At 34.7% G+C, this 57,671-nt stretch carries 54 protein-coding genes (2 of these 54 cut by a window edge); 27 read left to right on the top strand and 27 right to left on the bottom strand.

The window, feature by feature from the left end; genetic code table 11:
• Positions 1-162 carry the 5' end (the start) of a chondroitinase-B domain-containing protein gene (locus K5R64_RS02860; RefSeq protein WP_220760681.1) on the bottom strand. 2,145 nt of this gene lie to the left of the window's left edge, so only the first 162 of its 2,307 coding nucleotides appear in the window; it begins with the start codon at positions 160-162; its stop codon lies beyond the left edge, outside the window.
• Between the two features lie 185 nt (positions 163-347).
• On the opposite strand from K5R64_RS02860, the gene K5R64_RS02855 reads away from it, so the two are divergent.
• Complete coding sequence (locus K5R64_RS02855) at positions 348-1,061, top strand: ribonuclease activity regulator RraA (RefSeq protein ID WP_220760679.1); 714 nt, start codon at positions 348-350, stop codon at positions 1,059-1,061.
• A gap of 67 nt (positions 1,062-1,128) precedes the next feature.
• On the opposite strand, the gene K5R64_RS02850 is transcribed toward K5R64_RS02855, so the two are convergent.
• The 4 genes from K5R64_RS02850 to K5R64_RS02835 all read right to left on the bottom strand — a co-directional run bounded on the left by K5R64_RS02850 (position 1,129) and on the right by K5R64_RS02835 (position 5,057).
• Positions 1,129-2,676, bottom strand: coding sequence for an aldehyde dehydrogenase (NADP(+)) (locus K5R64_RS02850; RefSeq protein WP_220760677.1), 1,548 nt, complete (start codon positions 2,674-2,676; stop codon positions 1,129-1,131).
• Positions 2,677-2,956: 280 nt separating this feature from the next.
• On the bottom strand, positions 2,957-3,613 hold the full coding sequence (locus K5R64_RS02845; RefSeq protein WP_220760675.1) for an aspartate kinase: 657 nt from the start codon (positions 3,611-3,613) through the stop codon (positions 2,957-2,959).
• A gap of 119 nt (positions 3,614-3,732) precedes the next feature.
• The gene (locus K5R64_RS02840; protein WP_220760673.1) at positions 3,733-4,092 is read right to left on the bottom strand and encodes a YraN family protein; all 360 of its coding nucleotides are present in this window, start codon (positions 4,090-4,092) and stop codon (positions 3,733-3,735) included.
• A gap of 68 nt (positions 4,093-4,160) precedes the next feature.
• The gene (locus K5R64_RS02835; protein ID WP_220760671.1) at positions 4,161-5,057 is read right to left on the bottom strand and encodes an LD-carboxypeptidase; all 897 of its coding nucleotides are present in this window, start codon (positions 5,055-5,057) and stop codon (positions 4,161-4,163) included.
• Between the two features lie 235 nt (positions 5,058-5,292).
• Here K5R64_RS02835 and K5R64_RS02830 point away from each other — a divergent pair, with 235 nt between their 5' ends.
• Complete coding sequence (locus tag K5R64_RS02830; RefSeq protein WP_220760668.1) at positions 5,293-6,375, top strand: endonuclease/exonuclease/phosphatase family protein; 1,083 nt, start codon at positions 5,293-5,295, stop codon at positions 6,373-6,375.
• Positions 6,376-6,457: 82 nt separating this feature from the next.
• Positions 6,458-6,988, top strand: coding sequence for a 3-hydroxyanthranilate 3,4-dioxygenase (locus K5R64_RS02825; protein ID WP_220760666.1), 531 nt, complete (start codon positions 6,458-6,460; stop codon positions 6,986-6,988).
• A 100-nt stretch (positions 6,989-7,088) separates the two neighbouring features.
• Here the strand turns inward: K5R64_RS02825 and K5R64_RS02820 are convergent, their stop codons facing one another.
• Positions 7,089-7,718 carry a hypothetical protein gene (locus tag K5R64_RS02820; protein ID WP_220760664.1) on the bottom strand — a complete coding sequence of 210 codons (630 nt, stop codon included), beginning with the start codon at positions 7,716-7,718 and terminating at the stop codon, positions 7,089-7,091.
• Positions 7,711-10,752 (bottom strand): N-6 DNA methylase, encoded by a 3,042-nt coding sequence (locus tag K5R64_RS02815; RefSeq protein WP_220760662.1) that lies wholly within the window; start codon positions 10,750-10,752, stop codon positions 7,711-7,713. Before K5R64_RS02815 ends, K5R64_RS02820 begins: the two co-directional genes overlap by 8 nt.
• Before the next feature lie 157 nt (positions 10,753-10,909).
• Between K5R64_RS02815 and K5R64_RS02810 the strand changes: the two genes are divergently transcribed.
• Entirely contained in the window at positions 10,910-12,460 is a 1,551-nt protein-coding gene (locus K5R64_RS02810; protein WP_220760660.1) for an aldehyde dehydrogenase family protein, read from the top strand.
• A 61-nt stretch (positions 12,461-12,521) separates the two neighbouring features.
• Here K5R64_RS02810 and K5R64_RS02805 read toward each other — a convergent pair whose 3' ends face one another.
• Together K5R64_RS02805 and K5R64_RS02800 are read right to left on the bottom strand one after the other, a co-directional pair.
• On the bottom strand, positions 12,522-13,019 hold the full coding sequence (locus tag K5R64_RS02805; RefSeq protein WP_220760658.1) for a DUF6646 family protein: 498 nt from the start codon (positions 13,017-13,019) through the stop codon (positions 12,522-12,524).
• 47 nt (positions 13,020-13,066) lie between these two features.
• Entirely contained in the window at positions 13,067-13,792 is a 726-nt protein-coding gene (locus K5R64_RS02800) for a metallophosphoesterase family protein (protein ID WP_220760656.1), read from the bottom strand.
• A gap of 274 nt (positions 13,793-14,066) precedes the next feature.
• Between K5R64_RS02800 and K5R64_RS02795 the strand changes: the two genes are divergently transcribed.
• The 3 genes from K5R64_RS02795 (at position 14,067) to K5R64_RS02785 (ending at position 15,305) form a co-directional block, all read left to right on the top strand.
• On the top strand, positions 14,067-14,681 hold the full coding sequence (locus K5R64_RS02795; RefSeq protein WP_220760654.1) for a hypothetical protein: 615 nt from the start codon (positions 14,067-14,069) through the stop codon (positions 14,679-14,681).
• Between the two features lie 58 nt (positions 14,682-14,739).
• The gene (locus K5R64_RS02790; RefSeq protein ID WP_255580278.1) at positions 14,740-15,033 is read left to right on the top strand and encodes a Bor family protein; all 294 of its coding nucleotides are present in this window, start codon (positions 14,740-14,742) and stop codon (positions 15,031-15,033) included.
• An 83-nt stretch (positions 15,034-15,116) separates the two neighbouring features.
• A complete protein-coding gene (locus K5R64_RS02785) occupies positions 15,117-15,305 on the top strand; it encodes a hypothetical protein (RefSeq protein ID WP_220760652.1) in 189 nt (62 codons plus the stop codon).
• 87 nt (positions 15,306-15,392) lie between these two features.
• On the opposite strand, the gene K5R64_RS02780 is transcribed toward K5R64_RS02785, so the two are convergent.
• Positions 15,393-16,532 (bottom strand): ATP-binding protein, encoded by a 1,140-nt coding sequence (locus K5R64_RS02780; RefSeq protein WP_220760649.1) that lies wholly within the window; start codon positions 16,530-16,532, stop codon positions 15,393-15,395.
• A 110-nt stretch (positions 16,533-16,642) separates the two neighbouring features.
• Between K5R64_RS02780 and K5R64_RS02775 the strand changes: the two genes are divergently transcribed.
• Entirely contained in the window at positions 16,643-17,452 is an 810-nt protein-coding gene (locus K5R64_RS02775) for a DUF4382 domain-containing protein (RefSeq protein WP_220760647.1), read from the top strand.
• A gap of 113 nt (positions 17,453-17,565) precedes the next feature.
• On the opposite strand, the gene K5R64_RS02770 is transcribed toward K5R64_RS02775, so the two are convergent.
• The gene (locus tag K5R64_RS02770; RefSeq protein WP_220760646.1) at positions 17,566-18,321 is read right to left on the bottom strand and encodes an SDR family NAD(P)-dependent oxidoreductase; all 756 of its coding nucleotides are present in this window, start codon (positions 18,319-18,321) and stop codon (positions 17,566-17,568) included.
• Positions 18,322-18,691: 370 nt separating this feature from the next.
• Between K5R64_RS02770 and K5R64_RS02765 the strand changes: the two genes are divergently transcribed.
• From K5R64_RS02765 to K5R64_RS02730, 8 genes are all read left to right on the top strand, one after another.
• Positions 18,692-19,696 (top strand): MoxR family ATPase, encoded by a 1,005-nt coding sequence (locus tag K5R64_RS02765; protein ID WP_220760643.1) that lies wholly within the window; start codon positions 18,692-18,694, stop codon positions 19,694-19,696.
• Between the two features lie 92 nt (positions 19,697-19,788).
• Positions 19,789-20,652 (top strand): DUF58 domain-containing protein, encoded by an 864-nt coding sequence (locus K5R64_RS02760; protein ID WP_220760641.1) that lies wholly within the window; start codon positions 19,789-19,791, stop codon positions 20,650-20,652.
• A 133-nt stretch (positions 20,653-20,785) separates the two neighbouring features.
• Positions 20,786-22,414, top strand: coding sequence for a hypothetical protein (locus K5R64_RS02755; RefSeq protein WP_220760639.1), 1,629 nt, complete (start codon positions 20,786-20,788; stop codon positions 22,412-22,414).
• Complete coding sequence (locus tag K5R64_RS02750; RefSeq protein WP_220760637.1) at positions 22,414-23,415, top strand: VWA domain-containing protein; 1,002 nt, start codon at positions 22,414-22,416, stop codon at positions 23,413-23,415. Before K5R64_RS02755 ends, K5R64_RS02750 begins: the two co-directional genes overlap by 1 nt.
• 78 nt (positions 23,416-23,493) lie before the next feature.
• Entirely contained in the window at positions 23,494-24,534 is a 1,041-nt protein-coding gene (locus tag K5R64_RS02745) for a VWA domain-containing protein (protein ID WP_220760635.1), read from the top strand.
• Positions 24,535-24,560: 26 nt separating this feature from the next.
• On the top strand, positions 24,561-25,328 hold the full coding sequence (locus K5R64_RS02740; protein ID WP_220760633.1) for a tetratricopeptide repeat protein: 768 nt from the start codon (positions 24,561-24,563) through the stop codon (positions 25,326-25,328).
• A 39-nt stretch (positions 25,329-25,367) separates the two neighbouring features.
• Positions 25,368-27,113: a BatD family protein gene (locus tag K5R64_RS02735; RefSeq protein WP_220760631.1), complete on the top strand. Its 1,746-nt coding sequence runs from the start codon at positions 25,368-25,370 to the stop codon at positions 27,111-27,113.
• 103 nt (positions 27,114-27,216) lie between these two features.
• Complete coding sequence (locus tag K5R64_RS02730; RefSeq protein ID WP_220760629.1) at positions 27,217-27,963, top strand: tetratricopeptide repeat protein; 747 nt, start codon at positions 27,217-27,219, stop codon at positions 27,961-27,963.
• Positions 27,964-27,990: 27 nt separating this feature from the next.
• On the opposite strand, the gene K5R64_RS02725 is transcribed toward K5R64_RS02730, so the two are convergent.
• Complete coding sequence (locus tag K5R64_RS02725) at positions 27,991-28,530, bottom strand: CvpA family protein (protein ID WP_220760627.1); 540 nt, start codon at positions 28,528-28,530, stop codon at positions 27,991-27,993.
• A 287-nt stretch (positions 28,531-28,817) separates the two neighbouring features.
• On the opposite strand from K5R64_RS02725, the gene K5R64_RS02720 reads away from it, so the two are divergent.
• The 3 genes from K5R64_RS02720 (at position 28,818) to K5R64_RS02710 (ending at position 30,799) form a co-directional block, all read left to right on the top strand.
• Entirely contained in the window at positions 28,818-29,174 is a 357-nt protein-coding gene (locus K5R64_RS02720; protein ID WP_220760625.1) for a hypothetical protein, read from the top strand.
• Positions 29,175-29,301: 127 nt separating this feature from the next.
• Positions 29,302-30,321: a phenylalanine--tRNA ligase subunit alpha gene (gene pheS / locus K5R64_RS02715; RefSeq protein ID WP_220760623.1), complete on the top strand. Its 1,020-nt coding sequence runs from the start codon at positions 29,302-29,304 to the stop codon at positions 30,319-30,321.
• A gap of 70 nt (positions 30,322-30,391) precedes the next feature.
• Positions 30,392-30,799, top strand: coding sequence for a hypothetical protein (locus K5R64_RS02710; RefSeq protein WP_220760621.1), 408 nt, complete (start codon positions 30,392-30,394; stop codon positions 30,797-30,799).
• Between the two features lie 81 nt (positions 30,800-30,880).
• On the opposite strand, the gene K5R64_RS02705 is transcribed toward K5R64_RS02710, so the two are convergent.
• The gene (locus tag K5R64_RS02705) at positions 30,881-31,648 is read right to left on the bottom strand and encodes a Bax inhibitor-1/YccA family protein (RefSeq protein WP_220760619.1); all 768 of its coding nucleotides are present in this window, start codon (positions 31,646-31,648) and stop codon (positions 30,881-30,883) included.
• 500 nt (positions 31,649-32,148) lie between these two features.
• Between K5R64_RS02705 and K5R64_RS02700 the strand changes: the two genes are divergently transcribed.
• Positions 32,149-33,885 carry a chondroitinase-B domain-containing protein gene (locus K5R64_RS02700; RefSeq protein ID WP_220760617.1) on the top strand — a complete coding sequence of 579 codons (1,737 nt, stop codon included), beginning with the start codon at positions 32,149-32,151 and terminating at the stop codon, positions 33,883-33,885.
• A 52-nt stretch (positions 33,886-33,937) separates the two neighbouring features.
• Here K5R64_RS02700 and K5R64_RS02695 read toward each other — a convergent pair whose 3' ends face one another.
• The 4 genes from K5R64_RS02695 to K5R64_RS02680 form a co-directional block, all read right to left on the bottom strand.
• Positions 33,938-34,567, bottom strand: coding sequence for a hypothetical protein (locus tag K5R64_RS02695; protein WP_220760615.1), 630 nt, complete (start codon positions 34,565-34,567; stop codon positions 33,938-33,940).
• A 68-nt stretch (positions 34,568-34,635) separates the two neighbouring features.
• Positions 34,636-36,981, bottom strand: a complete 2,346-nt coding sequence (locus tag K5R64_RS02690) for a M28 family peptidase (RefSeq protein WP_255580277.1) — start codon at positions 36,979-36,981, stop codon at positions 34,636-34,638.
• Between the two features lie 15 nt (positions 36,982-36,996).
• The gene (locus K5R64_RS02685) at positions 36,997-37,344 is read right to left on the bottom strand and encodes a hypothetical protein (protein ID WP_220760613.1); all 348 of its coding nucleotides are present in this window, start codon (positions 37,342-37,344) and stop codon (positions 36,997-36,999) included.
• 3 nt (positions 37,345-37,347) lie between these two features.
• Complete coding sequence (locus tag K5R64_RS02680; protein ID WP_220760611.1) at positions 37,348-38,877, bottom strand: carbon-nitrogen hydrolase family protein; 1,530 nt, start codon at positions 38,875-38,877, stop codon at positions 37,348-37,350.
• Positions 38,878-39,055: 178 nt separating this feature from the next.
• Between K5R64_RS02680 and K5R64_RS02675 the strand changes: the two genes are divergently transcribed.
• On the top strand, positions 39,056-39,388 hold the full coding sequence (locus K5R64_RS02675) for a single-stranded DNA-binding protein (RefSeq protein WP_220760609.1): 333 nt from the start codon (positions 39,056-39,058) through the stop codon (positions 39,386-39,388).
• A gap of 55 nt (positions 39,389-39,443) precedes the next feature.
• On the opposite strand, the gene K5R64_RS02670 is transcribed toward K5R64_RS02675, so the two are convergent.
• From K5R64_RS02670 to K5R64_RS02635, 8 genes are all read right to left on the bottom strand, one after another.
• Positions 39,444-39,602: a hypothetical protein gene (locus K5R64_RS02670; RefSeq protein ID WP_220760607.1), complete on the bottom strand. Its 159-nt coding sequence runs from the start codon at positions 39,600-39,602 to the stop codon at positions 39,444-39,446.
• 59 nt (positions 39,603-39,661) lie between these two features.
• Positions 39,662-40,171: a ferritin gene (locus K5R64_RS02665; RefSeq protein WP_220760605.1), complete on the bottom strand. Its 510-nt coding sequence runs from the start codon at positions 40,169-40,171 to the stop codon at positions 39,662-39,664.
• A gap of 173 nt (positions 40,172-40,344) precedes the next feature.
• The gene (locus tag K5R64_RS02660) at positions 40,345-41,580 is read right to left on the bottom strand and encodes an OmpA family protein (RefSeq protein WP_220760603.1); all 1,236 of its coding nucleotides are present in this window, start codon (positions 41,578-41,580) and stop codon (positions 40,345-40,347) included.
• A 298-nt stretch (positions 41,581-41,878) separates the two neighbouring features.
• Positions 41,879-42,565, bottom strand: a complete 687-nt coding sequence (locus K5R64_RS02655; protein WP_220760601.1) for an HAD family hydrolase — start codon at positions 42,563-42,565, stop codon at positions 41,879-41,881.
• Between the two features lie 3 nt (positions 42,566-42,568).
• Positions 42,569-43,447: a DMT family transporter gene (locus K5R64_RS02650; protein ID WP_220760599.1), complete on the bottom strand. Its 879-nt coding sequence runs from the start codon at positions 43,445-43,447 to the stop codon at positions 42,569-42,571.
• On the bottom strand, positions 43,444-43,776 hold the full coding sequence (locus tag K5R64_RS02645) for a hypothetical protein (RefSeq protein ID WP_220760596.1): 333 nt from the start codon (positions 43,774-43,776) through the stop codon (positions 43,444-43,446). The genes K5R64_RS02650 and K5R64_RS02645 overlap by 4 nt, the downstream gene beginning before the upstream one ends.
• 104 nt (positions 43,777-43,880) lie before the next feature.
• Entirely contained in the window at positions 43,881-45,947 is a 2,067-nt protein-coding gene (gene metG, locus K5R64_RS02640) for a methionine--tRNA ligase (protein WP_220760594.1), read from the bottom strand.
• Positions 45,948-46,153: 206 nt separating this feature from the next.
• A complete protein-coding gene (locus K5R64_RS02635; protein ID WP_220760592.1) occupies positions 46,154-47,524 on the bottom strand; it encodes a hypothetical protein in 1,371 nt (456 codons plus the stop codon).
• Between the two features lie 152 nt (positions 47,525-47,676).
• Here K5R64_RS02635 and K5R64_RS02630 point away from each other — a divergent pair, with 152 nt between their 5' ends.
• The 3 genes from K5R64_RS02630 to K5R64_RS02620 all read left to right on the top strand — a co-directional run bounded on the left by K5R64_RS02630 (position 47,677) and on the right by K5R64_RS02620 (position 50,349).
• Positions 47,677-48,240 carry a hypothetical protein gene (locus K5R64_RS02630; RefSeq protein WP_220760590.1) on the top strand — a complete coding sequence of 188 codons (564 nt, stop codon included), beginning with the start codon at positions 47,677-47,679 and terminating at the stop codon, positions 48,238-48,240.
• Between the two features lie 126 nt (positions 48,241-48,366).
• Positions 48,367-49,758 (top strand): sensor histidine kinase KdpD, encoded by a 1,392-nt coding sequence (locus K5R64_RS02625; RefSeq protein ID WP_220760587.1) that lies wholly within the window; start codon positions 48,367-48,369, stop codon positions 49,756-49,758.
• A 96-nt stretch (positions 49,759-49,854) separates the two neighbouring features.
• Positions 49,855-50,349 carry a hypothetical protein gene (locus K5R64_RS02620; protein WP_255580276.1) on the top strand — a complete coding sequence of 165 codons (495 nt, stop codon included), beginning with the start codon at positions 49,855-49,857 and terminating at the stop codon, positions 50,347-50,349.
• A gap of 25 nt (positions 50,350-50,374) precedes the next feature.
• Here K5R64_RS02620 and K5R64_RS02615 read toward each other — a convergent pair whose 3' ends face one another.
• Positions 50,375-51,985, bottom strand: a complete 1,611-nt coding sequence (locus K5R64_RS02615) for a DUF1501 domain-containing protein (RefSeq protein ID WP_220760585.1) — start codon at positions 51,983-51,985, stop codon at positions 50,375-50,377.
• Positions 51,986-51,996: 11 nt separating this feature from the next.
• The gene (locus K5R64_RS02610; protein WP_220760583.1) at positions 51,997-53,814 is read right to left on the bottom strand and encodes a DUF1800 family protein; all 1,818 of its coding nucleotides are present in this window, start codon (positions 53,812-53,814) and stop codon (positions 51,997-51,999) included.
• 359 nt (positions 53,815-54,173) lie between these two features.
• Here K5R64_RS02610 and K5R64_RS02605 point away from each other — a divergent pair, with 359 nt between their 5' ends.
• From K5R64_RS02605 to K5R64_RS02595, 3 genes are all read left to right on the top strand, one after another.
• Positions 54,174-56,438, top strand: a complete 2,265-nt coding sequence (locus tag K5R64_RS02605; protein ID WP_220760581.1) for an alginate lyase family protein — start codon at positions 54,174-54,176, stop codon at positions 56,436-56,438.
• 10 nt (positions 56,439-56,448) lie between these two features.
• Positions 56,449-56,808 carry a cupin domain-containing protein gene (locus K5R64_RS02600; RefSeq protein WP_220760578.1) on the top strand — a complete coding sequence of 120 codons (360 nt, stop codon included), beginning with the start codon at positions 56,449-56,451 and terminating at the stop codon, positions 56,806-56,808.
• Positions 56,809-57,109: 301 nt separating this feature from the next.
• On the top strand, positions 57,110-57,671 hold the 5' portion of the coding sequence (locus K5R64_RS02595) for a polysaccharide lyase family 7 protein (protein WP_220760576.1). Its footprint extends 305 nt past the window's final position; 562 of the gene's 867 nt are visible here — the first part of the coding sequence; the start codon lies at positions 57,110-57,112; its stop codon lies off the right edge, out of view.

Below are 57,671 nucleotides of genomic sequence, written 5' to 3'. Positions count from 1 at the left end.
GTTCCAAACACCATTAGCAAGAATAATTTCGTCACCTGCTTGTACTGTTTTTAACGCTTCGTTGAGTTCTTGTTGATTGGTTACTTTGATGCTTTTGTTTGCCTCAATAGGACGGAAGGAAAACAAAAAACAAAGTACTCCTAAAAAAATCATGTTTTTCATTATGTATATACTTTACTAATTTTATTTAAAACGTATTTATAGATAATGGCTTTTTTAAACGATAGTTAGAATTCTATTCACAAAAAGGTTATCTTTACAAAATCCAGATTGGTTTACCAGTTTGGATTTCCAAATATAGGTATATTTATTGATTTACATAACATTTGTTTAAAAAAAAAATAAAAATGACAACACTATCAGCTTCTACAAAAGAGAAATTAAAAACAGTGAGCACGCCCACAATTGCTACATGTTTGTATAAAAAAGGGTTTAAAAATCAATTTATTCAAGATGTTAAACCTTTGCAATTAGGCAAACCGACCATGGTGGGGGAGGCCTTTACCTTGCGCTATATTCCAGCTAGAGAAGATCGTAATCCACTGACTGTTTTTAGAAATGCCGATCATCCACAACGTGTAGCAATCGAAAGTTGTCCTGTAGGATGTGTGTTGGTAATGGATAGTCGTAAAGATCCTCGTGCTGCCTCGGCTGGGGATATTTTGGTAACGCGACTTATGGTGCGGGGAGCTGCTGGTATTGTGACCGATGGTGGTTTCAGGGATTCGGCATCCATTGCTAAACTGCCTTTTCCATCGTATCATAATCGTCCATCGGCGCCGACTAATTTAACTTTACATGAAGCTTTGGATATAAATATTCCTATTGGCTGCGGTGATGTGGCTGTTTTTCCAGGTGATGTAGTAGTAGGTGATGATGATGGAGTCATTGTAATTCCTGCTCATATTGCTGATGAAGTTGCTGCAGAATGTGTAGAAATGACGCTATATGAAAATTTTGTTTTAGAAAAAGTGGCTCAGGGAAGTACGATTATTGGGCTTTATCCTCCAACTAACGAAGAGAATTTAGTAGCGTTTGAAAACTGGAAAAAAAATAAATAGATGAGATTGTTGAGGTAATCAGGCGAGTGATGGGTCACTTAGTTTTTTGAACTAAGTGACCTGTTTTTTAAGCGAGAGCTTTCTTTGAAAATTCTCCGTCAATAAGTCTCCAAATTTGGTTAGGATTTTCATCTTTTAATGCTTCAGGAAGTAAGAACGAAGGATAGTCTTGAAAACAGACAGGGCGTACAAAACGTTTAATGGCTTGTGTTCCTACTGATGTGCTTTGTGGGGCAGTTGTTGCTGGATAGGGACCACCATGAACCATGGCATGGCAAACTTCAACGCCTGTTGGGAAACCGTTTATCACTATTCGTCCTACTTTTAATTCTAATAAACGTACCAAGTCTTTGTAATTTTCTAAATCAGCCATAGTACCATGAACAGTTGCGGTCAAATGGCCTTCTAAGTTTTTAGCTGCTTCTAAAATTTCTTCTTTGTTATGTGCTTCGACCAAAACCTGAGAGGGACCAAAATTTTCTTCTGCTAGCAAAGGATTTTCGAGAAAGTGTTGTAGAGATGTTTTAAAAACCGTGGCCACAGCAGCATTGGCAGTTGAGGCGGTTTGACCTTTTGCTATTTCTATATTAGGAGCTAATGCATTAGTAACAGCAATCTTTTTTTGATAGGCTTTGCTAATGCCTTCGGTCAACATTGTTCCAGCAGGAGTCTCATTTATTTTTTGGCAAAGTTCCTTACAGTACGTTTCTGCTTCTTCAGATTTTATGATGAAAGCCAGTCCTGGGTTAGTACAAAACTGTCCTACACCTTGTGCAATTGATTGAGCCATACCTGTGGCAATGGCTGTAGCTTTTTCTTTTAAAATTTCGGGTAAAATAAAAACAGGGTTCGTGCTTCCCATTTCGGCATATACTGGAATAGGTTCGGGTCTCGTATTGGCCAAATCAAATAAAGCTTTTCCTCCAGTAAAGGAACCGGTAAAACCAACTGCTTTTATGGCTGGATGTTGCACTAAATTAGCTCCTAACTCATTTGTATGACCTTGTACCAATGCAAAAGTTCCTTTGGGCATACCACATTTTTCTATCGCCTTCTCAAATGCAGTCGCCACCATCGCCGATGTACCCGGATGAGCAGGGTGCCCTTTGAAAATTACAGGACAACCAGCAGCCAAAGCCGAAGCTGTATCCCCACCCGCTACTGAAAACGCTAACGGAAAATTACTGGCTCCAAAAACTGCTACAGGCCCTAAAGGCACAAGCATTTGACGGATGTCTGATTTAGGTAAAGGAGTTCTATTAGGTTGCGCCGTATCAATTTTTGCCTCTACCCATGAACCTTCACGAACTAATTGAGCAAACAATTGCAATTGCGCAACAGTTCGGCCGCGTTCTCCTTGTAATCTTGCAATAGGTAAAGCAGTTTCAAGATGGCATTTTGTTAGGAGAGGCTCGCCTAGATTTATAATTTCTTCGGCAATTTGTTCTAAAAATAATGCAATTTCGTTTTTGTCTTTTTTTCTATAGGTTTCAAAAGCAATTGTTGCTTGATGTACAACTCTGTCTAATTCTTGAGTGGTGGTTGTAACAAAAACGTCTTCAAGAGGTTCGTTTGTTGCAGGATTGAAAGCATGAAATTGTTGAGGAGTGCTCATATCAGTTATTTTATTTTAAAACAAATTTTGGATTTAAATCGATTGAATGGAGTACAAAGATAACCAAAAAACCACCGGAATACCATAACTGGTTAACCAATTTTATGATTCAAGTCGCAATTAAAGGATTTTGGTTTCCTTTCTTTCGGGGTGTTTAGTGTGTTTTAAATTTTTAAAATTGAGTTAAATAGCTACATATCCATCGGTTCAATGGATAAAGGCTAAAAAAAAACGGCTACCTGAATTTTTCAGTTAGCCGTTTTTAAATGAGTTTGCTATTTTAATTTTTCAAATCTTTGATGACTTTGAAAGCTACATCTACTTGTTCCTCACTTACTAAAATGGTGAATTCATTTGAAGTAGAAATTACTTCATTGATGATAATGCCTTCCCAAGCCAAACGTTGAAAAATGAAATAATATATTCCAGGAATTACAATATTTTCTTTAGGTAATTTAACAGTGATAGAGGCTAAGTTATCTAATTTTTGAATCAATTTTTCATTTACAAAATGCTTGTCCACAAGAGAATTTACGGTATTGCTAACGACAATGTTTATTTCATTAACTCCTCTGGAAGAGGTGTAAAACACATCCGGAAAGGCATTGATATCTGCGATTAATTCGGCTTGTTTGTTTAAAACGGTTTCTGAAACCGCAAAAGCATAATCTGTAAGAGCAGAACGAACAGTGATTTCGCCTATATTCTTGATGACTTTATTGATTTTATGATTGAGTCTAAAATCCAACTCTTCTGTCAATCGTTTTAGAGACATCACTACAGCCCCTTGTTTTACTTCTTTTCCAAATTCGCTTTCAAGCTCTGCCATAATATTTCTAGACAAAGAAGTCAAATTAATAATTCCTAGCGATAAAGCGTTCAATAAAAAAGGCTTTGTCTTGATGTAATTCTCTACAATTGACGATACAGTTTTCATAATCGATATAGGTATTTATACTTAGTTTTAACCGTTGTTTTTTTATCACATGTTTTAAAAACTGATGCAAAGATATATAAAAAACAATTTGTTACAAATATAACACGTAAAAAATTAACCTAAAAATAATAAAAAGCGTCTGTAAGGTGTTCTATTACAAAGGAATTCTTCTCTTTATGGATGGAAATTACATCAAAACGAACTTCCATATCGAGATTTTTTGCGCATACGTATTCGTCTACAGCCCTTGTAAGTAGTCGGATTTTCTTTGAATTGATTGCGTCAATTGGTAAACCAATTTCTATAGACGACCGTGTTTTGACTTCGACAACAACAAGAGTGTTATTTAGTTGACAAACTATATCGATTTCGGCTTTCAAATAACGCCAATTTCGGTCTAAAATGACATATCCGTTTTCTTTTAGAAAATTTACCGCCATTTCTTCACCTAATTTTCCTAATTCATTGTGTGCAGCCATGGCGAAAAAAAGGATATAAGAAGATTAAAAAATAAGTAAAACTACTAGGTGATTTTTGGACTCAATAATTAATCAAAAAGCACACTGCTTTTACTTTCGTTCACTTCCATGGAAATGGTGTTTCCTAAAATTAAAGCACGGTTGTCTTGAATGTGCCCAGCAGGGAAATTAAAAATGATTGGAATTTGGTATTGCTTCGTGACATCATCAATAATTTGAAGTGCATTTTTCCCCCAAGGGATAGTATTATCTTTCATATCACTCATTGCTCCTACCAGAATGCCCTTGATGCTTTCGAGACATCCATTGCGTTTCAAATTCAGCATCATACGGTCTATGTGGTACAAATATTCGTCTAAATCTTCTATAAAAAGAATTTTATCGCTACAATCAATAGCTGATGGAGAGCCAAATAAGCTGTATAGGATGGATAGATTACCTCCAACAAGTTCACCTGATGCTTTTCCTAATCGGTTCATAGGATGTGCTGGGATTTGATAATTTAATTGTCCGCCTGTGATTGCGGTTTTAAGACTTTCTATTGCGGTTTTGCTGGCTTTTGGGACACTTATAGGCATAACGGCATGGATTGACTTATAACCCATCGTGTTCAGATGGTTGTGTAAAACCGTTACGTCACTAAATCCAATGATCCATTTAGGATGTTCTTTGAATTTGGTAAAGTCCAACAAATCAATGATTCTTACCGTGCCATAACCTCCACGTACACACCAAATGGCTTTGATGTTGGGATTGTCCATTTGTTCTTGAAAATCGGCAGCACGTTCTTCATCGGTTCCTGCTAATTGATTTTCTTCGAGTCCAATGGTTTTTCCTATTACCGCTTCGAGACCCCAACTATGTAATAAATCGAGTGTGGGTTTCAAATTATCGACAGTGTTTTTTCGGGCTGTAGATACGATAGCTACTGTATCGCCTTTTTGCAAATAAGGAGGTGTAATCATAATTTTTTGAGCTTGTAAATTGAAACTACTGAATAAAAAAAATAAAAGTAGGCCTTTATATCTTGAAACAAATGAGTTGAAATGCCAAAAAGATAGTGTATGCATACGGGGTGTTCATTAGGGGAATGAAGTGATTTTTTTTATGAAATCAATTAAACAAAGATACTATTATTTAATTTAAATCAAGGTTTAGGATAAGGGGTAAATTCGTACTTTTATGTCAAAATCATACCTAATGAAAAAATATTGTACGCTTTGTTTTTGGTTTTGCTGTATGTTAATTGGGCTGTATGCCCAGCCTAAAAAATACAAAATCCATACTGTTGCTTTCTATAATTTTGAGAATTTATTTGATACCATCAATGATCCAAATACACGTGATGACGAATGGACACCTGAGGGAACCCAGCATTGGAACACTAAAAAGTACCATCAAAAATTACAAAATTTAGCTCGTGTCATTGCTCAAATAGGAACTCCAGAAAACCCCAATGCTCCTGTAGTAATTGGCTGTTCTGAAATTGAAAACAGAATGGTGCTCGAAGATTTAGTTCAACAATCCTTGATTGGTGACAAAGATTACGGCATTATACACTATGACTCTCCAGATAAAAGAGGAATTGATGTCGCTTTATTGTATCAAAAAAAATATTTTAAACCTACGTCTTATGTCAACATACCGCTAGCGCTTTATGAAAACAATCAAAGCCAAACGAAATTTGTCAAAAAGAAGTCCTCAGATACGTTATCGACAAACAATCGGATTTATACACGAGACCAACTTTTGGTGACGGGGTTTCTAGAAAATCAAGAAATTCATCTGATTGTGAACCACTGGCCTTCCCGTTCTGGAGGCGAAAAAAAATCCAATCCCTTACGAGAAGCTGCTGGCGCATTGAACAAAAAAATAATTGATTCGTTACAGCGCCTCAACCCCAATGCAAAAATTATCACTCTAGGTGATTTGAATGACAATCCTTTTGATACTAGTATCAAAAAAATGCTACAAGCACAATCCAAAAAACAAGAGGTTCCACCACAAGGCATTTACAATCCTTTTGAAGAAATGGCCAACAAAGGATTAGGCACCATCGCACATAGAGACAGTTGGAGTATTTTTGACCAAATTTTGATGACACAATCCTTAATTCAAAATGATTATTCGCAATTTCAATTTTGGAAAGCAGGCATCTACAATCCCTCATTTTTAATTCAAAACTCAGGACCTTACAAAGGTTACCCCAAACGGCACTCGGCTACAGAAGTGGGTTTCAGTGACCACTTTCCTGTCTATATCTATTTAATTAAAAAAGAATGAATTTTGATGAGAATACCATAGCGATTTTGTGCCCTAGCGGTAAAATCAGTATCTTAGCTCATTCAAGAAAAAATTAAAAAAAATGGCTATAGCACCTCCTTTTAACCTTCATAAATGGATTGACGAAAACCGTCATTTGTTAAAACCTCCAGTAGGAAATCGCAATCTATACAAAGAATCAGGTGATTACATCGTGATGATTGTGGCAGGACCCAATGCCCGTAAAGACTACCATTATAATGAAACCGAAGAACTGTTTTACCAATTAGAAGGGACTATTAAAGTTATTATTCAAGAAGACGGACAGCGCAAAGAAATGGTGTTGAACGAAGGCGATATGTATTTGCATCCCGCTGGAGTTCCACATTCACCAGTGCGCTCTGAAGGTTCCATAGGATTGGTTATTGAACGCAAACGCAAAGGGCTTGGACTCAAAGATGGTTTGCTTTGGCATTGCGATAATTGCAATCACAAATTGTACGAAGTTCATTTTGAATTACAGGATATAGAAAAAGACTTCCTAGAACATTTCAGGTATTTTTATGGTTCCGAAAAACTAAGAACATGTGATCATTGCGGTACCGTAATGGAAACGGATCCGAGATTTGTTTGATTTTTAATTACGATTAACTCTTCTTGTTATCTCTAAATTGTCTGGAGTATCATAAAAATGCGTCTAACACAAGGATTTTGTTTCTGTCAGGGCCTAAAAATCAAATAATAATTTTCATAGAAAAATCTAACATCAAATGATAAAGTGTAAGATTCTTTGAATTTGTTGTGATGTGATTTGAAATATATGTATACTTGAAATTATTAATAAATTGGTAGGGTTTCAAATCGGTAAAATAATTAGTGTTTTGTTCAATGTCAATAGGATTAACAACAAAACCTATCATCCCATTAACATTTTTAAAAGATGGGTATTTTTCATTTTTGATATATCTATTAATTCCATTTTCGATATATTTTTTATTTAATGTATTTGAGCCATCAATTCTTTTACATTCAATTATATAATAGCAATCTGTGTTTTTAGTCCTTTCAATTGCATTATATACTTTAATATCTGTTCTACCTATGACGGTATCATCATCATTGAATAACTCAATTTCAGTATCAAATAAATAAGGAGTTAATTTTAATTCGTCCCTAATTTGATTGTTTTCTAAATATTTTTTATAAAGTCCGTTTCTAATAATGTTTTCGTTATTCTCAATCGAAGGATAATCATTAAGCATCTTAGTATAGCAAGTGTATATTTGAGTTAATATAAACTCAAATGTTTTATCCTGATAAAAGTCTTGGAATTTAAAGTTTGATGCTTTTAATTTACTACTCATTACTATTCGATTTTGAATTGTGTAATGCGTCTATAAATTCGGATAAATCTAAATATGCCATTGCAGGATGCCAAGACTTAAATTGGTTTGGTTTTGCGATATAAAAGAAATCTTCCTCAAATCCTTTTACATCTTTTTGCATAAATAAATTATGACTTAAATTCTCAAAACTTAAATTTGAAATATTTTTCAGTAGTTCTTTATCTCCTTCTTTTTTCCAAAGGATTTTGTTCTTTTCTTTTGAATTTTCAGGTATAACTTTAAATTTCATCAATATAGTATGATTAGAATACAATATCTCTACTTCAAAATATTTATTATCAGAATTAAATCTATTTTCAAAATGACTTATAAATACTTGTGCATAATCTTCCAGTATGCTTCCTTTGTAAGCTATTTTACTGATTACTTTTTTTCTTTCAAGGTCTTTACCTTTGAGTAATGGAATAGTAATATAATTGGTGTAGTTTATTAAATTTTCTTCTTGTTTTGAAAGTTCAAACAAATTATAAAGTTCTTCCTCAATTTTTATTTTTTCATTTTCTAATTCACTCTTTAAAAAATTATCTTGCATAAGATTTGCAAAAAGTTTTCTAGAAATCTCTTCAACTTTGTTAACTTGTTTTACAAGTTTTTCACTTGAAACATAGGGTACTTCCCATTTTTCTTCATCGTGAGTTTGTTCCCTTTCTATTCCAATAGATGAACCAGTTTTCAAAATAAAATAAGAAAAAAAACAAGAATTTAATACTGCGGCAATTGACTTTAATACATCTATTCCATCCTCTGAAATTGATTTAACCCCAGTTAAAGAGCTTTTGAAAACAGCTTTTTCGTAAGATATTCCGCTAACAGCTCTAAATCTATTAGATATACCTTCGGTTATTAGCAAAACATTATTATCAAATAGTTTAGGATTTCTATCTCTATGAACAATTGGATTCGACCAAATATCAGAATATTGGACATAAAACTGTTTTACATCTTTTTTATTAGTGTTAATATATTTGTAACCTATAAATTCAGAAAAATCATTCTCATCTCCTCCTCCTTCCATAACACCTTGACCAACAAGATATTTTTCAGGATCATTTATTTTGTTTCCAATGTTTTTATAGTCATTTTTTAATCTTTTTATAAAATAATAATCTAAAATATTTCCATAAACTAACGTTTTCCAAATCCAATCTTCATCAATAAAATAGCTTTGTAGTAACTCTTTGTAATCATACTTTTCAATAACAATTAATTTAAAGGTTTCAAAGAATAGATTTGGTTTTAAAGAAATATGAGTTATAATATTCCTTCTGTTTTCTCTGATGTTGTCAGATTTACTGTAAAATAGGATAGTTGCAGGAGCAACTGCAATGTCATTAGATTTATCGAACACTTGATGTCTTACTGAAGACAATTCAAACACTTGACTGATTTTAAATTTACTTAAAAAGTATTTTCTAAAAACTCCTTTCTTTTCTTTCTTTCTACTTATTTTATATAGTATTTTACTAGTAACGATGAAAGCACATTGTTCAAAATTAAAATCAGAAACTCTAACAAGGAATGCTTCTGCAATTTCTCTATTTTCGATTTCTAAATCACTTTTTTCTACAATTTTTCTATTCTCAATGTACTTTTCAAATAATTGCTTTTCTTTATCGTGTTTGGTTGCCCAAGGCGGATTTCCCAATATAAACTGAAAATGTTTGCTGCTAAAAGCATCGTTATAATCTCCGTTTTTATTAAAAAAATCATCTGCAAAAAAATTAGAGTTTATTAAAATTGGAAATTTAAAACCAACAATACTTTTTGGTGTTAAGTAATCCAATAAAGTTATGTAAAGAGAAAAAATAGCTACGCTTATGGCATTTTCATCTTTGTCAACACCAAAAATATTATCTTGTAGTAATGTTTTTAAAGTGTTTTTGTAATTCTCATAAGATTCATCAATCTGAAATTCAGGATTAAGTTTTTGGTATTGTGCAATAATTTGTCTTAAACTTTCAACCAAAAAAATTCCTGAACCACAAGCAGGATCCAAAACTTTACAATTATATTCAGTAGGATTATGCTGGAAATATTTTGAAATTGTTTGTTTTTGAATATAATCTACTAAAAACAGAGGCGTGTAATACGCTCCTTGTTTTGCTTGATTTTCGGTACCTATAAATTTTTCATATACATTACTAATAAACTCAATTGGAATAATAGAAAAATCATATATATCAAATAATGACACCTGAGTAACATCATTTTTTAAATTATCGCCTTTAAGTAAACTAATAATTAATTCTAAATGATAATTATCTACAAAATCCTCTTCCTGAATTAGTTTGTCATCTATTTTATATTCTAAAGGAAATAAATTTCCATTAAAGTCATTTCTAACTTGCTTGAAAAAACTGTATGCTTTATCCTTTTCTGAAAGAAGATTATAAAAATCCTCTTTTTTTAAAATTTTATACTTTTTAAGCTCAACTTTTCGGTCTATCAAATATCTAATAAAAATAACTCGACCTATTAAAGAGTTTGCGATTTTGGATTGTAATTTCCCTAGTAATGGAGAAGTGAGTATATTTCTGGCATCTTCAATATTCTTTAATAAAAAATAATCTACCCTGTTTTTATTTTCAAATTTTGACTTATACTTTTCCCAAGTTTCCCCAGTGATAATTTTAAAATATTCAAAATCCAAAATATCATTTGAATCAGCTAAAGTTTCTAAATCTTTATTTCCTTCAAGTAATTTAAACCCATTTTTTACAATCCATTGATTGTTTTGTTTGATAATAATAGCTGGAGATTGATTGAAATTCCAAACTTGCTTTTGTAATGATTCTAAATTTTCTGGATTCTCAAAAAATAAAATTAAAGGTTCATTATTGATGCAGAAAAATGCATCTGGAGTTATTTTTAAAATAGACTGCTTAACTCTGTGAGTGAAATTAATTAATCTATTAGATTCAATATCAGAGAAATAAAATAGTCCCTCTTTATCAAGAAGGTCTAATTTTTCTAATATTATTTTTAAGCTCATAATTTTATTTTTCTAATCAACAAACTTAAACAATATAATGTTTTTTCTATAAAAAATAAAAAGTATTTACGATAAACTTCAATAAAGCCTAATATTTATTTTATATCTATCTTTGATAATATATGCCAAAATAAATCAAACTAAAACTACTTCTAATATGACATCATATAAATTCGGAATTCAACAAGCCTTAACTCAATTAGGAATTAAGGAAATCAATTTAGGAACTTCTACGGGGAATAATGCCTTTTCTAGTGGAGCTATTATCGAAAGTTACTCCCCTGTTGACGGACAATTGATTGCTAGCGTAACCACCACCTCAGCCGAAGATTATGAAAAAGTAATTCAAACAGCTACGGAAGCATTCAAAATCTTTCGTCAAATTCCAGCTCCTAAACGAGGGGAAATTGTAAGGCAATTTGGAGACAAATTACGTCAAAACAAAGAAGCCTTAGGCAAATTAGTATCTTACGAAATGGGGAAGTCGCTCCAAGAGGGTTATGGTGAAGTTCAAGAAATGATTGACATTTGTGATTTTGCTGTGGGACTTTCTCGTCAACTGCATGGCTTAACGATGCACTCGGAACGACCTAGTCATCGCATGTACGAACAATACCATCCGCTGGGAATTGTGGGGATTATTTCTGCTTTTAATTTTCCGGTGGCTGTTTGGGCTTGGAATACGGCATTGGCTTGGATTTGCGGGGATGTATGTGTGTGGAAACCTTCCGAAAAAACACCGCTTTGTGGAATAGCTTGTCAAAATATTATAGCCTCTGTTTTAAAAGAAAACCATTTGCCAGAAGGCATTTCGTGTTTGATAAATGGCGATTATACAGTAGGAGAAATGTTGTCCAAAGATATCCGAATTCCGCTGATTTCTGCTACTGGTTCTACCCGAATGGGAAAAATTGTATCGCAAACGGTGGCTGCTAGATTAGGAAAATCGTTATTGGAATTAGGTGGCAACAATGCCATTATCGTTACCCCTGATGCCGATATCAAGATGACTATCATCGGGGCGGTTTTTGGCGCGGTGGGAACCGCAGGACAACGCTGTACATCGACACGTCGTTTGATTGTTCACGAAAGTGTGTACGATAAAGTCAAAAACAATTTGGTTGCCGCTTACCAGCAATTGCGAATCGGCAATCCCTTGGATGAAAAAAATCACGTAGGTCCTATTATTGATAAATATGCGGTAGCTCAATACGAACGTGCTTTAGAAAAAATTGTTGCTCAGGGAGGAAAACTGATTGTGCCTGGAGGCGTATTATCTGGTGAAGGCTATGAAAGCGGTTGTTATGTAAAACCAGCCATCGCTGAAGTCAAAAATGATTTTGAAATTGTACAATGCGAAACTTTTGCCCCTATTTTGTATTTAATTCAATATTCAGGAACTGTTGAAAACGCCATTGCTTTGCAAAATGGGGTTGCCCAAGGATTATCCTCAGCGATTATGACTAATAATTTACGTGAAGCCGAGTTATTCCTATCGGCGCAGGGGTCAGATTGCGGGATTGCCAATGTTAATATCGGGACTTCAGGCGCTGAAATTGGTGGGGCTTTTGGTGGCGAAAAAGAAACGGGCGGCGGTAGAGAATCAGGTTCCGATGCTTGGAAAGTCTATATGCGACGCCAAACCAATACGATTAATTACAGTACGAGTTTGCCTTTGGCACAAGGAATTAAGTTTGATTTGGATTAACCATAAAAAAAGGCAATTGAAAATCGTCTCAATTGCCTTTGATAAGTAACAAAAGTATTTTTTACAAATTAAACGAAGCGCCAATGTTGAACACAAATTGGTTGTTTAAATTTTGAAATCCATAGGTGGTAGGGTCGTATTTAGCAATAGGAAACCCAATTTCGCTAAATACTCCAAAGCCTTCAGAGAAAAAATAACGTGCGCCTAGGTGTCCTCCAAAGTTTTTTAGGCTGATATCCAATCCTGGATAAACATCCCACTTTGAATCTAAATTCATTACATTTCCAATATTAGCATTGAATCGGATTTTAGCATCAAAGCGATCTTCAAAATTAGGTTTTTCCCCAGCGCTGTTTCTATTTACGGAGAGTAAATAAGAGGAAACAAAGCCGAAAGACATGTTTTCGCCAAGACCAAAATCTGTGGACAACCGAATCCCAGAACCGCCATCTTGAATGTTGGCTCCTAAATCAAATTTGGTGTCTCCTTTACCTTTAAATGCTTGTGCGTGAATAAACAAAGTGCTTGATACTAGCAATAATGTAAAAATCTTTTTCATCTTTATTCTATTAGTTAAATACTATACTACAAATCTAGTTAATAATTCTAATTTCTCCCTTTTTCACCTACATATAATTGGTTCAAAGGTTCGCTTTGCCAAAATTCTTTAGTATCCACATCCATAATAGTCAACGGACCTTTGAAAGCAGCACCTGTGTCGATATTCCATATACAGGCTTTTTGTACCGGTACGGTTGTATTGATGCGGGTTACAGGAGTATGACCTATATATATTTCGTCATATAATGTCAGTCGTTTTGGGTAAAGCAAGTCATTAGGTTTGATAGCGGGGTCAATGGATAAAGCGGTTTCCCAAAGGGTTCTGTCCCAGTAAAATAGTTTTGAAAAATATTCGTATTTTACTCCATTCATATTGGTAAAACCGGCATGTACAAAGAGTCGGTTTTTTTCATCCAAATAATAATCATCTAACGATAAAAGGAAATCAATATGGAGTAGTTTGCGTACTTTGTCCACTTCTTCGTAAGCCAGAACGGTAGCTTCACCTCCATGTTGGTACCATAATTCGTTGTCTTTTGCATCTTTTAACCAATGCAGTAATAATTCATCGTGATTTCCTCTGATGAAAATGCAGTTGTTTGTAGCACGTAATTCGATTAAATAATCAATCACTTGTGGGGATTGACTCCACCCATCGACATAATCTCCTAAAAAGATTAAAGTATCGTTTGGGGTTACTTGAGCTCGTTCTATGACTTGATGTAAGGCGCGTAATCCGCCATGGATATCTCCTATGACTAATGTTCTCATGGGTGTAATGTATTCTTTATATCAAAAGTTGTAATTGGGACTTTTTATAAAAATAGCAAAAACTGTGATGTTCAAAACTTTTTTGTGTTCTTTTTTTAAAAAAATAGAAAAATTGGCATTCCTGGGTGTTAGTACTAGTTGATTTTTAGGTTGAAATATACCCAGTTTTGGTGATTGTTTGGTTATGTACTACGGAGTACTTTTACGCAAAATTTTAAAAGAGAATGTGCTTTTTATGGGTGATTCATTTTAAAAGATAACCCAATTAAAATATATGAAGATAAAAATTACACTTTTAGCAATTGCTCTTGTTTTAACTAGTTGTGCATCAGGGTATAAAAACATCCAACCCGAAAAATTAAATTATAATTCGGTGAATGCTACTAATGAGGTGGTTTTTTCCTATAAATATGGTTTGCTCGATAAAAAATACTTTAGAAAAGAAAAGAAAAACAATATCAAATTAGTAGCCATCAAAATCACAAATAATTCGAATAGGGATTTAGTTTTTGGTGAAGATATTAAATTGACTTATGATAGCGGGAACGAAATTTATTTGCATGATGATACGTATTTATTTAGAACCCTTAAACAGAGTCCTGCGTCCCATTTGTTATACTTGTTATTAACTCCTATGAAATTTTATACCTATACCACCAATCAATATGGGCAAGAGGTAGAAAATAGTTCTTTTCCTATTGGGTTATTCTTAGGGCCTGGAATAGCTGGGGGTAATCTAATGATAGCTGCTAAGGCAAATTCAAAATTTAAAACCGATCTGATGAAATATGCGATACTTGGAAAAACAATTAAAAGCAAAGAAACAGCATACGGATTAATTGGGTTTAATGCCACAACTTTTGAAGGATTAAGGTTAAAAATAAATTAATCCTCATCTTAAATCGACTCAAAGCGAGTAACACTATACTAATTTAAAATCAAAAAAAATGAAAAGATTATTTAAAATGTTTTCTGTAGCATTCGCGGCTTCAGTTTTGTTAACTTCTTGCTTTTCTTATACTAGCGTTGTTGGGAATGGCGCACAAGGAAATTCAAAAGTTACCCAATGGAATCACTATGTAATTGGAGGTTTAGCTCCAGTAGGTGTTTCTGATTCTAAAGCGATGGCTGCAGGTGCAAAAGATTATACTGTGTTTACAAGACAAACATTTGTAAATGGTTTGATAAACGTAATAACGTTTGGTCTTTACACACCTACAACTACTACAGTTACTAAATAAGTTGCATGAGGCGGAAATTTACTTTCCGCCTTTTGTTTAGCAGGTGTTCAAAAAATACTCTTTGCCAAGTTTAAAATCAAAAAATGAAAAAAATAGCTTTATTTATTAGTTTACTTACCAGTCTTTATCTCGTACTGATGCTCACGAGTGTCCTTTTTTATCCCGTACAAAAATATGAGAACTATACTTCTGAAAACACCATGGGATTAGTATTGATGCTGATACTTTTGGGATATCTATCGTATCTTTTTACCAAGCCTACTAAAAACTAGTATTTTTTTTGGTGATGAGCTAGTTTTATTTAATTCTTGTTTGAAGTTGGGTTTTTAATTTATACAAATTAAAAGTTTACAGAACGCTTACTTCACGTCATATTTCATTTTGCGTAAGACACGCAGTGCTTCCTTGAAAGACAAATATATTTTCGGAAAAGGTTTCAATAGTAATTTGGCGTCAATTAATCGTTGTTTAGCATCCTCAAAACCGTTGAGGTAACAAATCATAAAAGTCGAAGGTAAGTTTTCTAAATCTTTTTGTTCACGGGTAGTCAATGCAATTTTTTTCTCTAATTTACGCAGTAGTGAGCTGTTAGAGTTATAAATGTGATAAAGCATTTTTTTGTTGAATTCAGGGGGTTGAAAAAGCATTTCACTTTCAATTTTATAATAGCCGTTTTCAAAAAAAATAATTTTTTGTTGTTCCAAAGGATAAAAACTCGTTTGATCATTTAGTCCTAACGGAATATATTCAATAATAGTGAACGAATGCTCGTCATAGGTAATGGTGACAACATCTTGAGCCGAATAAAATAATTTGATTTGTTCGTTAATTAATTCGATGTCCACACGGGATAAGTAGGTCACATTCCGAATAACTTTGGGAATTCCAGCCCAGCAAATTACAAACAATTCTTTGAAAACTTTATATTTAGGAGACATGTCTTTGTGTCGGTAATTCATAAAGTCAATCACGCCATCTAGAGTATGCTGGATGTTGTTTCTGGATTGGTTTTCGATACCAATAACCGTTTCGGTGTTTTGGAAATTTCGTTCCACTTTTTCTTCTGTAGGCATGGTGTTGCTACCTACTCTAATAAAAACACTATTGGCAGGAATGGTGTGGATTCCTTTTTTAAAATAAGAAACATTTTTTTTTGGTTTGATGGTTACCAGTCCAATCACTTTGTCTTTGGGGAGGTTGGGGAATGGCACATTTTCGTATTGAATTTTAGGAGCGTTTTCGAGATACGCATTGACTAAATTTTGAATGCGACTATCGTCAAAAAAGTCGTCACCAATGATTTCATTCTCTTGGTCTTCAACCCCTACTACGATATAAGAGTTGTTAGCAGGATTAGAATTGGAAAGGGCGCAAATGTGTTTAAGGAATTTTGCTTTCCCTTCTTTGGTGTGTAAATTAAGCTGTCTTTTTTTGTCGTAAAAACTACACTCGTCATTGTGCGCTAGTAGGTTTTTTATCAATAGTCGTTTGTTAATCATTTGATAAATAGAATAGTTACGATAATTTTAAATCGCTAGTTTACATTGGAAACCAAAATATTTTCGTTAAATTTACGTAATTAATGTACTAATTAAAACAATTGAATGCTATGAAAAAGATAAAAAAAATGCTCATAAGTGTTTTTGCAATTACATTCATCATTTTGTGTTTTACCAATTGTGAAAATAGCAACGAAACAGCAGATACGTCAAAAATTATGGTCCGTTTGACAGACGCTCCTGGAGATTATGAAGAAGTTAATATCGAGGTAGTGGATGTGATGATGAAAACGAATACAGATCCTGATGAAACGAGGGGCTGGGTGAGTTTATCTAATATCGATAGAGGAATTTATAATTTATTAGATTTTACAGGAGGGGTGAGTCTGTTGGTTGCTGAAGGTCAAGTGCCTTCGGGGTATTTAGGACAGTTGCGATTAGTTCTTGGAACCAATAATACCATCAAAAAAGGAGGGCAAGTGTATCCGCTTAGTACACCTAGTGGACAGCAATCTGGTTTGAAATTAAAAATAAACGAAACATTGGTACCTGGAATTACTTATGAATTAATGATGGATTTTAATGTTGATAAATCTATTGTTAAGGCGGGAAATTCGGGTAAATACAACTTACACCCCGTGATAACCATTTCTAGTACGGCAACTTCAGGGAGTATCAAAGGGAAAATCAATCCAATTCTCGAAGGTTTTCAGGTAGTAGCCTCCGTCGAAGTAGGAAATGAAACTATTTCGGCTTACGCTAATGAACAAGGAATGTTTCAATTGTATGGTGTACCAGCAGGAACTTATAGGTTAACTTTAACTCCTGAAGTAGCTTCAGGGAAAACACCTCTTGTTATTGAGGATGTCATGGTTGTCAATGGCGAAATCACCAATATTGGGGTTGTCAGTTTCGAATAAAATTTTGCTTAGTGATCAAACTAAAAATCACATCTACCAATTTTTAAATTAAAACCTGTAATCGACTCTTTAGTTTAATTTAGAGTAGCTTACAGGTTTTTTTAGGTTTAAAATTATTCCTCGCGTTGAATTAGAGTAGGCGAACCTTGAGCGGTGCACATTACAACCAAATCCGAAATATTAACATGATAAGGTCGAGAGAGTACAAAATGAATAATATCCGCGATATCGGCAGCTTTCAATGGGGCAAAGCCTTTGTACACTTGTGCAGCTTTATCCGTGTTGCCTTTAAAACGAACGGCACTAAATTCAGTTTCAACTAGTCCAGGATGAATGGCTCCCACACGTATTCCGTAAGGATTTAAATCCATTTTCATGGCTTTATTGAGTGCATCAACTGCGTGTTTGGTCGCACAATAGACATTTCCATTAGGATAAACTACTTTGGCAGCTGTAGAACCAATGTTGATGATATGTCCTGATTTTTGAGCTATCATTTTAGGGATAATAGCTTTAGAAACATATAGTAATCCTTTGAGGTTACTGTCAATCATGTTTTCCCAATCCTCTAAATTTCCTTCTTGAATGGGGTCTAGCCCATGCGCATTTCCAGCATTATTAATCAAAATGTCAATTTTTGAAAATGATTCGGGTAAAGAAGCGACGTTTTCAACTACCGATTTTTTGTCACTAACATCAAAGGAGAGGCAGTACACCTCGGTGTAAGTTTGCAGTTCTTTTTCTAATGTCTCTAATCGGTCTTTCCGTCTGCCACACAAAATAAGACGGTAATTGTGTTTGGCCAAAAGTTGTGCTGTAGCTTTGCCAATGCCGCTAGTGGCGCCTGTTATGAATGCTGTTTTGTTCATGGGTAAGTAAATATCATAATGCTATAGTAAATGCGAAGGTAAGGATTAACCCAAAGAAGATTCGGTAACAAAATAAGGTCTGTTCTTTGGTTAAAGGGTGAAAAACAAATGGTAGTTTCTAATCGGTTTAAATTGTGTTACTTAGAATGTGTTTGAAGCTATGTTTTTTCAAAAAAAAACGAGTCAATCGCTTTTTAGAAGACTAATTCTTAAAGTTCTTAAAATTATGGAAATTGTATCATAATTCGTCCTTAAAATTAGAGGTTTCGCATAAGTTTTAACCATTTTTTAACATCTTTCCTTTAAAAAAAAATTCAATTTGCACTACCAAAATGAATGCAGTAATCACAAGGTTTTAATAAATATGATAATGGAAGAAAATACAGCGACTTTAGACATTAGAGCGATTAATGAAAAAATTGAAAGAGAAAGTGCTTTTATAGACCTTCTTACCATGGAGATGAATAAAGTAATTGTGGGACAAAAACACATGGTGGAACGTTTGCTTATTGGTTTATTAGGACAAGGTCATATCCTTTTAGAAGGAGTACCTGGTCTAGCCAAGACCTTAGCGATTAATACACTTTCGCAAGCAGTGCATGGTTCTTTTAGCCGTATTCAATTTACCCCTGATTTATTGCCTGCGGATGTAGTAGGAACGATGATTTACAACATTAAGCAAAATGAGTTTTCAATTAAAAAAGGACCTATTTTTGCCAATTTTGTGCTGGCCGATGAGATAAACCGTGCCCCTGCCAAAGTGCAATCGGCTTTACTGGAAGCCATGCAAGAAAAACAAGTGACTATTGGTGATACTACTTTTAAACTGGAAAAACCATTCTTGGTTTTAGCAACCCAAAACCCTGTTGAACAAGAAGGGACATATCAATTGCCAGAAGCTCAAGTAGATCGTTTTATGTTAAAAACGGTTATCGATTATCCTAAAATGGATGAAGAGCGACTAGTTATACGTCAAAATTTAAAAGGGGCATACGAAAAAGTAAATCCTGTTGTTTCTATTGAGCAAATTTTGCGTGCTCAAGAAGCAGTACGTGAAGTGTATATGGACGAAAAAATCGAGAAATACATTCTTGATATCATTTTTGCTACCCGTTATCCTGAAAAATACAAATTAGCAGAATTAAAACCTTTAATCAGTTTTGGTTCCTCTCCACGTGGAAGTATTAACCTAGCAAATGCTGCCAAATGTTATGCCTTTATCAAACGTCGCGGGTATGTGATTCCTGAAGATGTTCGTGCGGTAGTTCATGATGTTTTACGTCACAGAATTGGTATTACTTATGAAGCAGAAGCCGAAAATGTAACTTCTGTAGATATCATTAACAAAATTGTAAACGAAGTAGAAGTACCGTAATTTAGTAGTCAGTGAACAGCTCTTAAGTATTCAGTTTCAAATGAAACTGGACAACGGAACACTAATTAACTGAATACTGAACACTATAAAGAATGGATACAAAAGACCTTTTAAAAAAAGTACGGAAAATTGAAATCAAGACCCGAAGATTGAGTGATCACATCTTTTCGGGTGAATACCATACTTCTTTCAAAGGACGTGGAATGACCTTTAGTGAAGTACGACAGTACCAATACGGGGACGACATTCGTTCCATTGACTGGAATGTTACCGCTCGTTACAATGAAGCCCATGTGAAAGTTTTTGAAGAAGAAAGAGAATTGACCATGATGTTGATGGTAGATATTTCGGGTTCAGAAAGTTTTGGCTCCAATAAAGAATTTAAAAAAGACATCATTACCGAAATTGCGGCTACTATGGCTTTTTCGGCTACTCAAAACAACGATAAAATAGGATTGATTTTGTTTTCGGACCAAATCGAATTGTATATTCCTCCTAAAAAAGGACGTTCGCATGTGTTGCGTATCATTAGAGAGCTTATCGAATTCCAACCACAAAGTCAAAAAACAGATTTGGCACAAGCCTTAAAATTTTTGTCTAGTACTCAAAAAAAGAAAGCTATTGTATTCTTGATGTCAGATTTTATGGTATCAGATTATGAGCATACGCTTAAAATTGCTTCTAAAAAGCACGACATCACGGGAATTCGCGTCTATGATATTCGTGAAGAAAAAATGCCTAATCTGGGTATGGTCGAAATGACAGACGCCGAAACTGGAGAAACAATTGTTGTAGATACTAGTTCCAAAACGGTACGATTGAATTATGAAAAATATTATCAAGAGCAATTCAATTATTTTAAAGAAACGTTTAGGAAATCGGGTTCCGGAATTGTTAACACAAGAGTTGATGAAAGTTATGTAACTAAATTATTGGGGTACTTTAAGTCGAGGTAATAAAGATTATTATTGAATTAATTTTAAAAACGACTTATTAAGAACAAATTAGGATGCAGTTCTATTGATTGAATTTTTAATTTACTCCATCAGCAATCGAAAACCATTAAGTTTTTTTCATCTAAATTTTAAAATGAAACATATATTTTACATATTTCTTTTTTTTTCAGCCTTTGTTTTTGGTCAACAAAAGCGAGTTGAAACTAGTATTGATACCACAAAAAATAAAATAGGAGCCGAGTTTAAATTGACTATTAAAACTTCTGTTGATACTTTATCAAAGGTACAGTTCCCTAATTTGAAAAATTTTGGTCCTTTAGAAGTAATTCGCTCTTATCCGATTGATACCGTAAAAAAAGACGATCGCTATGAGCTTATTAAAAAGTACGGTTTGACACAATTTGACTCAGGGAGGTATGTGGTTCCTAGTGTAAAAGTCCTTATCAATAACAAACTTTATTGGAGTGATTCGATTGCAGTTGAGGTAGCCAATGTACAGGTTGATACGTTAAAACAAAAAATGTATGACATCAAGGACATTGTCGCGGTTGAAAAACCCATCGGGAATTGGTGGAAATACCTTTTGGGGTTAGTTATTCTGGGGGCTATTGGCGCAGGGGTGTATTGGTTCACTAAAAAATACCAAAAGAAAAAAATCGAACAAGAAGTCTATAAAACCCCTATAGAGAGAGCGACACAATTGATGAATTCGTTGGAGCAAAAAGAGCTTTGGCAAAAAGGAGAAGTCAAAGAATATTATAGCGAGTTGACCGATATTGCTCGAAATTACATTGAAGAAGCGATTGAAATTCCAGCTATGGAAAGCACTACTTCTGAATTGATTGCTGCTTTGAAAGTAGCTTCTATGAAAAAGAAAATGAAGCTTTCGCAGGAAACAATTGACGATTTGGAACGCGTTTTAAAACAGGCTGACTTGGTAAAATTTGCGAAGTCAAAACCTTTAGAATTTGAAATTACAGAAGACCGAAATAAAATTCAAAAAGCCATTGTAGTACTTGATAAATCCATTCCGGTAAATGTTCCTCAGGAAGAAGAATTGATGTTAAACGAGATGCAACGTCAAAAACAAATTCAGCAACAACTGGAAAAGCAACGCAAAAAACGCATCACAATTGCTGTGGCTTCAGTATGTTTTTTCATTATAGCGACCCTGCTTTTTAGTATCGCTAGGTATGGATTTACTTATGTGAAAGATACCATTTTAGGTCATGAAACCAAAGAGTTGTTAGAGGGTGAATGGATTAAAAGTGAATATGGAAATCCATCGGTTATTATTGAAACGCCTAGGGTTTTAAAACGAATGGATTTAACAAAATCCTTACCTAAAGAAGGACTAGCTTTAATCAAAGAAATGCAATCCTTTGGTTATGGTAGTTTTATTGATAATTTTTATTTGATGGTTTCTACTTTCAAATACAAACAAGAGATGCAAATCGATTTGAATAAATCCATTGAGGTAACTGTGGCTACTATTGAATCTCAGGGGGCACAAAATATGATTGTCAAACAAGAAGATTTTGAAACAGCGGAAGGAATAAAAGGAGTGAAAGCCTATGGAACATTTGTCAAAATAGACGAAAACACCAAGAGTAGTCAAAAGATGTTTTACGAAATTGTATTGTTTAGTCAAGACGGAGGTTTGCAACAGCTTATGATTATGCACGAAGAGGGAGATCATTATGCTAATGAAATCGTGGAAAGAGTATTGCACTCGGTCGAATTAAAACAACTTAATAACTAATGGAAAAGATAACGTTTTTAAATCCAGAATTTTTTTGGTTGTTGCTACTTATACCTTTGGCTATTGCTTGGTTATTTTGGAAAAGAAAACATCAAAATGCCACTTTAAAAATCAGTTCTACCAAGGGATTCAAACACAAGACTTCGTTTTTAGTAAAATGCAAGCCATATTTAGGGGTGTTGCGTATTTTGGCATTGTGTTCTTTAATTATTGCCTTGGCCCGACCTCGAACAGTCGATATTAGTAACCAAACAAAAACAACCAAAGGGATTGATATCGTAATGGCTATAGATGTGTCAGGAAGTATGCTTGCCAAAGATTTAAAGCCTAATCGTATGGAAGGTCTAAAAGAGGTAGCGGCGGATTTTGCTTCTAATCGTCCTAACGACCGTATAGGTCTAGTGGTATATGCTTCTGAAGCCTATACCAAAACGCCTGTCACCAGTGATAAAGCGGTGGTGCTAGAAGCAATCAAAAGCATTAGGTATGACCAAGTTTTGCAAGATGGAACAGGGATTGGAATGGGATTGGCAACAGCCGTTAATCGTTTGAAAGACAGTAAAGCAAAGAGTAAAGTAATTATTCTTTTGACCGATGGTGTCAATAATGCCGGTTTTATAGAACCAGAAACTGCTGCGGATATTGCTAAACAATACGGAATTAAAGTTTATACCATCGGTATTGGGACTAATGGAATGGCTGAATTTCCGTATGCTCAAGCGGCTAATGGGGAAATTTTGTTCCAAATGATGAAAGTTGAAATTGATGAACGCTTGATGCAATCCATCGCCAAGAAAACGGATGGAAAATATTTTAGAGCTACTAGCAATAGCAAACTAGCTGCCATCTATGATGAAATTAATAAATTAGAAACTACAGAGATTGAAGAACTCAAGTTTTATGATTATGATGAAAAATTTAGAGGTTTTGTCCTATTTGCAGGCTTGCTGTTGTTGATTGAAATTGGATTGCGAAACACAGTGTACAGAAGCTTTATTTAAAATAAAAAACCAAAATTTTAAATCCGAAACACTAAAACAGAGAATTTAAAATTTTATTTTTTTGGAATTGAAACAATTATGGAATTAGACGAACGCAAATATTTATACTTACTTTTTTTGTTGCCGTTAATGGTGGCTGTTTTCTTGTACAATATGTATTGGAAAAGAAAAAAACAAAAGGAATTTGGCTCGGTAGAGGCGATTCATCTTTTAAGTCCTGAACGTTCGGTTTTTAAGCCTGTTTTAAAATTAATTGTAATGTTATTAGCATTATTGGGATTGATTTTAGCATTGGTGGACCCCAAAATAGGAACCAAGATGGAAACTGTAAAACGAGAGGGGATTGATATTGTTTTTGCCATGGATGTTTCCAAAAGTATGTTGGCAGAAGATATTGCTCCGAGTCGTTTAGAAAAAAGTAAACAATTGGTATCGCAAATTATTAGCCAATTGGGAAATGACCGCATTGGTATTGTTGCGTATGCGGGTAGTGCTTTCCCGGTCTTGCCGATTACTACCGATTATGGTGTGGCCAAAATGTTTTTGCAAACCATGAGCCCTGATATGGTTTCTTCCAAGGGAACCTCTTTGGACGAAGCGATTCAGTTATCGGCAACTTATTTTGACGAGAAGAGTAAAACAAGTAAGTTGCTCATCTTGATATCAGATGGTGAAGATCATTCGGATGGTGCACTTGCTGCCGCCGAAGAAGCCAATAAACAAGGAATGCGAATCATAACTATTGGGGTAGGGACTGAAAAAGGCGCCACAATTCCGCTTAAAAGGAATGGTGTTATCGAAGGGTACCAAAGAGATAAAGAAGGCGAAGTGGTGGTGACTAAATTGAATCCACAGAGTCTTGAAACCATTGCCAAAGCTACAAAAGGCAGTTACGTAAATGGGAACAATACCAAGGAGGTGATGGAATACATAAAAAACACCCTTGATACAATTCAAAAAACAGAGTTTGAAGCCACACAAATGGCCGAATTTCAATCTCAGTTTCAGTGGTTTTTGGGCTTTGCTTTTGTATTGTTATTTGTTGATGTTTTCTTGCTAGAAAGAAAAACAAGTTGGGTGAAAAAGTTGAATTTATTTAATGAAGAGCGTCGTCCTTAATACCTAAGGAAGTAAAAAAAAGGATAATGAAAAGAGTTTATAAAATAGTATTTGTTTTATTCCCATTCTTGGGAGTGGGGGCGTATGCCCAAGAAAAAGACAATATTTTGCCTCAAGCGAATGAAGAATATGCCGAAAAGAATTTTGTAGAAGCCGAGGCCAATTATCGTATATCGAATGCTAAATACAATAACAAAGCCGCAGCCAATTACAATTTAGGGAATGCTATTTACAGGCAAAACCAAGCATCAGAGGCTAAGTATGCTTATGCTAAAGCGATTGAAAAAGCCAAAACCCGTACTCAAAAACACAAGGCTTTCCATAATCTTGGGAATGTATTCATGAAGGAGAAGGATTATACACAAGCCGTTGAGGCATATAAAAATGCACTTCGCAACAATCCTTCTGATGAGGAAACCCGATACAATTATGCTTTAGCCAAAAAGTTGTTAAAAGAAAATCCACCTAAGAACGACGATAAAAACAAGAATAAGGATAAAGACAAAGACAAGGATAAAAATAAGGATAACAAAGACAACAAGGACAAGAACAAAGACGACAATAAAAACAACGATAAGGACAAGGATAAAAAAGACGGCGATAAAGATAAAAATGATCCAAACAAAGGAGATAATCCAAAGGATAATCAGCCCAAACCCAATCCCGGAGGAATTTCGAAAGAACGTTTAGAAAATTTATTAGATGCGGTAAACAACGAAGAGAAAAAAATTCAAAATAAAGTAAACGCTAATAAAGTAAAAGGAAAACCAGTCGATACAGATAAAGATTGGTAAGCCCAAAAATGAAAATGAAACCATTGATTAGATAGTAAAATGAAAAGGATTGTATTAGTAGTATTTTTTATTTCTCAAGCCATTTGGGCTCAAGTTCAGTTTGAAGCTCGAGTGAGTAAAAATTCGCTTGGGTTGAACGAGAGACTGCGTATTGATTTTTACATGAATTTTGACGGGGATAATTTCAATGAACCTTCATTTGACGGATTCAAAGTTATTGCTGGACCAAGCCAACAAGTGAGCCAATCTTGGGTTAATGGGCGCAGTTCATTCGAAAAAATGTATTCTTATTATTTAGTTCCCAATCATAAAGGAACAATCGTAATCAAGTCAGCAACAATTGAATATGATGGTAAAGTATATAAATCATTGCCTGTCAAGATTCAAGTTACTGATGCTGTGCAACAACAAGGCGACCCAAGTGATGTGACGGTTTCGGCAGATAATAATATTTATTTGGTGGCTGATATCTCTAATGGAAGTCCTTATATCAATGAACCCATCACGGTCGTTTATAAGTTGTATTTTAGTTATAATGTTGGTATCACCAATTGGCGTGAACTCAATAAACCTACTTATAATAATTTTTGGTCTCAAAACATCGATATCAAACAGTTAGTAGCAGAAGAAGGACAGTTTAAGGGTGAAAAATACCGCTATGTCGTATTGCGAAAAACGGTGTTGTATCCTCAAAAATCAGGAAAACTTGCCATAGAACCATTGTCATTGGATATTGATGTACAATTGCCTACCAACCGAAGAGATATTTTTGGACGAATGTTAATCACCGAAGGCAACAAACGCGTTTCGGCGGGGAGTAAAACCATTAATGTAAAACCACTGCCAGAAGCAGGAAAACCAGCTGATTTTACTGGAGCGGTAGGAAAGTTTGATTTCAAAGTAACGCCTTCAAAAACCAGTTTAAAAAACGGCGAAAGTTTGGATTTAGTGGTAAGTGTAACTGGGAAAGGGAATATGAAATTATTTACTCTGCCTAAACCAGTGGTGCCTAATGCCCTCGAAATGTATGATGCGGTTCATAATGAAAAAGTAGAAACACCTTTGTCAGGGATGACAGGTACTATTTCGGACAGTTATACGATTGTGCCTCAATACAAAGGAAGTTATCCTATCAAGCCAATTCAGTTTAGCTATTTTGATTTGGGTACCAAAACGTATAAAACCATTAGTTCACCCGAAATCACGATTGATGTATTGGATGGTCCTACAGATACACGAACCGCTGATAATGGTAGCAATAAACAACAAGTAATTGTACCTAATCAATTCAAATACATAAAAACAAAAACGGAGTTGGTTCCAGCAAATGAAGAAGATTTTCTAGGATCTAATTTATTCTATAGTCTGTTGTTCATGCCTTTCTTGTTATTGCCTATCATTGTTTTGGCCAAAAAGAAAAAAGAAGCAATTGATAGCGACGTATTTGGAAACCGAATCAAAGCCAACAACAGATTGGCTAAGAAATATTTATCAGAGGCTAAAAAACAATTGGCCAATAAAGAACCATTTTATGTGGCGCTCGAAAAAGCGATGCACAATTTCTTGAAAGCCAAGTTGCATATTGAAACATCTGAAATGAGTAAGGAAAATATTCGAGAAATATTGTTAAACAAAGGAGCCAAACCAGAGGTGGTAACGGATTTTATTAATCTTACTGAAAATTGTGAATTTGCTCGATATGCTCCATCATCGAGTGCTACAATTCAAGATGATTTTAATAAAGCGGTATTGATTATTGCTGATTTAGAGAAGCAGATAGGTTAAATTTAAGAACGGTATCTAATCGATGAGATGGTGATTCTCCATCGTGTGAAGGCTTAAGAGATAAAAAAATATACTTATTAAATACAATTATACCCCTGGGGTTATGAAAAACATTTTTTATATCATAGTACTAGTAATTACCCAAATTACCCTTGCCCAAGGAAATTTTGAGAAAGGAAATGATTTGTATCAAAAAGGGAAATATAAAGAAGCAATTGCAGCTTATGAAAGTATTCTTCAAAACAAACAGCAATCAGCGGAGGTATATTTTAATTTAGGAAATTGTTACTATAAACTAAATCAAGTGGCGCCGGCGATTTACAATTATGAAAAAGCGTTAGTCCTACATCCAGAGAATGAAGATGTGCTTAATAATTTGAAATTTGCACAAAAGAAAACTATTGATGAAATTAAAGAGGTACCCAAGGTAGGTTTTGCCAAATTGCTTCGAGATTTCACAGGAATATACCATTACAACACCTGGGCGTGGATGGCAGTAGTTTTTGCAACCGTATTTTTGTTATGCTTTTTAGGTTATTACTTTTCACAAATTACGTTGACCAAAAGAGCCTATTTTTATGGAATGTTTTTTTTCTTGTTGGCTGTTTTAGTTAGTGTATCTGCTGCATTATTTGAAAAGAGTCATTTTGAAAACGAAAAACCAGCTATTGTATTTGCTGCTATTGCTGAGGTTTATAGTGAACCTCAAAAAGCTAGTACGACTGCGATGGTTTTACATGAAGGGACAAAGGTTTATGTTATGGAAACCGTATCTAATTGGAAAAAAATTCAGCTGACAGATGGCACTGAAGGTTGGATTGAGAGTCGTGCAATAAAAGAAGTCAAATAAAAATTGACATGGATATTTTTTAAGGTGTTATTCTTGATTGGGAACTTCGGGTTTGGGATGAGTAGCTTTTGCTTTGACTCCTTCGTACCAAGTTTCTAGTTTTGGAAACACAAATTGCGATACTTTCTGGATAGGATTGTAAAATGTTGAATTATCAAAAGTTTCTTGTTTTACAAGCCAATTGTTGAAGTTGATTTTGTGAAAAAGATTAAATGCCACACTCAGAATCAAAATGGTTTTTAACACACTAAAAAAACCACCTGCAAGACGATTTACCCATCCTAAAAAAGCAAAACTCATCAGGCTGGTAAACACTTTTGCAAGAAGATGCACCCCAATTACCACTCCGATAAACGTGAGCGCAAAGGCTACAATTTCGATTGATTTTGGTGACCAAGGAAAAACACTAGAAAGTATTTCGCGGATGATAAATGAAAATTGTATTGCCAAATAAATGCCTAAAAGTAGCGATATAAAGGAAGCGAGCTCAACGAAAAGCCCATTTTTGATACCCTTGAACAAACCATAAAGTAATAATCCTCCTAAAACGATATCCAAAAAGCCCATAAATTCCGTATTTTAAAAAGGAGCAAATATATAAAGTTTTGTGGGTTTTGCATTAGAGACGCAACCTGTTGTCCTAGCCAGATGAGGAAAACTTCATAGTTTGAGGCAAAAGGGCTGTAGGAATACAAATCAAACGAGGTCTTTTTTTGGGAGTGTACCCAATTAGAAAAATAACCTTCGGATTATAAAACGAATGCTGGCCAACTTGTTATCTTTGCTAGAAAAAATAAATTCCTGCTATTTTAGATTTACGTTCTGAAAAAAGGGACTCAACAATACAAATACAGATGTCAAGAGATATACTACTAAAAGAACGCTGGGAACAGCTTGTGAGAATATTGTCAGACCAATTTTCGCAAGGCGAAGATTTGGATTTAGACGCCATTATTTATTTAATTGGTGTACAAGAATTGGGGAAACTACACCGTGAATTCAAAAAAGACGAAAAATTAAACCTAATGCATATCGCAATTTGTCGTTTACTTGAGCCGTATGGTTATTATGAATTTGATTTTTTTGATGAGGAAGGTTGGCCACATTACAAAGTCAAAGAGCAATTGCCTCCGCTCAAAGCAGGTGAGCAATCTGTATTGATGAAAGAGGCAATAGTGAATTATTTTTTGGAACGCGAGGTTATTTCTTGACTTAGAGGAAAACCTGAGGGTGTAAGCTAAGCATATTCCTTTTTACTGCTTAACAAATAACACCTTGCTGATAACTCAAAACAAATAACTTTTTCCTAAATTTGCCAACTCAATTATTGGAATGAAAATGATAGATAAGATAAAAGAATATATTGGTGAAGCGGAAGCTTTTTCGACACAAAATCCTGCTGAACTAGAAGCATTTCGTATTAAATTTATTGGTAGTAAAGGCCTTTTAAAAGATCTTTTTGCAGAATTTAAAAACGTGCCTAACGAGCAGAAAAAGGAATTTGGGCAAGTGATAAACTTACTCAAAACGACCGCAGAGGAAAAAGTAAAAACCATCCAAGAAACGCTTGAAAGCAAAGAGGAAGCAAAAGGAGTATATGGAGATTTGACTCGCTCGGGAGAGCCTATTATCATTGGGTCTCGCCATCCTATTTCTATCGTAAAAAACCAAATTATTGATATTTTTTCAACCATAGGATTTAATGTATCCGAAGGGCCAGAAATTGAGGATGATTGGCATAATTTTACCGCTTTGAACCTGCCCGAATACCATCCAGCACGTGATATGCAGGATACGTTTTTCATTCAGACCAATCCAGATATTTTATTACGTACACATACTTCATCAGTGCAAGTACGTTATATGGAAGATAATAAACCGCCTATCCGTACTATTTCACCAGGACGAGTTTTTCGAAATGAAGCAGTATCTGCACGTTCGCATTGTATTTTTCACCAAGTAGAAGGGTTATACATAGACAAAGAGGTTTCATTTGCCGATTTAAAACAAACCTTATTGTATTTTACTAAAGAAATGTTTGGGAAGTCTAAAATACGTTTGCGTCCTTCGTATTTCCCGTTTACAGAGCCAAGTGCCGAAATTGATATTTACTGGGGCTTGAAAACCGAAACCGATTACCGTATTACCAAAGGTACTGGTTGGTTAGAGATTGGCGGATGCGGAATGGTAGATCCTAATGTACTTAAAAATTGTGGTATCAACCCTGATGAGTACAACGGTTTTGCTTTTGGTATGGGGGTTGAGCGTATCGCGATGTTATTGTATCAAATAGGTGATATTCGTATGTTTTATGAAAATGACGTGCGATTCCTAGAGCAATTTAAAAGTTCAATATAATTTGTGAAAGATGCTAAGATTCTAAGCTACTTAGTGTTTCACAACCTCAGCATCTCAGAACCTAAAAAAAATGAAAAAAGACATTACCATCCCTGAAGTAGAAAATGTATTCCTAGCGGCAGTCCAAGAATGGAATGACGATTTTATGGATAAAGTGTGGTATGTGTATTTGGTAAACGATAGTGATTTTGATATTGAAAGTGTCATGGTGGTTTCTAAAGCCTTTGGTACCATTGAAGGTGAAATGAAAAAAACATCATTATTGCGTCATGCCTTCGTAAAAGTGCCAGCAGTGTCTGTTGCCAAAGTAGAATTAGTAGAGAAAAGTGTACTTGCACTTAATAATGAATTTATGGTTACCTATTTTATTGGTAATACGTTGTATGATAAAAAATTTGTCTTTAAAGCTAATTCGATCAACGAAGGACATTTTGAAGAAGTACCTATTCTATTTGTAGATGGTGTTATTGTACGTTAAAAAAGTATGATTACCACAAACCTTTATAGCATAAAAAAATCCTTCTGAAAAGAAGGATTTTTTTATGCAGTTTTGTTTGGATTAGTCTTTACTAGAAAGTTTAGATAATAATCGCAGGAATTCAATATACAACCACACTAGCGTAATCATTAATCCCATGGCGCCAAACCATTCCATGTATTTTGGCATTTTTTCCTGAACTCCTTTTTCAATTCGGTCAAAATCTAAGAAGATGTTCAATGCGGCTACAATTATGACAAAAACACTTATCCCGATACTCATCATCGAGTTGCCATAATGTACAGGCTGAAAGCTCGTAAATAATGAAACCAACCACGAAATAAGATAATAAGTCGCTATAGCGAATGTAGCAGCTATTACTACTGATTTGAATTGTTCGGTTACCTTAACAATTTGGTATTTGTATAAACCTAAACACACTAGAAAGGTAGCAAAAGTTGCGCCAACAGCTTGGATTACAATTCCAGGGTATTGTGCTTCAAAGATTGCTGAAATTCCTCCTATAAATAAACCTTCAAATAAGGCATAACCAGGAGCTAAATATCCAGAATATTGTGGTTTAAAAGCCGAAATAACCACCAATACCAATCCTACAACAGCGCCACCAATTGCAGGTAAAATAGGGTTCATTCCATTAAATGCCATCCACCAAATCACCATAGCAGATGCTGTTAACAATAAGAATAACAATGCGGTTTTATTGATAGTTCCTGACAGTGTCATTTCTTGGTCTTGCCCTATTACAGTTGCTTGATGCACTTGTTCTGCTCTCGATGTGGCAGTAAAAGATTTATTGTTTAAAAATGGATTACGTGATTTAAAATTCATAAGTTCAAATTTTTTATTCCCTCAAAGATAAATTAAAATTTAGAAGTTTTAAACAGTGTCTTTTAATTTTAAATAAAGTTTGTGTTTTGTAATGAAACTTTGTCTATTATTTACAATACTTAAAAGAATAAGGTTGAAGTTTTATCACGTTCTTGTGGGGTTCAGACAATTGTGGTCTAAATATGAGGTTACTAGAATTTTTTTATTTAAAAAGATAGGTTTATTTGCTGTTAGTAGTGCTTTTTTAATAAATTTTTGAAACAGTTAATATGGGCTATTTAATAAACATTTTTTGCTTAAACTTCTCAAAATTGTTTTTTGAAAATCCTGTTTGGAGGTTTAGAGTAGTCTATATTTGGGTATTTTTTGAGTGGCTAGTTGTAAGTTTTTCTCCTTCAAATGTAAATTGGTTAACCAATTTTAGCCTGTTTTTGCAATAGTTTCTATTTTATTTTATAGGTTTGTTCAGTAAAATGAATAACCATCAAAAAATATAAAAAGTGAATAGACTACCATTACGTTCCTTGCATCTTTTATGGATGTTATTTTCTTTGACCACTTACAGTCAGTTAGTTAGTACAAATTCGGCTTTAGCGACTGCAATTTCCAATGCAACTGCAGGAACAACCATTATTTTAGCTAACGGTACATGGACCAATGTGCAAATTAATATTAATAAAACAGGGACTCAAGCCAATCCCATAACGATTAAAGCTCAAACGGCGGGAAGTGTTTTTTTTGAAGGCAATTCCTATGTTAAGATGGGTGGGTCTTATATCTTTTTTGAAGGCGTCATCTTTAGAAATCCATCAGGAATAAGCCCATCAACACCGGTAATCGAATTTAAATCTAGTTCTGATTGTTCTAATTGTAAATTGACCAATGTTAAAATTGATGCTTACAACGCTACGGGGCAAGAAACAACGGTTTTTAAATGGGTTCTTTTAAGAGGGCAGTACAATGAGATTAGTTATTGTTCTTTTTTAGGGAAATATGGGATAGGAAGCATCATTAATGACAACAGAGAAAATTCTAACCCCAATTACCATAAAATTCATCACAATTATTTTGCAGGTAGGACACCTGTAGGGCAAGTGAATGATTTAAATGATCAAGATGCTATTCGTATTGGGAATAGTAGTACGTCCTTATCCGATTCTTTTTCCGAGGTGTACGATAATTATTTCGACAACTTTAGTGGTGAGGTTGAGGTGATTTCTAATAAAAGTTGTAAAAATAAATATTACAATAATACCTTTAGAGATTATCAAGGAGCACTTACCTTACGCCATGGAAATGATTGTGAGGTTTATAATAATTTTTTCATAGCCAATAACAAGCTGTTCTCAGGTGGAATCCGAGTAATGGGCGAAAATCATAAAATTTATAACAATTATATTGAAGGAGTGAATTCTAAAAAAGTTGATAATTCCACTTCATCCGCTACAGGGGGAATAAATGTTTCTAATGGTCGTGTAAACACAGCCTTAAATGGCTATTATCAAGTAAAAAATGTAACCATCACCAACAATACATTTGTGAATTGTGATTATGGTTTGCGAATTGGTACTTCAGTGGCTAGTGATTTAACTTTGGCACCAGAAAATCTAATTGTAGCTAATAATGTATTATCGAATGTGACTACCAAAGCTATTCAGGTGAGTACAACTCCTATAGGGACTTCCCTTTTTCAAGGTAATATAAGACAAGGAGGAAGCTGGGATATAACCACAGGCACCAATGGGAATGCTGTAGTAAGTTCGGGTTTATTGGCTAGTACTAAAACTGATTTTTATAGACTTATTACTGGTAGTGCTGCAATTGATGCGGGATTAGGAAGTTATTCATTCTTGACATTTGATATTACAGGTGGAAATCGAACAGCGAGTTTTGACGTCGGCGCAGAGGAATTTAATTCCGGGGGAACTCGAGTGCCTTATACCGCCTCTGATGTGGGTGTTAAAGTAGGTTTTGGTGCCAATGGTAATTTAAGTGTAACAAAAAATCAAATAGCTGCTCAAAATTTAATGATTTATCCAGTACCTCTTCAAGGAGAATATTTGAATGTTCATTTCAAAGGGGAATCCATTGGGAAGGTTCAAATAGTTGATCTTCAAGGTAAAATACTTATGGAGGCCATAATTGACACTGCTGAGGGTCAATTGGAAATTAGTAAATTGCCTCCAGGAATATATGCTTTAAGAGCACAAGGAGTCAGTGAGTTGTTAGTAAAATAAGTTTTCTCAAGTAATTAAGGGGGCATTTTTAAGTGGTTAATTTTTAAAAAGTTTAATTTAAACTAGGGCCTTCTGGAATTTTTATTTTTACTTTCATTTTCTTCAATAACAATAAGTAAAAAGACAAGCAGGCCAAAATAAAAAACAAACCAATTTCAAATCGGACAAATAATTTATTGCCGTTATGAATGGTATTGGCAATAGTAAGTGCTGTTTTTCCTTCGTCAATTTGAATTTGTGCCAAAACAACTAAGGTTTTGGCAATTTGTTCAGCTATTAGTTGAACTTGTTGCCAATCTTTGTTTTGATTTTCTATTTTTAGACTGTCACACTGAAGTTGGAAAAAAGCAAACTGTTTTTTTTCTTCGGTTGTCAACACAGTGGAGAGGTATTGAATATCAAGTGCACCCATTTTTTGTAAAAGGGTGTTTACGGCCAGATGTTTTTCAATATCATTAATCGTGGTTTTTTCCGTCAAACTTTTTAGTTGGTGGATGGTATTGGTGTATTGAAAAATATAATGACTTACTAATAAGCGGTCGTTGTAAATGGCTTTTATACTTTCGTTCGTTTTTTTTGAATTAAGACTAATAAAATGATTACTAATCAAAAGCAATACGGTAACAACAATTAAAATAATGGCTGTTTTGGTTTTCTTGTTTATGGCTTTTAAATCTTTCATAATCAATTGGTTTTAGTTGTTGAAAGATAGCCTTTTCGGTTGAATTATCGAAAGTTATCTCGTAATTGTCATTCTGATTGTTCCTCTTGGATTGTTTTTTCAGGAACAGAGATGGGGCTTGGTTTAATGGTTTGTTTGATACAAATAGCATCGGTTAATACAAATGGGGTGGGCATCATCCAATTGGCTCTGGGTGAAATCTTGAAGTCGGGATTTTGTAATAAATCAAAAGAACTCTCTAATAATTGCATGTCAAAAGTAGTGGCTCTATTGAGTACAAACTCCAATTCGAGGGGTTGGTTATTTACCACATAATAACTAAGAATTTTTTTTCCATTGCGATTCATTTTATTGCTCGTAGCGTCCAGTTGAGCTACGCCATTGGCTTTAAAGTGGTAAAAATCCATTTTTTCATTGGCAAAAATATCGTAACGATTGACCTTTCGATTAGGAAGAATTTTTATTTTAAGATAATGGAGGTTTTCGGCAATACTGTCCTTTAGAAATTGGATAGTTGGGCCTGCAATTGACTTTACGGTTGTTTGTGTAGCATACGTAAACGGAGAGTTGTATTTGCTAAACAAAGGTATGTCAGCTTCAAAATCAGCTTTCTGGGGTTGGTTTCCTAATACCGATTTAGTCCAATCATCTAAATTTTTGTCATAGGTCGCCCAAAATGCTTTTTCGGTATCAGTATCATAGAGGTAAACCAAGCTATTGGATTTGGCTTTGCCTTTTTCATATCCTGACTGTAAGTGTGCTTTTGTAAAAAAAACCAGAGAAAGGATGAAAAAACAAAACGCCCATAATCCTTTTTTGGGAATGGAATCAAATACAGGTAAAAGCAACCCATACAACAAAACGGTCAGTGCAGCGCTTCCAAAAAGTATTTTGAGTCCCAGTCCGATGGGAAACATATATACAAATGGAAAAATAATCAGCAAGGCTGGTAAACTCATTATTAGATTATACCAATGTTTGTTTTGTTGGCTAAGAATATAGTAACCCAAGAGTAAAAGACCAAAATAGACTGGAATGATGAAAAAACCAGCTCCTGGTAAAAAGTAAGCAATTCCACCATTTAATAGTAACCAAAAAAATAACGGAGCAATCCAATAGTTGACGCTGATTTTTTTTGCCGAAAACAAATGATAAATACCTAAGCAAATCGCAAGCGTTAAGAGAACAAATGCGGCAATATAATCGTGACCATTATAGGTGAATCCATTGAGTAAATCATGGTATTGTGGATAAATTGAAAGCAATGTTTTCCAACCAAAAAATGCTGTTAATCCTGCAATTAATAAACTCAAAACAAAGGGGATAAAGCCTTTAAGAAGAGATTTGAAATCAAGAATGCGTTTAGCCACACCTATAAATAATAAGATAAAAAATAAACTTATGGCTAGGAGCAACATGGGTTTTACCCAATCAAAAGGATAATGAATGAAGGCGAATGGAATGGTAAAATAGACTTCATCTTGGGCTGATTGTGTTTGCTTTAAGTCTGCATTTGAGAAATAATGCAACAAAGGAAGTAAATAGGTTCCCTGATGGCTGAGTGTGTTTTTGTCAAGATGAGCACTGTCGTCTTGAGCCGTATGGTAATTGTAATGGCTATCAATGAAAGCAAAATTGAACCCTTGAATGTTACCTTCTTTTCTAAATACAGTTAGGTCTGTGTCGTTAGGAAGCATTTTGTAGATGCTATACATCAAGGAATTGGAAACAGCAAAAGGAACAGCTGCGTTAGCAAATTCATTAACTAGGCCAGCATTACCGTTGTTGGTTTCCATTAACATATAACTAGGACCCGAAGTTCCTCTGGCTTCAAAATTAAGAGCAAGAGCAATTTCTTTAGCCCATGGATGTTGACTAACAAACAGAGAAGCTCCGTTTAATCCTAATTCTTCTGCATCAGAAAATAAGATTATGATATCATTTTTGGGCCTTTTTTTGGTGTGTAAAAAAGCACGAACGCTTTCCAGTATCGTGGCTACTCCTGAGCCAGCATCGCTCGCTCCAAATGAAGCCGAATGGGGAGCACTATCATAATGAGTAAGTAAGAGTAAGGCTTTGCTGGAATGGCTGCCTTTGATACGGGCTAGAATATTTTTGGAATACACTAAATTTCCCCAATCGGTTAAGGTGTATCCTTCTTGTAGGCTGGTTTGTAGGCCTAGTTGTTGTAGTTCTTTTTGTAATTGTTGCGACACAAGTTCGTGTTCTGGACTGCCTACATAGTGTGGTTTTTTAGAAATGTTTTTTACATGTTGAAAAGCTCTTTTGGTCGAAAATGCGTCTAAAGGTAATTCGGCTTCGGCACCCCATTGTGGCATCATGGTAAAATATCCTATTGCTAAAATCAGGAACAAACAAAGGAAAGTAAGTAAGGAAGTGTATTTTTTTATCATGATGCGAGGATGGTATTAAATATCTTTTTTGACTAACATGTAAAACTCGTTTTCTAAAAGCATGTACCCTTGGTCATACAAAAAGTAATACGTATTTCCTGTTTTGGTATTCAAAATACTAGTGAAATACTGAAAGTCAAATCCTAAACTTAATAATTTAGTTTTGGTGGTTTTTGCTTTTCCCTCAGGATTTAAACTAGAAAGGATACGGTAATTTTTGCGCAATTTGTTGTTTATATTGCGCATATAATTAGTGCTGTCTTTGTTTATTTTGTTATTATACGCATTGCGACAGCCATCACTACAGAACTTTTTGTCTTCTCGACCAATGATTTTTTCGCCACATTCTAAACAAGTCTTCATGTTTTAGCTTTTTAGTTTTTTTATTCGGTACAAATCATGACGGCGGTCTTTAAGAATCTTCACGCTTCCGTGTTCATGAAGTTCTTTGAGTAAATCCAAATCAACATCTACAATGAGTGTCATTTCGGTATTGGGAGTGGTTTCGGCCTTGATGCCGTTGCTTGGAAAAGCAAAATCGGATGGGGTGAAAACAGCAGTTTGAGCATATTGGATGTCCATATTATTTACCTTGGGGAGGTTACCTACGCAACCTGCGATGGCAACATAACATTCGTTTTCGATAGCTCGGGCTTGTGCACAATGTTTGACACGGGTATATCCGTTTTGGGTATCGGTTAGAAAGGGTACAAAAAGAATGTTCATTCCTTCATCTGCCATTAAACGAGAAAGTTCTGGGAATTCAACATCATAACAAATCATAATTCCGATTTTTCCACAATCGGTGTCAAAGGTTTGAATTTTATCACCACCGGTAATTCCCCAATGAAAGACTTCGTTTGGTGTGATGTGTATTTTAGTATAGGTTTCGTAAGAACCGTCTCGTTTGCATAAAAAACCAGAGTTGTATAGCACGCCATCCACAAGTTGAGGCATGCTTCCGGTGATAATGTTAATGTTGTAAGCAATAGCCAATTCTTGAAAACGTTTCTTTATGGGTTCGGCATATTTGGCTAATTCTCTTATAGCATCAGCCTCAGACAAATGATTGTAGTCGGCCATCAAAGGAGCAATGAACAATTCTGGAAATACAGCAAAGTCACTGCCGTAGCCCGAAACAGCATCAATAAAAAATTCAGATTGTTCAAATAAGGCATCTAAATCCTTTAATGGACGCATTTGCCACTGAATCAATCCAAGGCGAATAACACTCTTTTCAAGATTAATATATTTTGGACTTTCGACATAATAGATGTTATTCCATTCTAATAAAACAGCAAATTCTTTTGATTTTTTATCACCTTCCAAATAATTTTTCATGATACGCATGACATGAAAATCATTGCTTAATTGGAAAGAAAGTACGGGGTCATGTATTTCTTTGCGTTTTACTTTGTCGATGTAGGCTTTTGGAGTAAGTTCCGTAGCGTATTTACTGTAATTTGGTATTCTGCCAGCAAAAACAATGGATTTCAAGTTGAGTTGTTCGCAAATTTCTTTTCGGGCATCGTACATACGACGACCTAATCGTAAGCCTCGGTATTTGGGATCCACAAAAACATCAATCCCATAGAGCACTTCACCTTTGTAGCTGTGGGTTGAAAAGGTATAGTTACCAGTTATTTTAGCATAATCATGATTTTTATCGACCAAGTCTTCAGGTACAATAAGTGAAAGTGCGGAACCCACTACGATGCCATCAACTAAAATAACAAGTTGTCCCTCGGGAAATATTTTGAGTAATTTTTTTACTTCAGATTCGTTCCAGTAATTATCGGCCATTTCAGGATAGGACTCCATCATGGATTTTTTTAATTCTTTATAATCTGCGATTTTTAAATTTCGTAATTCAACTTTATTGATTTCTGCTTGCATAAATTAATTGGGTTTTTGCTAATATACGAAAAAATAACATCCGTTTACAAACGTTTACAAATAGTTACAACCGAAAGTAATTGAATGATAACCGACTAGATTAAGCAAGCTGTCGCATCTTTGTCCTGTTGATTTGAACGAACAATCAGCATTAATAATAACTTTAAATTTATACGCCATGAATGCATTAAGAAACAAAGTACAGTTAATTGGACACTTAGGAAATGACCCTGAAATCAAAACTTTCGATGGAGGAAAAAAATTAGCCAACTTTACACTCGCCACAAATGAGAGTTATAAAAACGAAAAAGGAGAAAAAGTGGAGGAAACCCAATGGCATAGAATAGTTGCTTGGGGAAAAACTGCTGAAATTATTGAAAAGTATGTTGTCAAAGGCAAAGAAATTGCCATTGAAGGTAAGTTGACTCATCGCAGTTATGATGACAAAAACGGAGAGAAACGTTACGTTACGGAAGTCGTAGTTTCAGAATTGTTATTGTTAGGGAAATAGTAAAATTGATTTAAAAAAGAACCCCGTTAACGAAGGAATGCGTTGACGGGGTTTTTTATTCTAAATCAAATCTTGGGCACTTTTTACATCGCTTGTTTTCGCCCTTTTTGTATTTTTCACAGCATTCTGTCTTACGGTTTTTTTGTTTTTTACCGTCATCAAGGAAATTTTTTTTATCCTTTTTCTTTTCTTTTTTTTTGTCTTTATTGCCCAATTTGTGTCAATTATAGAATCGGTTGATTTTAGTTTTAATAGTAGAAATGAGTACGTTGCTTATAGAGGTGTGGTTCCCGTATTGTTTAATTGTTGGATGTCTCGGTCAAATAAGTATAAACCCCCTTTGTCATCTCCAATGAGATTGATTTTGTCTAAGATGCTTTTAGCTTGTGCTTCTTCTTCCACTTGTTCGGCTACATACCATTGTAAAAAATTATGAGTGGCATAATCTTTCTCTGAAAAACTAAGGTGTACAAGGTCGTTGATGGATTCAGACACAAAAATTTCGTGCTGGTACAATACTTCAAACATTTCTTGAAATGTATCGTAAGTTGTTTTAGGAGCTTTTAATTCCGAAACTTGTGCATGTCCACCTCTTTCATTAATAAATTTAACAATCTTTAGCATATGCAAGCGTTCTTCGTCTGATTGCATATACATAAATTTAGATACGCCTTCTAATCCATGAGTTTCTGCCCATGATGCCATAGAGAGGTAAATCTGTGAAGATTCGGCTTCAATACGAACTTGCTTGTTCAATGCGGTTTCAATTTTTTTGGATAGCATAACGGACTCTTTCTTGTAAAGTTACAAAAAAATGTAAAGCAAGTTTTGGATAGTAGTGGTTATTTAGATGGGATATATCACAAAAAAAAACAGTAGTAAACATTGGTTTACTACTGTTTTAAAGTTATTTTTAATTCTACTTCCTTATTGCAAGAAAGGATGATTAATAAAGATTATTTTATTTTGAAAGTAACTCTTCTAACTAATTGTCTAGCTGCTTCAGAAGATTTATCAACTGAAGTATCTTCACCATTTGCAATTATATTTAATCTAGAAGCTGCAATGTTAGATTTTAATAATGTTTGTTTCACATTATTTGCTCTAGCAGCAGATAATTTATTGTTGTATTCTGTACTTCCAATTTCGTCAGCGTGACCAATGATGTCCACTGTAGAAGATGGGTTGTTTCTCAAGTAAGCTAATACGTAAGAAATAGCATCTGTAGATTCTGAAGTTGGAGTAGATTTGTTGAAATCAAAGAATACACTGATGTAACCTCCATTAACTAAGTTTTTGATAGTTTCACCGTCAACCATACCACCGTTAGATGTTTTGTATTTGCTGTCGATGTATTTTTCAATTTCGTCTGGAACACCATTTTTGTTCAAGTCAATAGCACGGCCTTTTGAGTCAACCATCACTCCTGACATAGTGTTAGGCTCAGCATCTAAATAATCAACTACACCATCTCTGTCTGTGTCGTTGTTCATTGTTTCTAAGTCATCAACTCTTTTTTCTAAAGCAACAACGTCTTTGTCTTTAAGAACAATCCAGTCAGCATGTTTTTCACTTTTACCTAAGTAATAAGTAAGACCTACTGTAGCGTTAAGCATTACACCAAATGGGTAGTTTGCCCCTGATTTTACATCAAAGTTTAAGTTTTGTCTAGCGTTAACAATACCAGTTGCATCTGCAGTTAAAGCAAAACGGTTAGATAATCTAACTTGTGCAGTTAAACCTGCCATAGCATTAAGTACGTTGTTTTTCGTGTCTCCACTTCTAACTTGTCCAGCACCAAGACCTCCATGAGCTAATAATCCTAAACTGTTAGTCCAAGTTTCAAAATTCATGATACGTCCTAAGTTAGCAACTCCTTGTACGTTTGCTCTATAGTATCTTGATTCAAAAGCAGGAGTGTCATTTTTTTCTGAAAGGTTGTTGTAACCTACATCAGCTTTGATACCAAATTTGTTGTTGATCATGTATCTTACTCCTAAATCAATAGTATAAGGAGATACAAATCCAAAGGCATACCCAGGAGTGATGTCATTTAATGGTTTGTTGAAACCACCAGCCAATTCGATTGACCATTTGTTGTAATCTTGAGTTGCGTCTTTTTTGACGTCATTTTGTGCGCTTACTGATGTTACAGCTGAAGCTAATGCAAGTGTAATTATAAGTCTTTTCATAGATTTAAATTTTTTGATAAAAATAGCTATTTTTTTTAAAAACAAAGTTTCAAAATTCCTTTTTAATTTTATTTAATTCCCATTTTAATAGCCATTGACTATTTTTTTAATTTATATTTATTAGTTAAAATCGTATGATATTAATAATAAACTAAAAAATTAAGGTCAAAATTGTACTATTTGTTTTATTTTGTCGCTTTTGTTAAGTTATATTAATTCTGCTGTTTTGTGAGGTTTTCAGGCTAAAAAGCATTATTTTTTTATTATTTAATAGGGTTTTAGTAATTTTTTGTGTCTTTTATCTTACTATTTTACAGATGTCTTTTATAGAAAGAACGCTTTTAAAGTTGTTATGGACTATTTTATGGTCAATTCTTTCATGTGCCCAAGTAGTATGAAAGGGAATATGGATGGCATGTCCGCCAATTTCTAATACGGGTAATACATCTGATTTTAACGAATTCCCAATCATTAAAAATTCGTCAGGTTGAATTTCTAAGCGTTTTAATAAATCTAAATAATCTACCTGTTGTTTGTCTGACATTACCTCGATATGGTGGAAATATTTTCCTAAACCTGAATTGTGGAGTTTACGTCTTTGGTCTAACAAATCGCCTTTGGTTGCTACCACTAATTTATACTTCTTATGTAACGCTTCAAGGGTTTCTTCAACACCATCCAATAATTCGATGGGTTTGTCAAAGAGTTCTTTTCCATACTGAATAATTTTTGCCACTACTTCTACCGGAATTGTATGGTTAGAAATGCTCAAAGCAGCTTCAATCATCGACAAGATGTAACCCTTAATTCCGTAGCCATATCTTTTTAAGTTGTCGATTTCAATCCGAAACAATTCTTGAGAGATGCTTTGATGGGAAAGATAATCGCTCATTAACGCACAAAATTTTTCTTCGGTTTCTGCAAAATAGGTTTCATTGACAAATAAAGTGTCATCTGCATCAAAGGCTATAACTTTTAGGCTCATATTTTATTTTGATTTTTTAAATCCAATTCGTTTATCATAAAAAGTCACTCGTATTCCCAAAAGTAAAAAAACTGCTCCTAGAATCCTATCCCAACTCATTTTTTCGCCCAATAGAATCCAAGCTAGTAAAGTGGCTAAAACCGCTTGTCCTAGTAAACTAAGCGAAACTCGGGTGGCTTTTAAATGTTGGGTAGCATAACTAATCAATAACCAAGCGGTCAATTGACAGATGGCTCCTTGAACGAACAGCACTAGCCAAGCTGTAGGTGTAAATCCGGTAAAATTTTCACCCGTTATACTACATACCAACGCTAAGAATATACTGGAGGAAAATAAGACCAAGCTCATAAATGAAAGTACGTCCAATTGTGTTAGCAGGTTTTTACTAATTAATATATAGGTAGCATATAATATTCCAGATAACAAGGCAAGCACAAATGCCAAATCAAAGTTGAGCTGTGCAAATGTTTCGATACCCACAAGGATGGCCATGCCTAATAAAGCTATAATTGTCCCCATCCAAAAATTAGTCGTTGGTTTGTTTTTTAGAAAGAAAAAAGAACCCATCCCTACCCATACAGGTGATAAATTAGCCAGTAAAGTCGCTTGAGTAGCAGTTGATTTTTGTATGGCAATATTCCAAATGGCAATATCAGTGGCAAATACAATCCCGCACAAGCAGGATAGCAGAAAGAGATTGGTCTTGGGTAACTGGAATTTTTTAGTAACTATTATATAAGGTAGCAAAAGTAAGCCTGCAATAAACATTCGGTAAAAAGCCGAAATCAATCCATTAGTCAATTGCAACCGAACCAAAATAGGAAAGATAGAAATACAAAGTATTCCAAGGGCTAAAGCCAGTTTGGGTTTGGTGTTATTCATATATAGGAACGTATTATTGCTGAAACAGAATCTGATTTTGGAGCAATTTTCGCCATTTGTTCGTTTTTGGTAGAGACGTTGCAATGCAGTGACTCTACGGAAACATCCTCAATACAATGATTTTTGTTTATAATCAATTTTCCATGTACAGGATTTGGCATACTGATATAATTTCCTAATTCAACAAAAGGAAAATGTTTGGGGATATCCGACCAAAATTGATTTGCTAATTGTCCAATTTCGTTAAATCGCATTTCATTTTGATTATAGTCCCAATTTTTTAAACGGGTTGAGGAAATTGGATATCTGTTTTGGAATTTTCCATTCATATTATTTCGTTCACAATGATGTAACGAATGTAATGTATTTTTGAATAAAAAACATAGAGACGTTGCATTGCAACGTCTCTATCAATTAGGATATATCAAATTTTTTAATTTATCGTTTCGCCATTCCCAACACCTTCAGCATCTGGGTTCACAAAAACCAATTTGCCTTCGGCATTGTTGGTCATCAAAATCATTCCTTGGCTTTCAACCCCACGTAACGCTCTTGGCGCTAAGTTGACTAGAACAGTCACTCTTTTTCCGATGATGTCTTCCGGTTTGAAACTTTCAGCAATTCCTGAAACAATGGTACGAACGTCAATTCCGGTATCTACCTTTAATACTAATAGCTTATTTGCTTTTGGCATTTTCTCGGCTTCTAAAATGGTTCCTACACGTAAGTCCATTTTGGCGAAATCCTCGTATTGAATCAATTCTTTCTGAGGTTCGGCCTTTTTATTTTCAGCTAGATTAGCGGTTTTAGTCGCTTCCAATTTATCAATTTGTTTTTGGATGGCCTCGTCTTCTATTTTTGCAAAAAGCAATTCCGCCTGACCTATTTGGTGACCAGGTCTCAACAAATTCAAAGTATCAACCATACTGAAATCAAAATTCCAATTTATTTTATCAACTTTTAAAATTCTTCTCAATTTAGCAGCAGTAAATGGCAAGAAAGGCTCGCAAAGCGAACTCATAGCAGCTGCAATTTGCAAGGCAACATACATTTGGGTTTGTACGCGCTCTGGATTGTCTTTGATAACTTTCCAAGGCTCTTCGTCAGCCAAATATTTGTTTCCTAAACGAGCGGCATTCATCATTTCGCCTAAGGCTTCTCTAAAACGGTATCTTTCAATAGAGCTCGAAATTACCGCTGGATATGCTTGTAATTCGGCTAAAGTTTGTTCGTCAACCGCCGTCAATTCGTTTGGAGTAGGAACAATTCCGTTGTAGTATTTGTTAGTCAATACCACTACACGGTTGATGAAGTTTCCAAAAATAGCTACTAATTCGCTGTTATTTCTCGCTTGAAAATCCTTCCAAGTAAAGTCGTTGTCTTTTGTCTCGGGTGCATTCGATGTTAAAGCATAGCGCAAAACATCTTGTTGGTCTGGGAATTCTTCCAAATATTCGTGAAGCCAAACCGCCCAGTTTTTTGAAGTCGATAATTTGTTACCTTCTAAATTCAAAAATTCATTGGCAGGTACATTATCGGGTAAAATATAACTTCCCTCAGCTTTTAACATAGCTGGAAAAATCACGCAATGGAATACGATATTGTCTTTCCCGATAAAGTGAACCAACTTGGTGTTTTCATTTTTCCAATACGGTTCCCAGTCTTTTCCTTCTCTTGCAGCCCATTCTTTGGTGGACGAAATGTAACCAATAGGCGCATCAAACCACACATATAATTTTTTTCCTTCGGCACCTGCTACAGGAACATCAATTCCCCAGTCTAAGTCACGGGTTACGGCACGGGGCTCTAGACCTCCGTCAATCCAAGATTTTACTTGACCAAAAACATTGGGTTTCCAGTCATTCTTGTGTCCTTCCAAAATCCATTCTCTCAAAAAAGCATCGTATCGGTCCAAAGGTAAGAACCAGTGTTTTGTAGATTTCAAAACTGGAGTTTCTCCTGTAATAGTCGATTTTGGATTAATCAAATCGGTAGCGTTCAATGTCGAACCACATTTTTCGCATTGGTCACCGTAGGCTTCCTCATTACCACATTTAGGACATGTACCTGTTACAAAACGATCGGCCAAAAATTGGTTGGCTTTGGCGTCATATAATTGCTCGGTTACTTCTTCGATAAAATCGCCGTTATCGTATAGTTTTTTAAAAAATTCCGAAGCGGTTTCATGGTGAATTTGTGCCGAAGTTCGAGAATAGTTGTCAAAGGCAATTCCAAAATCAGAGAACGATTTACGGATAATTCCATCGTATTTGTCAATGACTTCCTGAGGAGTTACACCTTCTTTTTTGGCTTTCATCGAAATAGCCACACCGTGTTCGTCGCTTCCGCACACAAACAAAACATCTCTTCCTTGCAGGCGCAAATAACGCGAATAGATGTCCGCAGGAACATACACCCCCGCCAAATGCCCAATATGGATGGGGCCGTTAGTATATGGCAAAGCTGCCGTAATCGTATATCTTTCTGGATTTTGTAACATGATTCAATTTTATTGAGCGCAAAAATAAGGAATCCAATTGAAAAACGTACTTATTTTATTTGGAGCTGTTTCCTGCTCTCCACTCTATCTTTTCCTGATTAAAGAAATCAGGAAAAGGATGCCGCTACGATCAGGCTAGAATTGAGAATGTTTAATCTACTAAATCCAAATAATTGACACAAAATCTAAATATCAATGTATTAAACTCATTTTACAATAGATTTATTCAAGTTTAAGAAATATGAAAAAGTATTTTCATATTTCTTCTTTTTTTCTTCCCTTAACTTATTAGATAAATTCAGTGCATCATCAACAAGATTTGGACTTGCTCCACTTAATATTGATATTAATAAAGGTGAAAGTCCTTGGACAAAACCTACATATGCAGCACCTATTGAAACACTATATTTTACAACTTTTTTTAATGTTTTTGAAAGAATTTCATGTTGCGCTTTTTGATAATTTATAAAATCGGGCTCTAATTTTGTTTTAATAAATTTTTGTAAATCTTTTAAATCAACATCATTATAATTAGTTGAAAAAACACTACTCAAATCACTAGACAATTTCAATCTCAATTTATATAATTCATCAATACTCCTTTCTTTATAAGATAATATTTGTGGTATTGTTACATCATCTAAAACTCTGTCAGTTATATACAAATAAGAAGATTGAACAACTAAATTATTTAAATTCACTAAACTATAATTATAATTTCGACCCCATTCTTTCTGAAGACTTACTTCATTATTATTTTTTGCTCTTTGAACTTTATATTGATAAAAATTATGAATATTAGAATCTATAAATATTGGCATTAAATCATACTCACTACTTAATGCTAATTTTTGATTAACCTTTCCAATAATAGAAAAATATTGTTTTTCAAAATCATTTTCAATCTCTTTTTCTGAAAAAACAAAAGGATGTTTATAACTAGGTTTTGGAAATATATTAATCCCGCTTAGTTCTGGCAAAGGTGGACTAGGTAAAAACATATTAGTTTGTACTTTCCCTTCTTGCTTAAATAATTTATTAACATATCCAACTGAGTTTACATCAGACACATCAAAATCATAAGCAATTTTAAGTGAAATAGCATTTTTTTGATAAAAATTTGTTTTCTTACAATCAATAATTTTAATATTCCTTCTATCTAAAGCCAATTCAAACTGATCTAACAGTTTTTCCTCTTTCTTTTTATTTTCCTCTCCTTTATATAAAGGCAAAACATTACTAATTAATAGTGCTTGATATGGTTTATTCAACCCGTCTTTACCTCCTCCAGAATTTAAAACGTGTGCTGCTGTTAATGAATCTTTTGGAACTTGAGGCTTTGGAACATGTTTAAATCTTTCAAGCATCTCAAACCCATTAAGTGATTTCAAATGAACAAGATTCCCATTAATTTCATAATAATAACAGATACTTCCTTCCTCTAAAAAATAAAGTTGATCTTCTGGTGGCGTTAAATTAATTTCATCGAAAATCAAAAGCAATCTTTTTAATTGCAATGTTGTCAATGGTTCATGATTAATTACAAAACCACTTAAACCTTTATCTGGATCGAACATAACTATCTAAATTTACTATTCAATATAAAATTAAAAGAAACTCACAAAATATACCTACAAAATTTTACAAAAAAAGATTTGAAAATTCTAAAAAAATAAACTCAACTCAATTATTTCTCCGAAATTTGCAGTCCATTTAAATTCAAAATCTCATGGAATTCGGAAGCATCTTAATCTCAGAAAACGCAGCCAATAGCGAAAATTCGCAAGACATCATTAATTCGAATATTTCGATAATCAACTTGATGCGTGAGGAGAAAATTGATGATGAATTCATTCATGAAGATGCTTTGATGAGTTATTACCTCGATTATTATGTAACACAATGTGCTCAGGGCAATTTTGCTCAGTTTGTGTACAATTCGGGTTGGAACAACGAGCTGAACGAATTAATCGAAGAAGGCTTGCAGTTATTAGGTGCCCACCACCAGTTGGAATTTTTTCAGCAACAAGCAAAAAAAGTACGTTTGATGAGTAGTGTGAAACTGGCTAAATTCCTAAAAGGAAAATTAGAAGGAGTAAATCCAGTGAGAGATGCGCTTAACGAAAATGTTTTTTATGGTGTCGTTCCCAATACTCAGGATTTAGAAAAAGAAAATTTGGTCGAACTAAATGCGGCTTTCCTAAAAAATCATCCCGATACGCAAATCCTTCCAGTGGAAGCCATTTTTGAACTTTTGGAAGATTATTTAGAGCGAGATATTAAAAGAAATTAGTGTGATTCAAACCATAAATAGCTAAAATAAGTAGTTGAAATTTAGAATCAAATCAAAATAAATTTATATTTGTGAATACGACTACTTTTAGTAGTTTATCTTTGGTACTAATTTTTTTATAGGTTTATGGAAATTCTTAATCAATTTTCGAGATTATTTGTGTTGGATATTCGCAATACAATGGGTCTGTTATTTTGGGGGAATTTCACTTTGGCAATTCTAGTTTTTACCTTCAGATATGCATTGTCCACCAAATATTCGAAACCTCATTTATTGATATTTGGATGGTCAAAAATTCTACTCTCTTTTGCGTGGTTGGCTTTTTTCCTCCGAAACGACACCGTCACCTATGATGCTATTAAATTTTGTATTCCTAATACCTTAGTTTTTACGGGTTATTATTTAGAGTCGGTGGCGATGTTAATGATGGTAGAAGGCACTAAAAAGAAAGCTTTTCGAACCCAGTTGGGGCTATTTGTGCTCACACTTTTGAGTTTTTACCTCGCGGTTTGGCTCAAAGCGCCTAGTAATATTAGGGTATCATTGGCTTCGGTCAATATTTTCTTATTATTAATCATTCCAACCTTGCGTTTTTTAACCGAAACCCGTAGCAGTTTGTTTAAAAAAATTCTAGGATTTAATTATATTATTTTGTTGTTGGCTTTGGTTTTCAGAATTGTGTATCCACTTTTTAAAACTTCGACTAGTTTGTACTCGGTAGATGCTACTCAAAAAATTATTTTCTTAATTGTTTTTGTAATGATGACCATTAGTGGAGTGGGGTATTTACTGTTGTTACAAGAGGAAAAAGAAATTCAAATCAAGAAACTCCTAGATGACAAAGACCGTTTTTTTTCCATCATTGCACACGATTTGAGAGGGCCTTTTAATGGGATTATAGGCTTGTCGGAATTGTTGTTGGAAAATGACCATGAATTGGATACAAAAGAGACAAACGAGTTTATCCAAATGATTCATCAATCGTCCAAAAATGCCTTTTCATTATTGGATAATTTGTTGACTTGGGCAAGGTCGCAAACAGGAAATCTTGAATTTCGTCCTCAAAAAATAGAAGTCAGTACTATTATAGATAAAACGATTCATCTTTTGACTAATATTGCTAAAAATAAAAACATTACGATTCAATCGGAAATTGCACCCCATCAATATGTGATTGCGGATAAAGATATGCTGGAAACGGTTTTTAGAAATTTAATTTCGAATGCTGTAAAATTCACCGAAAATAATGGCACTATTGTACTTTCGATGAAAAAAGAAAATGACCAGATTATCTTTTCGGTACAAGATAACGGTATCGGGATTGCTCCTGAGAAAATAACAAAACTCTTCGCTATCAATCAGCGAAACAATTCTTTGGGAACTAATAACGAAACAGGTACTGGTTTAGGGTTGATGCTTTGCAAAGATTTTGTTGAGAAACACGGTGGCAAAATTTGGGTGCAAAGCCAAGTAGGTGAAGGCAGTACTTTTATGTTTAGTATTCCGGATAAAGATTAATTTGACTTAGGTGTAGATTTTTTTCGGATATTTAATACTTCTTTGTTTAAGATGTACATTCAGATCTCTTAAGTGGTAACTTCAAAACGAGAAACTATGAAAATGGATTTTAAAGAGAAACAAAAATTCACGCAATGGTGGCTTTGGCTGATTATAATAGGATTGGGGATTATTCCTGTTTATGGGTTGTATGTTCAGCTTGTACAGGGAGAGGGATTTGGAGACAAGCCTATGTCGGATACGGGTTTAATTGTCCCAACAATGCTGTCAATAGGAATCATTGTCTTATTCAGAGTTTTTACGCTAACCACTGAAATAAATTCTAAGGAGATTCGGATTGCGTTTTTTCCTTTTGTAAATAAAAAAATAGCTTGGGAGAACGTCAAGTCGGCCCAAGTGCTTAATTACGGTTTTGTTGGTGGCTGGGGCATTCGGTTATTTACCAAATACGGAACAGTTTATAATATTAAAGGGAATATGGGATTAGCCCTTGAACTAAACAATGGGAAAAAACTCTTGGTTGGCACTCAGAAAATGGAGGAATTATCAGAAGTAATCGCAAAAATATTGTCGGTTCAAAACCCAAATTAAGCTAGTTTAACCCAACCGTTTTTCGTTAACTTATAATTACTTTAGTGTGAAATAGACGGTTGTTGTACTCAATTTCTACGATATAAATTCCTGCTGCAATCGTTTTGTTTAATGTTATCGGCAAAAAATGACCATTAATGCTATAGCGATTTTGAAACACCATAGTTCCTTGGATGGTGAATATTTTTACATTGACAGCACTATGGATCTTTTCCTTAAAATTGATATTGATTGTTTGGTCAATTACGGGATTAGGATAAACCGTCATAAAGGTGGTGTCTTCAAATGCAGCGGTACTCAGGTTGCTGTTTTTAAAGATTGGTAGTTTAGTAAAATTGGCACCTAAAACTTCAGTGGCTTGCGTTTCGGTCATGCACAGCCAATCTTGCATGATGGTAGAATAGATTTGTCTAAAATCGAATTGCATTTCTACTTGGTCGCTTACCGTGGCATTCAAGGGCAAATTAGGGGAATTGCCAATCATGCCAGGAACAGGATGAGCCGTGCCAGCTACTGCAGATGAATTGGTATTCAAGGCGGCTCCAAAGAAAAAGACAGGAGCACCAGAGCCATGGTCGGTACCGAGACTAGCATTGCTTTTTATTCGTCGTCCAAATTCGCTAAAAGTCATTCCGGTAACCAATTGGGATTTGCCCATCAATTCTAAATCTTGTTGAAACGCGCTGATGGCTTGCGATAATATACTTAAATTGTTGCGGTGTGCACCTTGGGTTTTGTCTAAGGTATCCACTTGTCCGCTATGTAAGTCAGAGGTATTGGGGTGGTTTACAATATAGATGGGGGTCTGTAGTCCTCCATTGATTAATTTGGCCACCACTTTCAATTGGTCGCCGAGTTTGTTGGAACTAGGATAAGTTGCCGTTTGAGATTGAGTTGTGTTATAGGCATTTTGAATCGCGGTGCGATACACATTGCTTTGGTCTTTCATTAATCGCAAAAAAGTCAATTCGGCTCCGTAATCCGAATTGGGTGCGGGGTCTGTAATTTGGTTGATTACATTCAAAAGTGTATTTGGGTCGGGCGCATTGTATCCCATATTGATGTTTGGCCCTTGTAAGGAAAACGGTAAAGTAGAACCAATCTGGATGGCTAACGGGTCAGGCATATCATTGTTAGGGTATCCCGTTGGAAAATTAGGATAAATTTTATCTAAGGAGCGACCCAGCCACCCACTGTCTAAGTCTTGATTGCTGTTGGATGCTGTGAACCAAATATCCGTCGCTCTAAAATGGCTAAAACTAGGATTAGGATAGGATACGCCTTGGATAATCATTAATTTTCCGTTGTCATACAAGTTTTTCATTTCTACCATTCCAGGATGTAGTCCAGTCGTGCTATTATTTGCTAAGGGTAAAACAGCTGATTGAGACATCAAAATATTGGAGCGAGCATTATTTAGATTCGTCCATTTGTCCAATGGGAACACGGTATTTAAGCCATCGTTACCTCCATTCATTTGGATAATAACTAATATTTTTCCACAATTCACTGCCGCATTAGCCAGTACATCCAATGCATTGCTTTCTATGTTGGAAGACGCCATTACCGGAATACCATTTAGCGCTAAAGGAACAGTTGCTATAGCACTTGTTTTTAAAAAACTTCTTCTTTTCATCACATTCGAAATTACATTAATTGATATTCGGCTAGTTGTGTAAGGGTTACTAATAATGTTTTTAACCTTGATTTGACACTGTTTTTATTAGTGGTATTCGAAGTGTCGTTCAGGTAGAGCGACCAAGCGGTGGTCCAGTAACTGTTATTCGTTTGATTCGAAAGTAGTGACTGGGTTTTTATTAGATTTTTTTGAGTACTGCTTAAATCAATTGGTAGTAAGTACGCAACACATTCGTTGACCAATAAATCGGGGTCAGAACAGGTAGCTGAATCAAATTGTTGGATAAAGGCGATTAAGTCCACTTCGATGCGGGTTGTTAGGCCATTATAGGATAGGTTATAACCATTGAATATTCTGTTCAAGAAATCAAACCTTTTTTGAGTGGTACTGGAATTAATCCAATATTCGTGAAAGGATGGGTTTTGGTAAAAAGCTACCCAACCAGAAACATTTGGAACTTTTCCCATCGTTTGCTCAAGTCCTGTCAAGATGGTGTTGTTAAAATAATTCCATACTTTGTATTGGGCTTCATAGTTGGTAGGGTCAGTTATAGTATAGTTGAGGTTGAAAGTACGTAAACTACCCACAACCAAATCAAAAGGTGATTTAATATAAACGCCCCTATTGGCCATGTCGTAAAAATGTTGGCTTTTGAATAATTGGTCTAAAACAGGTAAGATATTCCAATTATGGGCTACAAATGTTTGTGCGAGTGGCGTGATGATAGTTGATTCAATGGTCGCATCAATATCGTAATAAACAAAAAAACGGTAGAGTCTTCGGCAGATGTATTCTGAAACCACTTGTGATTTTGAAAAAATCATGTCAATGAAAGCGTCGAGTTCAGCAGCGCCATTATTGTTGATTATGGTGTTGTTGAAGAAAGCCGAAAATTGTTTGTTACTCGTGTCGTGATAGCTATTGTCAAAATTGGTAACAGGAGCAATTGTGTTTAAATTTTGAACTCGCCAACCGCTCAATATTTTAGCCGCTTGTACAACATCCGCTTCGGTGTATTGACTGAGTGGGTCTTTGCCTAACGTAAATAATTCCATTATTTCACGAGCAAAATTTTCGTCCGGTGAGGTTTTAGTATTGGCTTGATTGTTTAAATAGTACATCATGGCAGGATGGGTGGCCATGGTTCGGATTAACGATTTGAAATTTCCAGTGGGATTATCTCGAAACATTTTCATGTAGGTGTAGAGTATTCGACAAGAATTTGTTCCTGCATGCGAAAAAGGAGCGACACGAACCGTTTCAAAATCTACGGGAATGAAATGGTACCAAAACAAAGTCATTTTTTCCTTGATGGTGATGTCTTGGTTACATACCAGCCCAAAAAGCCACTGTCTTAAGGAATCGATTCTTCTAGAGTTGGTGGTACTTGTTCCAGAAGGTAATGCGTCATTAGTCCAATCGGCACCGTATGGAAGATTGTTTTCGTCTGGCGAGGTATTGTTGTATGAATTAACAGGAGGAGAAGGAGCAGTAAGGTCAACCATTAAAACCGTATTGACTGCTTCCGCCATGCTCTTATTGGTCAAGTTGTCAAGGTCGGATTTTTTATATCCAAAACCTGTTCGTTTTAATAGATGTAAGGCTTCCGCTTTGCTCCAGTTACCTGAATAAACCTCTAAACCGCTATTAACTGGAGCAACTCTTGCAGTTAAGTTATTGTTGAAATTGGTGGCGTTTTGATATTTTCGACCATTAAATGTCTTACGAGAATATTTTTCAAATAGAGGATCGCCTTTGATAAGGCTAGATTTGAAACTCTTTAAAACTAAATTAAAAAGTTTTCGACGGTTTAATGTTTTTGCCATAGTTGCGAACTAAATTTTGGATGTCACACTTTGTTAGAAAACGATAATCAGTTGGCATATAGGAAGTAATTTTGGTATAGAGTATAAAATTAAGAGCATTCCTAAAAATGCACCTTGTGCGGTTAATTGTCTTTGTCAAAAGGAGTAAAGTTATGTAAATAACACATTCGTTTTTAGGTTGTTTCTAAAATTTTATTGTTTATATTAAAAAATCTTTATCAATTATCAGAATTTTTTTAGAATTTGTATTAAATAATGCTAAAATAGTTACTTTTATTTTTCAATTGTAAAATAAACGATATATTTGGAAAACCAAATTGGAAAACCAGTTTGATTAATTAGCAGAAATAGCCTAGAATATGATATATTTTTATAAAACAAAAGCATTTGCCATTATAGTATTAGCGATGGTTCTAGTGATGGGGCAAAGTGTCCTTGCTCAAGGGCATCCAAGACTAATCATGACTAAAAAAGGGGTTCAGGAAATCAGAAGTCAGTTGGGAAAAGTGCCTTTGTTTGATGCTTCATTGGTTGAGGTAAAAAAAGAAGTGGATGCCGAAATGCTTTTAAAGATTGATGTGCCATTACCTAAAGATTTTTCAGGAGGTTATACTCATGAACGTCATAAAAAGAATTTCTTGATTGCTCAAAAAGCAGGTGCCTTGTTTCAGATTACAGGGGATAAAAAGTACGGAAATTATGTTAAGGAAATGCTTATGGCTTATACAAAATTATATCCTACTTTGCCTTTGCATCCGCAAGAGCGTTCTTATGCTCGTGGTAAATTGTTTTGGCAGGCATTAAATGATGCCAATTGGTTAGTGTATATGAGTCAGGCTTACGATTGTGTGTATGATTTTATTGGTGCAAAAGACCGTGCCATCATCGAAAAAGATTTGTTTAAGCCTTTTGCCGATTTTATTTCGATAGGTTCTCCACAATATTTCAATAGAGTGCATAATCACAGTACTTGGGGGAATGTTGCAGTGGGAATGATTGCTTTGGTGATGGACGATGCAGAATTATTAGATCGTGCAATGAACGGTTTAAAAGAAGACGGTTTGACGCCAGGAATGAAAGATAATGATGGTGGCTTGATTAAAAAAGAAGGTCAAAAAACAGGGTTTTTAGCTAATGTCGATGAGCCTTTTTCACCTGATGGTTATTATAATGAAGGGCCATATTACCAAAGATATGCCATGTATCCCTTTATGGTTTTTGCTGAAGCTTTACAAAATACGAAGCCAGAATTAAAAATATTTGAATATAAGAACGGAATCTTAATTAAAGCCGTTTATGCTTTATTGAATCTTACGAATGCGGAGGGAGAGTTTTTCCCGCTGAATGACGGTCAAAAAGGGATGTCTTATTATTCAAGAGAATTAGTTTCTGCTGTTGATATCGCTTATTTGTATGGCGGAAAAGATGCTTCATTGTTGTCTATAGCTGAAAAACAAGGACGTGTTCAATTAGATAATTCAGGAATGGCGGTCGCTTTGGGTATCAAAAACAAATTAGCAAAACCATTTGTTAAAAAATCAATCAATTTATCTGACGGACCCGATGGAGAACAAGGGGGTGTGGCTATTATTCGTAATAAAGTGAAAAATAGCGAATTGAGTTTGGTAATGAAATACGCTTCCCAAGGTTCCAGTCACGGACATTTTGATAAACTATCTTTTTCCTATTACAATAATGGGGATGAGATTCTGCAAGATTATGGTTTGGCACGATTTGTTAATATTGAACAAAAAGGAGGGGGAAATTATTTAAAAGAAAATGCTACTTGGGCCAAACAAACCATCGCACATAATACCATTGTGCAGAATGAAACCTCACATTTTAAAGGTGATTTTGAAACAGGAAATCAATTTTCATCTAAAAAATATTGTTATGATGTAGCCAATCCCAAAGTTCAATTGATAAGTGCTACAGAAGGCAATGCTTATCCAGGAACCCAAATGCATCGTACGATGGTTTTATGGGAAACTGAAGGTTTTGAAAAACCAATTTTATTGGATATTTTTCAATTGGATTCTAAATCAGCTAATCAATATGATTTGCCTTTTTATTACTTTGGGCAAATAATGACTACAAATTTTAAATATGATACTCCTGCTACGCTAGAATCATTGGGTAAAGCGAATGGGTACCAGCATTTATGGAAAGAAGGAGCAGGGAAAGCTACGGAGGCAAATACCAAATTTTCTTGGTTGCATAATGGTAGTTTTTATACATTGACCTCGGCGACTCAGGCAAATGATGAGTTGTTGTTAGTGCGATTAGGAGCAAATGACCCCAATTTTAATTTGCGTAGAGATGCGGGGTTAATCATTCGAAAAAAGAACAGTCAAAAAGCCACATTTGTAAACGCAATTGAAACACATGGTAGTTATAGTCCTGTTACAGAAAATGCAGTTAATGCTTTTAGTGCGATTACAAATTTGGAACTAGTATATGAGGATGCTAATTATGTTGGGGTATCCGTACAAAATAAAGAAGGTGTGAAGGCATTGTTTGTTTTGTCCACTTCGAATAATTCGGCAACACAAAAACATACTTTAGAAATAAAAGGAAAAACCTACTCATGGGTAGGAGTACATTATAATACATTAATTAAATAAATAGATCGTTATGCAAAGTTTTGGAGCAAGTAAAGAGTTTTTAATCGGAGACGAAATGGAATGGGAAGTGGTAGGTGATGGTGTAAAACGTAAAATCATGGGTTATGATGATACTATCATGCTTGTGAACGTTGATTTTAAAAAAGGAAGTATTGGACCTTTACATGAGCACTACCATGCACAAGTAACTTATGTAGTAAGTGGCGAATTTGAAGTAACCATTGGTGATGACAAAAAAGTATTAAAAGGAGGAGATTGTTTTTATATTCCGCCTCACGTATTACATGGAGCTGTATGTTTAGCTGATGGAGTTTTGATAGATGTTTTTAGTCCAATTCGTGAAGATTTTATGAATAAAGAACACTACTAGTAGTTTTATAAATAGATTTTAAAAACCGCAATGCATTTTAAATGATGTGTTGCGGTTTTTTTATGTATATTTTTGATTTTCAGTTCTTTTATTTTAAAAAAAAATTCAAAATTTAGCATGTTGCCCCTATAAAATGTAGGATTTAACGATTATTTAGCCTGGATTTATAAAATAAATGGCATTTTACTTTTTTTAATTGAAATTAGTTTCTATATTTGGTTCTCCAAATTGGTTTACCAAAGTGGTAGAATAATAAAGCAAGTACATTTTTAGATTTATTAGGTTTTAATACAGTATTGAAATGAACATACAATTTTCAAAAATCTTATTACTAACGGTTCTAGCAACTGCTACAATTAGTAATGCACAGGATAAAAAATCAAAAAGCAAAACTGCTAAAATTGATTGGTCTCATTGGACGGTTACTGTGCCTGAGGAGAATCCAGATAAACCAGGTAAGCCATACTCTTTAGGGTATCCTGAAATACTAAATTATGCTGAGGATAAAATCGCATCCAAGTACATGTACGATGACCCAAAAGACAAGTCTGTTGTTTTTTATGCCTTTCCTTCGGGAGTGACCACGGCTAATACGCATTATTCTCGTTCTGAGCTAAGAGAGACAATGGAAACTGGTAGCAATAAGGTCAACTGGACATTTGCAAAAGGCGGTAAAATGAGAGGTACGTATGCTATTGACGACATATCAAAAGAGCCAGATGGCAAATACAGCCGCGTTATTATTGCGCAAATTCACGGTGTATTAACGGATGAACAACGTGATTTAATTGGTCAAAAAGACAACAATGCACCGCCTATTTTGAAAGTGTATTGGGATAAAGGAAAAATTCGTGTGAAAACAA

The organism is Flavobacterium sp. UMI-01 (assembly GCF_019656315.1).
In the GTDB taxonomy this organism is placed as follows: Bacteria; Bacteroidota; Bacteroidia; order Flavobacteriales; family Flavobacteriaceae; genus Flavobacterium.
Note: the sequence above shows the minus strand (reverse complement) of the source record. Positions and strands in the feature narration are given on the sequence as shown.

Coding starts and splice junctions, on each gene's coding strand:
- K5R64_RS02855 (WP_220760679.1), top strand. CDS start 348: ATGACAACACTATCAGCTTCTACAAAAGAGAAATTAAAAACAGTGAGC.
- K5R64_RS02850 (WP_220760677.1), bottom strand. CDS start 2,676: ATGAGCACTCCTCAACAATTTCATGCTTTCAATCCTGCAACAAACGAA.
- K5R64_RS02845 (WP_220760675.1), bottom strand. CDS start 3,613: ATGAAAACTGTATCGTCAATTGTAGAGAATTACATCAAGACAAAGCCT.
- K5R64_RS02840 (WP_220760673.1), bottom strand. CDS start 4,092: ATGGCTGCACACAATGAATTAGGAAAATTAGGTGAAGAAATGGCGGTA.
- K5R64_RS02835 (WP_220760671.1), bottom strand. CDS start 5,057: ATGATTACACCTCCTTATTTGCAAAAAGGCGATACAGTAGCTATCGTA.
- K5R64_RS02830 (WP_220760668.1), top strand. CDS start 5,293: ATGAAAAAATATTGTACGCTTTGTTTTTGGTTTTGCTGTATGTTAATT.
- K5R64_RS02825 (WP_220760666.1), top strand. CDS start 6,458: ATGGCTATAGCACCTCCTTTTAACCTTCATAAATGGATTGACGAAAAC.
- K5R64_RS02820 (WP_220760664.1), bottom strand. CDS start 7,718: ATGAGTAGTAAATTAAAAGCATCAAACTTTAAATTCCAAGACTTTTAT.
- K5R64_RS02815 (WP_220760662.1), bottom strand. CDS start 10,752: ATGAGCTTAAAAATAATATTAGAAAAATTAGACCTTCTTGATAAAGAG.
- K5R64_RS02810 (WP_220760660.1), top strand. CDS start 10,910: ATGACATCATATAAATTCGGAATTCAACAAGCCTTAACTCAATTAGGA.
- K5R64_RS02805 (WP_220760658.1), bottom strand. CDS start 13,019: ATGAAAAAGATTTTTACATTATTGCTAGTATCAAGCACTTTGTTTATT.
- K5R64_RS02800 (WP_220760656.1), bottom strand. CDS start 13,792: ATGAGAACATTAGTCATAGGAGATATCCATGGCGGATTACGCGCCTTA.
- K5R64_RS02795 (WP_220760654.1), top strand. CDS start 14,067: ATGAAGATAAAAATTACACTTTTAGCAATTGCTCTTGTTTTAACTAGT.
- K5R64_RS02790 (WP_255580278.1), top strand. CDS start 14,740: ATGAAAAGATTATTTAAAATGTTTTCTGTAGCATTCGCGGCTTCAGTT.
- K5R64_RS02785 (WP_220760652.1), top strand. CDS start 15,117: ATGAAAAAAATAGCTTTATTTATTAGTTTACTTACCAGTCTTTATCTC.
- K5R64_RS02780 (WP_220760649.1), bottom strand. CDS start 16,532: ATGATTAACAAACGACTATTGATAAAAAACCTACTAGCGCACAATGAC.
- K5R64_RS02775 (WP_220760647.1), top strand. CDS start 16,643: ATGAAAAAGATAAAAAAAATGCTCATAAGTGTTTTTGCAATTACATTC.
- K5R64_RS02770 (WP_220760646.1), bottom strand. CDS start 18,321: ATGAACAAAACAGCATTCATAACAGGCGCCACTAGCGGCATTGGCAAA.
- K5R64_RS02765 (WP_220760643.1), top strand. CDS start 18,692: ATGGAAGAAAATACAGCGACTTTAGACATTAGAGCGATTAATGAAAAA.
- K5R64_RS02760 (WP_220760641.1), top strand. CDS start 19,789: ATGGATACAAAAGACCTTTTAAAAAAAGTACGGAAAATTGAAATCAAG.
- K5R64_RS02755 (WP_220760639.1), top strand. CDS start 20,786: ATGAAACATATATTTTACATATTTCTTTTTTTTTCAGCCTTTGTTTTT.
- K5R64_RS02750 (WP_220760637.1), top strand. CDS start 22,414: ATGGAAAAGATAACGTTTTTAAATCCAGAATTTTTTTGGTTGTTGCTA.
- K5R64_RS02745 (WP_220760635.1), top strand. CDS start 23,494: ATGGAATTAGACGAACGCAAATATTTATACTTACTTTTTTTGTTGCCG.
- K5R64_RS02740 (WP_220760633.1), top strand. CDS start 24,561: ATGAAAAGAGTTTATAAAATAGTATTTGTTTTATTCCCATTCTTGGGA.
- K5R64_RS02735 (WP_220760631.1), top strand. CDS start 25,368: ATGAAAAGGATTGTATTAGTAGTATTTTTTATTTCTCAAGCCATTTGG.
- K5R64_RS02730 (WP_220760629.1), top strand. CDS start 27,217: ATGAAAAACATTTTTTATATCATAGTACTAGTAATTACCCAAATTACC.
- K5R64_RS02725 (WP_220760627.1), bottom strand. CDS start 28,530: ATGGGCTTTTTGGATATCGTTTTAGGAGGATTATTACTTTATGGTTTG.
- K5R64_RS02720 (WP_220760625.1), top strand. CDS start 28,818: ATGTCAAGAGATATACTACTAAAAGAACGCTGGGAACAGCTTGTGAGA.
- pheS (WP_220760623.1), top strand. CDS start 29,302: ATGATAGATAAGATAAAAGAATATATTGGTGAAGCGGAAGCTTTTTCG.
- K5R64_RS02710 (WP_220760621.1), top strand. CDS start 30,392: ATGAAAAAAGACATTACCATCCCTGAAGTAGAAAATGTATTCCTAGCG.
- K5R64_RS02705 (WP_220760619.1), bottom strand. CDS start 31,648: ATGAATTTTAAATCACGTAATCCATTTTTAAACAATAAATCTTTTACT.
- K5R64_RS02695 (WP_220760615.1), bottom strand. CDS start 34,567: ATGAAAGATTTAAAAGCCATAAACAAGAAAACCAAAACAGCCATTATT.
- K5R64_RS02690 (WP_255580277.1), bottom strand. CDS start 36,981: ATGATAAAAAAATACACTTCCTTACTTACTTTCCTTTGTTTGTTCCTG.
- K5R64_RS02685 (WP_220760613.1), bottom strand. CDS start 37,344: ATGAAGACTTGTTTAGAATGTGGCGAAAAAATCATTGGTCGAGAAGAC.
- K5R64_RS02680 (WP_220760611.1), bottom strand. CDS start 38,877: ATGCAAGCAGAAATCAATAAAGTTGAATTACGAAATTTAAAAATCGCA.
- K5R64_RS02675 (WP_220760609.1), top strand. CDS start 39,056: ATGAATGCATTAAGAAACAAAGTACAGTTAATTGGACACTTAGGAAAT.
- K5R64_RS02665 (WP_220760605.1), bottom strand. CDS start 40,171: ATGCTATCCAAAAAAATTGAAACCGCATTGAACAAGCAAGTTCGTATT.
- K5R64_RS02660 (WP_220760603.1), bottom strand. CDS start 41,580: ATGAAAAGACTTATAATTACACTTGCATTAGCTTCAGCTGTAACATCA.
- K5R64_RS02655 (WP_220760601.1), bottom strand. CDS start 42,565: ATGAGCCTAAAAGTTATAGCCTTTGATGCAGATGACACTTTATTTGTC.
- K5R64_RS02650 (WP_220760599.1), bottom strand. CDS start 43,447: ATGAATAACACCAAACCCAAACTGGCTTTAGCCCTTGGAATACTTTGT.
- K5R64_RS02645 (WP_220760596.1), bottom strand. CDS start 43,776: ATGAATGGAAAATTCCAAAACAGATATCCAATTTCCTCAACCCGTTTA.
- metG (WP_220760594.1), bottom strand. CDS start 45,947: ATGTTACAAAATCCAGAAAGATATACGATTACGGCAGCTTTGCCATAT.
- K5R64_RS02635 (WP_220760592.1), bottom strand. CDS start 47,524: ATGTTCGATCCAGATAAAGGTTTAAGTGGTTTTGTAATTAATCATGAA.
- K5R64_RS02630 (WP_220760590.1), top strand. CDS start 47,677: ATGGAATTCGGAAGCATCTTAATCTCAGAAAACGCAGCCAATAGCGAA.
- K5R64_RS02625 (WP_220760587.1), top strand. CDS start 48,367: ATGGAAATTCTTAATCAATTTTCGAGATTATTTGTGTTGGATATTCGC.
- K5R64_RS02620 (WP_255580276.1), top strand. CDS start 49,855: ATGAAAATGGATTTTAAAGAGAAACAAAAATTCACGCAATGGTGGCTT.
- K5R64_RS02615 (WP_220760585.1), bottom strand. CDS start 51,985: ATGAAAAGAAGAAGTTTTTTAAAAACAAGTGCTATAGCAACTGTTCCT.
- K5R64_RS02610 (WP_220760583.1), bottom strand. CDS start 53,814: ATGGCAAAAACATTAAACCGTCGAAAACTTTTTAATTTAGTTTTAAAG.
- K5R64_RS02605 (WP_220760581.1), top strand. CDS start 54,174: ATGATATATTTTTATAAAACAAAAGCATTTGCCATTATAGTATTAGCG.
- K5R64_RS02600 (WP_220760578.1), top strand. CDS start 56,449: ATGCAAAGTTTTGGAGCAAGTAAAGAGTTTTTAATCGGAGACGAAATG.